Source organism: Streptomyces sp. BBFR25 (genome assembly GCF_044590125.1).
Lineage (GTDB): Bacteria > Actinomycetota > Actinomycetes > Streptomycetales > Streptomycetaceae > Streptomyces > Streptomyces canus_D.
The window spans coordinates 3,415,301-3,472,971 of sequence record NZ_CP172447.1 but is presented as its reverse complement, the minus strand read 5'-3'; the positions used below and the strand labels follow the sequence as shown (position 1 = coordinate 3,472,971).

47 protein-coding genes and 3 rRNA genes (2 of these 50 running past the window's edge) are annotated in these 57,671 nt (G+C 69.5%); 25 read left to right on the top strand and 25 right to left on the bottom strand.

Annotated elements, in window-relative coordinates; genetic code table 11:
- The 7 genes from ACGH52_RS15700 to ACGH52_RS15670 form a co-directional block, all read left to right on the top strand.
- Window positions 1–41, top strand: partial view of a phosphomannomutase/phosphoglucomutase gene (locus tag ACGH52_RS15700; RefSeq protein WP_059302035.1) — the 3' end only. 1,324 nt of this gene lie to the left of the window's left edge; 41 of the gene's 1,365 nt are visible here — the last part of the coding sequence; its start codon lies off the left edge, out of view; the stop codon is at window positions 39–41.
- 179 nt (window positions 42–220) lie between these two features.
- The gene (locus tag ACGH52_RS15695) at window positions 221–391 is read left to right on the top strand and encodes a Trm112 family protein (protein WP_014673093.1); all 171 of its coding nucleotides are present in this window, start codon (window positions 221–223) and stop codon (window positions 389–391) included.
- Between the two features lie 79 nt (window positions 392–470).
- Complete coding sequence (locus tag ACGH52_RS15690) at window positions 471–1,598, top strand: SIS domain-containing protein (protein ID WP_399939950.1); 1,128 nt, start codon at window positions 471–473, stop codon at window positions 1,596–1,598.
- A 50-nt stretch (window positions 1,599–1,648) separates the two neighbouring features.
- Window positions 1,649–2,800 (top strand): mannose-6-phosphate isomerase, class I, encoded by a 1,152-nt coding sequence (gene manA / locus ACGH52_RS15685; protein ID WP_399939947.1) that lies wholly within the window; start codon window positions 1,649–1,651, stop codon window positions 2,798–2,800.
- 171 nt (window positions 2,801–2,971) lie between these two features.
- Entirely contained in the window at window positions 2,972–3,952 is a 981-nt protein-coding gene (locus ACGH52_RS15680; protein ID WP_210977584.1) for a cation diffusion facilitator family transporter, read from the top strand.
- A 282-nt stretch (window positions 3,953–4,234) separates the two neighbouring features.
- Window positions 4,235–5,692: an adenosylhomocysteinase gene (gene ahcY, locus ACGH52_RS15675; RefSeq protein WP_076974705.1), complete on the top strand. Its 1,458-nt coding sequence runs from the start codon at window positions 4,235–4,237 to the stop codon at window positions 5,690–5,692.
- Between the two features lie 110 nt (window positions 5,693–5,802).
- Window positions 5,803–6,417: a hypothetical protein gene (locus tag ACGH52_RS15670; protein WP_059302030.1), complete on the top strand. Its 615-nt coding sequence runs from the start codon at window positions 5,803–5,805 to the stop codon at window positions 6,415–6,417.
- Between the two features lie 28 nt (window positions 6,418–6,445).
- Here the strand turns inward: ACGH52_RS15670 and ACGH52_RS15665 are convergent, their stop codons facing one another.
- Window positions 6,446–7,363, bottom strand: coding sequence for an RDD family protein (locus tag ACGH52_RS15665; RefSeq protein ID WP_399939943.1), 918 nt, complete (start codon window positions 7,361–7,363; stop codon window positions 6,446–6,448).
- Between the two features lie 126 nt (window positions 7,364–7,489).
- Here ACGH52_RS15665 and ACGH52_RS15660 point away from each other — a divergent pair, with 126 nt between their 5' ends.
- From ACGH52_RS15660 to rrf, 4 genes are all read left to right on the top strand, one after another.
- The gene (locus ACGH52_RS15660; protein ID WP_358747595.1) at window positions 7,490–8,497 is read left to right on the top strand and encodes a stage II sporulation protein M; all 1,008 of its coding nucleotides are present in this window, start codon (window positions 7,490–7,492) and stop codon (window positions 8,495–8,497) included.
- Between the two features lie 542 nt (window positions 8,498–9,039).
- Window positions 9,040–10,566: ribosomal RNA gene (locus tag ACGH52_RS15655) — 16S ribosomal RNA — on the top strand.
- Window positions 10,567–10,854: 288 nt separating this feature from the next.
- Window positions 10,855–13,976 (top strand): 23S ribosomal RNA (locus ACGH52_RS15650).
- 85 nt (window positions 13,977–14,061) lie between these two features.
- A 5S ribosomal RNA gene (gene rrf / locus ACGH52_RS15645) occupies window positions 14,062–14,178 on the top strand.
- The 16S, 23S and 5S rRNA genes sit together here, the layout of an rRNA operon.
- 100 nt (window positions 14,179–14,278) lie before the next feature.
- Here rrf and ACGH52_RS15640 read toward each other — a convergent pair.
- From ACGH52_RS15640 to ACGH52_RS15620, 5 genes are read right to left on the bottom strand one after another with little or no spacing between them, the layout of a single operon-like run.
- Window positions 14,279–15,589 (bottom strand): DUF58 domain-containing protein, encoded by a 1,311-nt coding sequence (locus ACGH52_RS15640; RefSeq protein ID WP_121700745.1) that lies wholly within the window; start codon window positions 15,587–15,589, stop codon window positions 14,279–14,281.
- Window positions 15,589–16,578 (bottom strand): MoxR family ATPase, encoded by a 990-nt coding sequence (locus ACGH52_RS15635; protein WP_104635084.1) that lies wholly within the window; start codon window positions 16,576–16,578, stop codon window positions 15,589–15,591. Before ACGH52_RS15635 ends, ACGH52_RS15640 begins: the two co-directional genes overlap by 1 nt.
- On the bottom strand, window positions 16,578–17,795 hold the full coding sequence (locus ACGH52_RS15630; RefSeq protein ID WP_193777399.1) for a DUF4350 domain-containing protein: 1,218 nt from the start codon (window positions 17,793–17,795) through the stop codon (window positions 16,578–16,580). Before ACGH52_RS15630 ends, ACGH52_RS15635 begins: the two co-directional genes overlap by 1 nt.
- On the bottom strand, window positions 17,792–18,541 hold the full coding sequence (locus tag ACGH52_RS15625; protein WP_399939938.1) for a DUF4129 domain-containing protein: 750 nt from the start codon (window positions 18,539–18,541) through the stop codon (window positions 17,792–17,794). Before ACGH52_RS15625 ends, ACGH52_RS15630 begins: the two co-directional genes overlap by 4 nt.
- A gap of 4 nt (window positions 18,542–18,545) precedes the next feature.
- On the bottom strand, window positions 18,546–19,931 hold the full coding sequence (locus tag ACGH52_RS15620; RefSeq protein WP_399939935.1) for a glycerophosphoryl diester phosphodiesterase membrane domain-containing protein: 1,386 nt from the start codon (window positions 19,929–19,931) through the stop codon (window positions 18,546–18,548).
- A gap of 140 nt (window positions 19,932–20,071) precedes the next feature.
- Here ACGH52_RS15620 and mtnA point away from each other — a divergent pair, with 140 nt between their 5' ends.
- Window positions 20,072–21,214 carry an S-methyl-5-thioribose-1-phosphate isomerase gene (gene mtnA / locus ACGH52_RS15615; RefSeq protein WP_121701245.1) on the top strand — a complete coding sequence of 381 codons (1,143 nt, stop codon included), beginning with the start codon at window positions 20,072–20,074 and terminating at the stop codon, window positions 21,212–21,214.
- Between the two features lie 87 nt (window positions 21,215–21,301).
- Here the strand turns inward: mtnA and ACGH52_RS15610 are convergent, their stop codons facing one another.
- The 11 genes from ACGH52_RS15610 to ACGH52_RS15560 all read right to left on the bottom strand — a co-directional run bounded on the left by ACGH52_RS15610 (window position 21,302) and on the right by ACGH52_RS15560 (window position 27,671).
- Entirely contained in the window at window positions 21,302–22,510 is a 1,209-nt protein-coding gene (locus tag ACGH52_RS15610; RefSeq protein WP_399939932.1) for a tyrosine-type recombinase/integrase, read from the bottom strand.
- The gene (locus ACGH52_RS15605; RefSeq protein WP_383133756.1) at window positions 22,510–22,698 is read right to left on the bottom strand and encodes a helix-turn-helix domain-containing protein; all 189 of its coding nucleotides are present in this window, start codon (window positions 22,696–22,698) and stop codon (window positions 22,510–22,512) included. The genes ACGH52_RS15610 and ACGH52_RS15605 overlap by 1 nt, the downstream gene beginning before the upstream one ends.
- Entirely contained in the window at window positions 22,695–24,086 is a 1,392-nt protein-coding gene (repSA, locus tag ACGH52_RS15600; RefSeq protein WP_399939929.1) for a replication initiator protein RepSA, read from the bottom strand. Before repSA ends, ACGH52_RS15605 begins: the two co-directional genes overlap by 4 nt.
- Window positions 24,083–24,325 (bottom strand): hypothetical protein, encoded by a 243-nt coding sequence (locus tag ACGH52_RS15595; RefSeq protein WP_399939927.1) that lies wholly within the window; start codon window positions 24,323–24,325, stop codon window positions 24,083–24,085. The genes repSA and ACGH52_RS15595 overlap by 4 nt, the downstream gene beginning before the upstream one ends.
- A 5-nt stretch (window positions 24,326–24,330) precedes the next feature.
- Complete coding sequence (locus ACGH52_RS15590; protein WP_399939924.1) at window positions 24,331–24,510, bottom strand: hypothetical protein; 180 nt, start codon at window positions 24,508–24,510, stop codon at window positions 24,331–24,333.
- A gap of 92 nt (window positions 24,511–24,602) precedes the next feature.
- Window positions 24,603–24,899, bottom strand: coding sequence for a hypothetical protein (locus ACGH52_RS15585; protein WP_399939921.1), 297 nt, complete (start codon window positions 24,897–24,899; stop codon window positions 24,603–24,605).
- 13 nt (window positions 24,900–24,912) lie between these two features.
- The gene (locus ACGH52_RS15580) at window positions 24,913–25,095 is read right to left on the bottom strand and encodes a mobile element transfer protein (RefSeq protein WP_399939918.1); all 183 of its coding nucleotides are present in this window, start codon (window positions 25,093–25,095) and stop codon (window positions 24,913–24,915) included.
- A gap of 15 nt (window positions 25,096–25,110) precedes the next feature.
- Window positions 25,111–25,782 (bottom strand): DUF2637 domain-containing protein, encoded by a 672-nt coding sequence (locus ACGH52_RS15575; protein WP_399939916.1) that lies wholly within the window; start codon window positions 25,780–25,782, stop codon window positions 25,111–25,113.
- A gap of 6 nt (window positions 25,783–25,788) precedes the next feature.
- On the bottom strand, window positions 25,789–25,977 hold the full coding sequence (locus ACGH52_RS15570; RefSeq protein WP_399939913.1) for a hypothetical protein: 189 nt from the start codon (window positions 25,975–25,977) through the stop codon (window positions 25,789–25,791).
- 24 nt (window positions 25,978–26,001) lie between these two features.
- The gene (locus ACGH52_RS15565) at window positions 26,002–27,339 is read right to left on the bottom strand and encodes an FtsK/SpoIIIE domain-containing protein (RefSeq protein ID WP_399939910.1); all 1,338 of its coding nucleotides are present in this window, start codon (window positions 27,337–27,339) and stop codon (window positions 26,002–26,004) included.
- A gap of 2 nt (window positions 27,340–27,341) precedes the next feature.
- Window positions 27,342–27,671, bottom strand: coding sequence for a hypothetical protein (locus ACGH52_RS15560; protein ID WP_052836754.1), 330 nt, complete (start codon window positions 27,669–27,671; stop codon window positions 27,342–27,344).
- A 159-nt stretch (window positions 27,672–27,830) separates the two neighbouring features.
- Between ACGH52_RS15560 and ACGH52_RS15555 the strand changes: the two genes are divergently transcribed.
- Both ACGH52_RS15555 and ACGH52_RS15550 read left to right on the top strand, forming a co-directional pair.
- Entirely contained in the window at window positions 27,831–28,625 is a 795-nt protein-coding gene (locus ACGH52_RS15555) for a GntR family transcriptional regulator (protein WP_108933648.1), read from the top strand.
- Window positions 28,622–29,296: a YdcF family protein gene (locus tag ACGH52_RS15550; RefSeq protein ID WP_399939905.1), complete on the top strand. Its 675-nt coding sequence runs from the start codon at window positions 28,622–28,624 to the stop codon at window positions 29,294–29,296. The genes ACGH52_RS15555 and ACGH52_RS15550 overlap by 4 nt, the downstream gene beginning before the upstream one ends.
- On the opposite strand, the gene ACGH52_RS15545 is transcribed toward ACGH52_RS15550, so the two are convergent.
- The 3 genes from ACGH52_RS15545 to ACGH52_RS15535 form a co-directional block, all read right to left on the bottom strand.
- Window positions 29,286–29,810, bottom strand: a complete 525-nt coding sequence (locus ACGH52_RS15545) for a nuclease-related domain-containing protein (RefSeq protein WP_399939902.1) — start codon at window positions 29,808–29,810, stop codon at window positions 29,286–29,288. The two genes, ACGH52_RS15550 and ACGH52_RS15545, sit on opposite strands and share 11 nt — an antisense overlap.
- A 931-nt stretch (window positions 29,811–30,741) precedes the next feature.
- Window positions 30,742–31,704, bottom strand: coding sequence for a hypothetical protein (locus tag ACGH52_RS15540; RefSeq protein ID WP_399939900.1), 963 nt, complete (start codon window positions 31,702–31,704; stop codon window positions 30,742–30,744).
- Window positions 31,701–32,321 (bottom strand): DUF6932 family protein, encoded by a 621-nt coding sequence (locus tag ACGH52_RS15535; protein ID WP_399939897.1) that lies wholly within the window; start codon window positions 32,319–32,321, stop codon window positions 31,701–31,703. The genes ACGH52_RS15540 and ACGH52_RS15535 overlap by 4 nt, the downstream gene beginning before the upstream one ends.
- A 275-nt stretch (window positions 32,322–32,596) precedes the next feature.
- Here ACGH52_RS15535 and ACGH52_RS15530 point away from each other — a divergent pair, with 275 nt between their 5' ends.
- The 7 genes from ACGH52_RS15530 (at window position 32,597) to ACGH52_RS15500 (ending at window position 41,657) form a co-directional block, all read left to right on the top strand.
- Window positions 32,597–33,931: a hypothetical protein gene (locus tag ACGH52_RS15530; RefSeq protein ID WP_399939894.1), complete on the top strand. Its 1,335-nt coding sequence runs from the start codon at window positions 32,597–32,599 to the stop codon at window positions 33,929–33,931.
- 118 nt (window positions 33,932–34,049) lie between these two features.
- Window positions 34,050–34,739, top strand: a complete 690-nt coding sequence (mtrA, locus tag ACGH52_RS15525; RefSeq protein ID WP_193776289.1) for a two-component system response regulator MtrA — start codon at window positions 34,050–34,052, stop codon at window positions 34,737–34,739.
- Window position 34,740: 1 nt separating this feature from the next.
- Entirely contained in the window at window positions 34,741–36,804 is a 2,064-nt protein-coding gene (gene mtrB, locus ACGH52_RS15520; RefSeq protein WP_399939890.1) for a two-component system sensor histidine kinase MtrB, read from the top strand.
- On the top strand, window positions 36,794–38,641 hold the full coding sequence (locus tag ACGH52_RS15515) for an LpqB family beta-propeller domain-containing protein (protein WP_121701243.1): 1,848 nt from the start codon (window positions 36,794–36,796) through the stop codon (window positions 38,639–38,641). Before mtrB ends, ACGH52_RS15515 begins: the two co-directional genes overlap by 11 nt.
- A 102-nt stretch (window positions 38,642–38,743) precedes the next feature.
- Entirely contained in the window at window positions 38,744–39,658 is a 915-nt protein-coding gene (locus ACGH52_RS15510; RefSeq protein WP_399939887.1) for a ComF family protein, read from the top strand.
- Between the two features lie 312 nt (window positions 39,659–39,970).
- Entirely contained in the window at window positions 39,971–40,663 is a 693-nt protein-coding gene (hpf, locus tag ACGH52_RS15505) for a ribosome hibernation-promoting factor, HPF/YfiA family (protein ID WP_059301636.1), read from the top strand.
- Between the two features lie 229 nt (window positions 40,664–40,892).
- Complete coding sequence (locus tag ACGH52_RS15500; protein WP_059301635.1) at window positions 40,893–41,657, top strand: response regulator transcription factor; 765 nt, start codon at window positions 40,893–40,895, stop codon at window positions 41,655–41,657.
- Window positions 41,658–41,687: 30 nt separating this feature from the next.
- Here the strand turns inward: ACGH52_RS15500 and ACGH52_RS15495 are convergent, their stop codons facing one another.
- Both ACGH52_RS15495 and ACGH52_RS15490 read right to left on the bottom strand, forming a co-directional pair.
- Window positions 41,688–42,863, bottom strand: a complete 1,176-nt coding sequence (locus ACGH52_RS15495; RefSeq protein WP_399939883.1) for a winged helix-turn-helix domain-containing protein — start codon at window positions 42,861–42,863, stop codon at window positions 41,688–41,690.
- A 207-nt stretch (window positions 42,864–43,070) separates the two neighbouring features.
- A complete protein-coding gene (locus tag ACGH52_RS15490; RefSeq protein ID WP_399939880.1) occupies window positions 43,071–43,640 on the bottom strand; it encodes a GNAT family N-acetyltransferase in 570 nt (189 codons plus the stop codon).
- Window positions 43,641–43,920: 280 nt separating this feature from the next.
- On the opposite strand from ACGH52_RS15490, the gene secA reads away from it, so the two are divergent.
- Window positions 43,921–46,764 carry a preprotein translocase subunit SecA gene (gene secA / locus ACGH52_RS15485; protein WP_076974633.1) on the top strand — a complete coding sequence of 948 codons (2,844 nt, stop codon included), beginning with the start codon at window positions 43,921–43,923 and terminating at the stop codon, window positions 46,762–46,764.
- A gap of 81 nt (window positions 46,765–46,845) precedes the next feature.
- Here secA and ACGH52_RS15480 read toward each other — a convergent pair whose 3' ends face one another.
- Window positions 46,846–47,310 carry an Rv3235 family protein gene (locus ACGH52_RS15480; protein ID WP_308293539.1) on the bottom strand — a complete coding sequence of 155 codons (465 nt, stop codon included), beginning with the start codon at window positions 47,308–47,310 and terminating at the stop codon, window positions 46,846–46,848.
- A gap of 935 nt (window positions 47,311–48,245) precedes the next feature.
- Between ACGH52_RS15480 and ACGH52_RS15475 the strand changes: the two genes are divergently transcribed.
- The 3 genes from ACGH52_RS15475 (at window position 48,246) to ACGH52_RS15465 (ending at window position 54,911) form a co-directional block, all read left to right on the top strand.
- Window positions 48,246–48,749, top strand: a complete 504-nt coding sequence (locus ACGH52_RS15475) for a DUF6912 family protein (RefSeq protein WP_399939875.1) — start codon at window positions 48,246–48,248, stop codon at window positions 48,747–48,749.
- Between the two features lie 58 nt (window positions 48,750–48,807).
- Complete coding sequence (locus tag ACGH52_RS15470) at window positions 48,808–49,479, top strand: HAD family hydrolase (RefSeq protein ID WP_399939872.1); 672 nt, start codon at window positions 48,808–48,810, stop codon at window positions 49,477–49,479.
- Between the two features lie 470 nt (window positions 49,480–49,949).
- Window positions 49,950–54,911, top strand: a complete 4,962-nt coding sequence (locus ACGH52_RS15465) for an NAD-glutamate dehydrogenase (protein ID WP_399939869.1) — start codon at window positions 49,950–49,952, stop codon at window positions 54,909–54,911.
- A gap of 220 nt (window positions 54,912–55,131) precedes the next feature.
- On the opposite strand, the gene ACGH52_RS15460 is transcribed toward ACGH52_RS15465, so the two are convergent.
- Both ACGH52_RS15460 and ACGH52_RS15455 read right to left on the bottom strand, forming a co-directional pair.
- Entirely contained in the window at window positions 55,132–56,847 is a 1,716-nt protein-coding gene (locus ACGH52_RS15460; RefSeq protein WP_121700794.1) for a glycosyltransferase family 2 protein, read from the bottom strand.
- On the bottom strand, window positions 56,844–57,671 hold the 3' portion of the coding sequence (locus ACGH52_RS15455) for a CDP-glycerol glycerophosphotransferase family protein (RefSeq protein ID WP_121700795.1). Its footprint extends 1,416 nt past the window's final position; 828 of the gene's 2,244 nt are visible here — the last part of the coding sequence; the start codon falls outside the window, past its right edge; it ends in the stop codon at window positions 56,844–56,846. Before ACGH52_RS15455 ends, ACGH52_RS15460 begins: the two co-directional genes overlap by 4 nt.

Genomic DNA, 57,671 nt, shown 5'->3' with positions numbered 1-57,671 from the left:
CCAAGGTGCGCGACGAGGCCCTGGCGATCATCCGCGCCTGAGCGGCCGGGTCGGCCTTTCAGCCCACCGAGAGGGGTGGTTGGGTGGACATAGGCCCGGGGGGCCAGGGGGCGGAGCCCCTTGGCGGGGTGCAGGGGCAGAGCCCCTCCACCTCACGCCCACCGGCGGTACCCTGACCAGCACATCCACACAAGCCCCACCGCCCCCGAAGGGAACCCCCATGCCGCTCGAAGCCGGCCTCCTGGAGATCCTCGCCTGCCCCGCCTGCCACGCCCCCCTCAAGGAGCAGGACACGGAGCTGATCTGCACCGGCCAGGACTGCGGCCTGGCGTACCCGGTGCGCGACGGCATCCCCGTCCTCCTCGTCGACGAGGCCCGCCGCCCCGAGTAACCGCCGCCCCGGCGACCGGCAACCCGGCGACGACCCCGCGCAATCGAACGAACGCCCCGGCGATCGGAGACCTGCCGCCATGCTCGACGAATCGCTCCTCGACGCCCCGGAGCGCCTCACCGAGGCCGACCGCCGCGGACTGCTCCGCGGCGCCGCCGAGGCCGGTGCCCGCGTCCGCACCGCCGCCCGGCACGCCGCCGAGGCCGGCGTCGGCAACCTCAAGCCGGACGGCCGCCCCCGCGCCGTACTGATCGCGGGGCCCGGCGCCGCCGCCACCCACGCCGCCGACCTCCTCGGCACCCTCGCCGGCGCGGGCAGCCCCGTCACCCGCCTCGCCCCCACCGGCGTGGCCCCCGCCGCGGGCGCCCTGCGCTGGGAGCTGCCGGGCTGGGCCGGTTCCGTGGACCTCCTGCTGATCGCCACCCCCGACGGCGCCGAGCCGGGCCTGTCCCTGCTCGCCGAACAGGCCTACCGCCGGGGCTGCACGGTCGTGGCCGTCGCCCCCGCCCGCTCCCCGCTCAACGACGCGGTGAGCGCCTCGCGCGGCCTGTTCATCCCGATGGCGACCGCGCCGTACGACCACGACGAGCCCCTCGCCGGTGCCGCCCCCGGCGTCCTGTGGGCGCTGCTCACCCCGCTCCTCGTGCTGCTGGACCGCACCGGCCTGCTGGAGGCGCCGCCCGAGGCCGTCGGCAAGGTCGCCGACCGCCTCGACGCCGTCGCCGAACGCTGCGGGCCCGCCATCGTGACCTACAGCAACCCCGCCAAGACGCTGGCGTCCGAGCTGGCCGAGTCCCTCCCCGTCGTCTGGACCGAGGGCACCTCCGCCGGACCCGCCGGCCGCCGCTTCGCCGCCGCCCTCGCCGAACTCTCCGGCACCCCCGCCGTCGTCGCCGAGCTGCCCGAGGCGCTCGCCGCGCACAGCGCCCTGCTCGCCGGCCGCCTCGCCGCCGGAGCCGACCCCGACGACTTCTTCCGCGACCGCGTCGAGGAACCGACCGCCCTACGCGCGCGCGTGGTGCTGCTGCGCGACCGCCCCAGCGGCGGACTCACCGCCGCCCCCAACGCCCGTGACCTGGCCCTCGGCCACGACACGCCGATCAGCGAGCTGGAGCCGGAGGAGGGCGGCGAGCTGGAGACCCTCGCCGAACTGATCGCCATCACGGATTTCGCCGCCGTTTACCTGGCGCTCGCCTCGGGAGCCTGACCCCGGCGCACCATCGCCCACGCACACGCACGCACCGGCAGAGAGAGCTCATGGACCGCCTCGACAACACCGTCCGCCCCTACGCCTGGGGTTCCACCACCGCGATCCCGACCCTCCTCGGGACCGAGCCGACCGGCGAACCGCAGGCGGAGATGTGGATGGGAGCCCACCCCGGCGCCCCCTCCGGCACCGGCCGGGGCACGCTTGCCGAGGTCGTCGCCGCCGACCCCGAGAAGGAACTGGGCGCCGCCTCCGTGGCCAGGTTCGGCCCCCGGCTGCCCTTCCTCCTCAAGCTCCTCGCCGCCGGGGCCCCGCTCTCCCTCCAGGTCCACCCCGACCTCGCCCAGGCCAGGGCCGGTTACGAGGACGAGGAGCGCCGGGGCGTCCCCGTGGACGCCCCGCACCGCAACTACCAGGACGCCAACCACAAGCCCGAACTGATCTGCGCCCTCACCGAGTTCGACGGCCTGTGCGGCTTCCGCGCCCCGGCCGACACGGCCGACCTGCTCGACGGCCTCGGCGTCGCCTCCCTCAAGCCGTACGTCGACCTGCTGCGCGCCCACCCCGAGGACGCCGCCCTGCGCGAGGTCCTCACCGCGATCCTCACCGCCGACCCCGAGGAGATGACCCACACGGTCACCGAGGCCGCGGCCGCCTGCGACCGCCTCGGCGGCGCCTACCGGCCGTACGCCGACATCGCCCACCACTACCCGGGCGACCCCGGCGTCCTCGCCGCGATGCTCCTCAACCACGTCCGGCTCCAGCCCGGCGAGGCCCTGTACCTCGGCGCCGGCATCCCGCACGCCTACCTCAACGGCCTGGGCGTCGAGATCATGGCCAACTCCGACAACGTCCTGCGCTGCGGTCTCACCCCCAAGCACGTCGACGTCCCCGAACTCCTGCGCATCGTCCGCTTCGAGGCGGGCGACCCCGGCATCCTGCGCCCGGAGGCCTCCCCGGACGGCGAAGAGGTCTACGACACCCCGATCGACGAGTTCCGCCTGTCCCGCTACGTCCTGCCCGAAGGCTCCGGCGCCCACGACCTCACCCTGCCCACCCCGCAGATCCTGCTCTGCACGGCGGGCACCGTACGGGCCGGCGAACACGAACTCGCCCCCGGCCGCTCCGTCTTCGTCCCGGCGCACGAAAAGGCCGAAGTGTCCGGAACCGGCACCCTCTTCCGGGCCACCGTTCGCGTCTGACCCGCGCTCGACGGGGCATCCGGCACGTCGGGGCCCGCACGGGCTGCAACAATGGCGCACCGCAAAGGAGGAGCAAAGCCGGTCACCCACCGGCCGCGCTCCTACCGGCGCACGGACGCAGACGAAGCAGCTTCAGTCGAAGCAGACGCAGGCGAAGGGACAACGCGACACATGAGCGCGTCAGGCGGTACCAAGGCGATCGTGGCGGCACTGCTCGCCAACCTCTCGATCGCGGTGGCGAAATTCGTGGCGTTCCTCTTCAGCGGATCGTCGTCGATGCTCGCCGAGTCCGTGCACTCCCTCGCCGACTCCGGCAACCAGGGCCTGCTGCTCCTGGGCGGCAAGCGCGCCCAGCGCGAGGCCACCCCGCAACACCCCTTCGGCTACGGCCGCGAGCGCTACATCTACGCCTTCCTCGTCTCCATCGTGCTCTTCTCGGTCGGCGGCATGTTCGCCCTCTACGAGGGCTACGAGAAGATCAAGCACCCCCACGAGATCGAGCACTGGTACTGGCCGGTGGGCGTCCTGGTCTTCGCGATCATCGCCGAGGCCTTCTCCTTCCGGACCGCCATCAAGGAGTCCAACCCCCTGCGCGGCAAGAGGTCCTGGAAGGAGTTCGTCCGCCACGCCAAGGCGCCCGAGCTTCCGGTCGTCCTCCTGGAGGACCTCGGCGCCCTGGTCGGCCTGATCCTCGCCCTCGGCGGCGTCGGTCTCGCCCTGCTCACCGGCGACGGCGTCTGGGACGGCATCGGCACCCTGTGCATCGGCGTCCTGCTCATCGTGATCGCGCTCGTCCTCGCCGTCGAGACCAAGTCCCTGCTGCTCGGCGAGGCCGCGGGCATCGAGGCGGTCCAGCAGATCGAGTCCGCGATCGTCGCCGGCGACACGGTCACCGGCGTCATCCACATGCGCACGCTCCACCTGGGCCCCGAGGAACTCCTCGTCGCCGCCAAGATCGCCGTCCGCCACGACGGCACCGCCACGGAGATCGCCTCCGCGATCGACGCCGCCGAGTCGCGCATCCGCGAGGCGGTCCCGATCGCCCGCGTCATCTACCTGGAACCGGACATCTACAGCGAGTCCGAGGCCGCCAAGGGCCCCGACCCCGAGGCCACCCCCGGCGGCCCGAGCACCCCACCGGCCGCCCACTGACCGACGGGCCCACCGCCGTCCTCACCCTGCGTGAACGTCCGGAAGTGTTCGGAGGCGGACTGGGGACGGCGGGCGCCCGCGGTGTAGCTTGGGACGGAGCCAGACGTCGCTGCTGATGGCGGTCGGGCGGTCCAGGACGGACCGGCCGAGGGAGAGAGGGCCTCCGACGGACTGCGCTGCGCGTACGCGGGCATGCCTGTGTCCTCTTCTGGGCACCCCTGTGTCCGCCGCCGCGCAGGTCAGCCGTAACCCACCTCGACCCAATCCGAGGAGCAGCCCGTTATGACGACTGTCGACAACCGACAGGACTTCAAGGTCGCCGACCTCTCCCTGGCCGCGTTCGGCCGCAAGGAGATCACCCTCGCCGAGCACGAGATGCCGGGCCTGATGGCGATCCGCAAGGAGTACGCCGAGTCCCAGCCGCTCGCCGGCGCCCGCGTCACCGGCTCCCTGCACATGACCGTGCAGACCGCCGTGCTCATCGAGACGCTGGTCGCCCTCGGCGCCGAGGTCCGCTGGGCCTCCTGCAACATCTTCTCCACCCAGGACCACGCGGCCGCCGCCATCGCCGTCGGCCCGAACGGCACCCCGGACAACCCGCAGGGCGTCCCGGTCTTCGCCTGGAAGGGCGAAAGCCTGGAGGAGTACTGGTGGTGCACGGAGCAGGCGCTGACCTGGCCGAACACCCCCACCGGCGGCCCGAACATGATCCTGGACGACGGCGGTGACGCCACCCTCCTCGTCCACAAGGGCGTCGAGTACGAGAAGGACGGCAAGGTCCCCTCGGTCGACACCGCCGAGTCCGACGAGCACCGCGTCATCCTCGAACTCCTCACCCGCACGGTCAGCGAGAGCCCGCAGAAGTGGACCCAGCTGGCGTCCGAGATCCGCGGCGTGACCGAGGAGACCACGACCGGCGTCCACCGCCTGTACGAGATGCACCGCGACGGCACCCTCCTGTTCCCGGCGATCAACGTCAACGACGCGGTCACCAAGTCGAAGTTCGACAACAAGTACGGCTGCCGCCACTCCCTGATCGACGGCATCAACCGCGCCACCGACGTGCTGATCGGCGGCAAGACCGCCGTCGTCTGCGGCTACGGCGACGTCGGCAAGGGCTGCGCGGAGTCCCTCCGCGGCCAGGGCGCGCGCGTGATCATCACCGAGATCGACCCGATCTGCGCCCTGCAGGCGGCGATGGACGGCTACCAGGTCACCACGCTGGACGAGGTCGTCGACAAGGCCGACATCTTCGTCACCACGACCGGCAACAAGGACATCATCATGGCCTCGGACATGGCCAAGATGAAGCACCAGGCCATCGTCGGCAACATCGGCCACTTCGACAACGAGATCGACATGGCCGGCCTCGCCAAGACCCCCGGCATCGTCAAGGACGAGGTCAAGCCGCAGGTCCACACCTGGACCTACCCCGACGGCAAGGTGCTCATCGTCCTCTCCGAGGGCCGCCTGCTGAACCTGGGCAACGCCACCGGCCACCCGTCGTTCGTGATGTCCAACTCCTTCGCGGACCAGACCCTGGCCCAGATCGAGCTGTTCACCAAGCCCGACGAGTACCCGACCGACGTCTACGTGCTGCCCAAGCACCTGGACGAGAAGGTCGCCCGGCTCCACCTGGACGCCCTCGGCGTCAAGCTGACCACGCTCCGCCCGGAGCAGGCCGAGTACATCGGCGTCAAGGTCGAGGGCCCCTACAAGGCGGACCACTACCGCTACTGAGTCACCGGTTCCTCCGAGGCAGGCCCCCGCACCCCCGTGCCGGGGGCCTGCCCCATTGGCGCCACGTCCGCATCAGCGACCGGACCAGCCCGTCACCCTCCAGGACACCCATGCCCCGCGGCCGTTATTCGCTCCACGATCCGCACGATCACACCCCCCTCGCGGAAGAACACTTCCAGTGCGCCCCCGGCCCCTCCGGCTGGCGCTACGTCTCCCGGCTGACCACGCCCGCCGGGGACCACCACGGCTCCGTCGACCTGGCCCTCGACGAACTCGGCCGCCCCATCCGCCTCGAACTCCACGCCGCCGACTGGCAGGTACGCGGCGCCGCCATCGACGGTGTCACCTGGGTCCGTACCGACCCCACCGGAATCCACGCCACCGAAGGCAATGCGCGCGCCCACGCCTTCACTGGCACGTCCCCGGCCTTCCTCGTCGCCGTCACCCGCCTCCTGCGCCTCACCCCCTCCGCATCAGCCACCCGCGTACGCCTCGTCGCCCTCACGGACCCGGTCCTCGCCCCCCGCACCGTGGACCAGTCCTGGGCCTTGCTGAACAGAGAAGCACACGCCACTGACAACGGCCCCCTCACCGTGGACGAATACCAGGTCACAGCCCTGGACACGGGCGAGCAGCACACCGTGCACCTCGCCGGCGACGTCGTCCTCGCGGCCCCCGGCGTCGAACTGGAGGACCTGGAGACACCACCGTCCGTGTTCCCGTGAGAGGCGCCGGGCGCGGGGTGCGGGGTGCTTACGCCGGAGGCACGAACCCGGTACCCGACCGGCCTTCCGACGGCACGTCCCGCGGCGCCTCGGGGCGGCCCCCCGGTGGCGCAGCGGGAGGTAGGGCAGTCGACGGCGGGGCAACCGGCGCAGGGGGCTGAGCAACCGACGCAGGGGGCTGAGCAGCGGGCACCGGAGCGCCTCCGAAGGCCCGCCGAGCCTCCCGCGCCTGCCTCTCCTGCAGCACCGCCGCAAGATACGCGGGCGGCGGAACCTCCCGAGGCACCGGAGCGCCCGTACGGGCCGCCACATCGGCGGCGAGCCGTTCGGCCATGGCCCAGCCGACGCGCGGATCCAGCTGGCCCATCCGCGCCAGGTACTGCCGGACGGCAAGCCACAGATCGTCGGGCACCGCGGACAGGTCGAGCCCCGAGAACCGCCCCGCCAGCCAGGGCGGAGGCGGCGGCATGAAGCCCGCCGAGGAGAACGGCACCCGCTCCCGCACGACGAGCGTGCCCGCGAACAGGTCGCCGAGCCGCCGTCCCCGCGCCGACACCAACGAGGCGACACAGGCGACGACCCCGAGCGTCATGAGGATCTCGATCACCCCGAGCAGGCCCCGCACCAGCGAGTGCCGGAACCGGATCGGCCCACCGTCGTCCCGCACCACCCGCAGCCCGCACGCCATCTTGCCGAGCGACCGCCCGTGGCTGAGCGTCTCCACCGCGATCGGTCCGCCCACCAGCACGAGGACGAAGGTCGCGATCGACAGCGCGGTCTGCGCCGCCACGTCCAGGGACGAGGTGGAGGCCATCAGCGCGACGGTCACCGCCACATAGACGGCCACGGCCACCGCCAGATCGAGCAGGACGGCCAGTGCCCTGCTGGGCAGCCTCGCGGGGCGCAGCTCCAGCGCCACCGCCTCGCCCGTGACCAGCTCGCTCACGCCCGCCGTCCTTCCCCTGACTGCCCCCGTCCCCGCCAGTCTGCCAAGCTGAGGACGCACCGCGCCGCAGTACGACAAGCTGATCCACGACGAGCCGCCGACGATAGCCGAGGAGCAGGCACACCGATGGACCTCGACGTCTTCGTCTCCGCCCACCGCGCGGAGTGGGACCGCCTCGACGCCCTCCTGCGTCGCAGGCGTCGGCTGACCGGTCCCGAGACCGACGAACTCGTCGCCCTCTACCAGCGCACGGCCACCCACCTGTCCCTGATCCAGTCCAGCGCACCCGATCCCCAGCTGACCGGACGGCTCAGCCAGTTGGTGGCACGCGCGCGCAGTGCCGTGACCGGCACCCGACGCGCCTCCTGGCGTGACGTGACGCGATTCCTGACCCAGCAGTTCCCGGCGGCCGTCTACCGGGCCCGCCACTGGTGGGTCCCCACCGCCCTCCTGTCGACCGCTGTCGCGGCCCTCCTGGGGTGGTGGATCGGCACGCATCCGGAGGTGCAGTCCACCATCGCCGCACCGAGCGAGCTGCGCGAGCTCACCCGCCCCGGCGGCCAGTACGAGACGTACTACTCGAGCAACCCGGCGGCCTCGTTCGCCGCACAGGTCTGGACGAACAACGCCTGGGCCGCCGCGCTCTGCCTCATCCTGGGTGTCTTCCTGGGCCTGCCCGTCATCTGGATCCTCTTCCAGAACATGCTCAACCTCGGCGTGGGCTTCGGCCTGATGTCGTCGGCCGGCCGCCTCGACACCTTTCTAGGCCTGGTCCTGCCGCACGGCCTGCTCGAACTGACAGCGGTCTTCGTCGCCGCGGGCACGGGCCTGCGCCTGGGCTGGACCCTCATCGACCCGGGGCCCCGCACACGACGCATCGCCCTCGCGGAAGAAGGCAGGGCCGCCATCGGCATGGCGGTGGGCCTGGCCCTCGTCCTGTTCGTCTCCGGCGCCATCGAAGGCTTCGTCACCCCGTCCGGCCTGCCCACCTGGGCCCGGATCGCCATCGGAGTCGTCGCCGAGCTGGCCTTCCTCGCCTATGTCTACGTCCTGGGCGGCCGGGCCGTGCGCGCCGGCGACACGGGCGACGTCGAGGCAGCCGAACGCAGCGCCACCGTGCCCACGGCTGCCTGATGTGCATCCACCCACGGTGAGCTGCTAGTGTCCTCTTCGTTCCCGCCCGAGCCGTTGACACGGAGCGAGCGGGGAGGTAGACTCGAACAGTTGCCTGGAGATGGGTTCACCCCAGAGGGCGACAGTGAACATCTACTGGCTTCCTCGAATCAGTTGAATTCGACGAAGCACTCTCCCGATGAATCGGAAACGAGCAGCCGGTAAGACCGGCTCGAAACTTCTGATAAAGTCGGAACCGCCGGAAAGGGAAACGCGAAAGCGGGAACCTGGAAAGCACCGAGGAAATCGGATCGGAAAGATCTGATAGAGTCGGAAACGCAAGATCGAAGGGAAGCGCCCGGAGGAAAGCCCGAGAGGGTGAGTACAAAGGAAGCGTCCGTTCCTTGAGAACTCAACAGCGTGCCAAAAGTCAACGCCAGATATGTTGATACCCCGTCTCTCCCATACGGGAGGACGAGGTTCCTTTGAAGTAACACAACAGCGAGGACGCTGTGAACGGTCGGATTATTCCTCCGACTGTTCCGCTCCCGTGATGTCAAGCATTCACGGAGAGTTTGATCCTGGCTCAGGACGAACGCTGGCGGCGTGCTTAACACATGCAAGTCGAACGATGAACCACTTCGGTGGGGATTAGTGGCGAACGGGTGAGTAACACGTGGGTAATCTGCCCTGCACTCTGGGACAAGCCCTGGAAACGGGGTCTAATACCGGATACTGATCCGCCTGGGCATCCAGGCGGTTCGAAAGCTCCGGCGGTGCAGGATGAGCCCGCGGCCTATCAGCTTGTTGGTGAGGTAGTGGCTCACCAAGGCGACGACGGGTAGCCGGCCTGAGAGGGCGACCGGCCACACTGGGACTGAGACACGGCCCAGACTCCTACGGGAGGCAGCAGTGGGGAATATTGCACAATGGGCGAAAGCCTGATGCAGCGACGCCGCGTGAGGGATGACGGCCTTCGGGTTGTAAACCTCTTTCAGCAGGGAAGAAGCGAAAGTGACGGTACCTGCAGAAGAAGCGCCGGCTAACTACGTGCCAGCAGCCGCGGTAATACGTAGGGCGCAAGCGTTGTCCGGAATTATTGGGCGTAAAGAGCTCGTAGGCGGCTTGTCACGTCGGTTGTGAAAGCCCGGGGCTTAACCCCGGGTCTGCAGTCGATACGGGCAGGCTAGAGTTCGGTAGGGGAGATCGGAATTCCTGGTGTAGCGGTGAAATGCGCAGATATCAGGAGGAACACCGGTGGCGAAGGCGGATCTCTGGGCCGATACTGACGCTGAGGAGCGAAAGCGTGGGGAGCGAACAGGATTAGATACCCTGGTAGTCCACGCCGTAAACGGTGGGCACTAGGTGTGGGCAACATTCCACGTTGTCCGTGCCGCAGCTAACGCATTAAGTGCCCCGCCTGGGGAGTACGGCCGCAAGGCTAAAACTCAAAGGAATTGACGGGGGCCCGCACAAGCGGCGGAGCATGTGGCTTAATTCGACGCAACGCGAAGAACCTTACCAAGGCTTGACATACACCGGAAACGTCCAGAGATGGGCGCCCCCTTGTGGTCGGTGTACAGGTGGTGCATGGCTGTCGTCAGCTCGTGTCGTGAGATGTTGGGTTAAGTCCCGCAACGAGCGCAACCCTTGTCCCGTGTTGCCAGCAAGCCCTTCGGGGTGTTGGGGACTCACGGGAGACCGCCGGGGTCAACTCGGAGGAAGGTGGGGACGACGTCAAGTCATCATGCCCCTTATGTCTTGGGCTGCACACGTGCTACAATGGCCGGTACAATGAGCTGCGATACCGCAAGGTGGAGCGAATCTCAAAAAGCCGGTCTCAGTTCGGATTGGGGTCTGCAACTCGACCCCATGAAGTCGGAGTCGCTAGTAATCGCAGATCAGCATTGCTGCGGTGAATACGTTCCCGGGCCTTGTACACACCGCCCGTCACGTCACGAAAGTCGGTAACACCCGAAGCCGGTGGCCCAACCCCTTGTGGGAGGGAGCTGTCGAAGGTGGGACTGGCGATTGGGACGAAGTCGTAACAAGGTAGCCGTACCGGAAGGTGCGGCTGGATCACCTCCTTTCTAAGGAGCACATAGCCGACTGCAGGCAAATGTCCTGCACGGTTGCTCATGGGTGGAACGTTGACTACTCGGCCTGGTTCACGGGTCGGAGGCTGCAAGTACTGCTCTTCGGAGCGTGGAAAGCACGATCTCCGGACGGAACCTGGTCGGGCACGCTGTTGGGTATCTGAGGGCACGGCCGTAAGGCTGGGTCTTCGGTTGCCGGCCCCAGTGCACTCGGGAGTTTTTCCCGGGGTGATGGGTGGTTGGTCGTTGTTTGAGAACTGCACAGTGGACGCGAGCATCTGTGGCCAAGTTTTTAAGGGCGCACGGTGGATGCCTTGGCACCAGGAACCGATGAAGGACGTGGGAGGCCACGATAGGCCCCGGGGAGTCGTCAACCAGGCTTTGATCCGGGGGTGTCCGAATGGGGAAACCCGGCAGTCGTCATGGGCTGTCACCCGCTGCTGAACACATAGGCAGTGTGGAGGGAACGCGGGGAAGTGAAACATCTCAGTACCCGCAGGAAGAGAAAACAACCGTGATTCCGGGAGTAGTGGCGAGCGAAACCGGATGAGGCTAAACCGTATACGTGTGAGACCCGGCAGGGGTTGCGTGTGCGGGGTTGTGGGATCTCTCTTCTGTTGTCTGCCGGCAACAGGACGAGTCAGAAACCGTTGATGTAGGCGAAGGACATGCGAAAGGTCCGGCGTAGAGGGTAAGACCCCCGTAGTCGAAACATCAGCGGCTCGTTGGAGAGACACCCAAGTAGCACGGGGCCCGAGAAATCCCGTGTGAATCTGGCGGGACCACCCGCTAAGCCTAAATATTCCCTGGTGACCGATAGCGGATAGTACCGTGAGGGAATGGTGAAAAGTACCGCGGGAGCGGAGTGAAATAGTACCTGAAACCGTGTGCCTACAAGCCGTGGGAGCGTCGCGCAAGGACTTGTCCTTGCGTCGTGACTGCGTGCCTTTTGAAGAATGAGCCTGCGAGTTTGCGGTGTGTTGCGAGGTTAACCCGGGTGGGGAAGCCGTAGCGAAAGCGAGTCCGAATAGGGCGTTTTAGTAGCACGCTCAAGACCCGAAGCGGAGTGATCTAGCCATGGGCAGGTTGAAGCGGCTGTAAGAGGTCGTGGAGGACCGAACCCACCAGGGTTGAAAACCTGGGGGATGACCTGTGGTTAGGGGTGAAAGGCCAATCAAACTCCGTGATAGCTGGTTCTCCCCGAAATGCATTTAGGTGCAGCGTCGTGTGTTTCTTGCCGGAGGTAGAGCACTGGATAGGCGATGGGCCCTACCGGGTTACTGACCTTAGCCAAACTCCGAATGCCGGTAAGTGAGAGCGCGGCAGTGAGACTGTGGGGGATAAGCTCCATGGTCGAGAGGGAAACAGCCCAGAGCATCGACTAAGGCCCCTAAGCGTACGCTAAGTGGGAAAGGATGTGGAGTCGCACAGACAACCAGGAGGTTGGCTTAGAAGCAGCCACCCTTGAAAGAGTGCGTAATAGCTCACTGGTCTAGTGATTCCGCGCCGACAATGTAGCGGGGCTCAAGCGTACCGCCGAAGTCGTGTCATTGCAGCAATACGGCCAACGCCGGCTGTGATGGGTAGGGGAGCGTCGTGTGCCGGGTGAAGCAGCCGCGGAAGCGAGTTGTGGACGGTTCACGAGTGAGAATGCAGGCATGAGTAGCGATACAAACGTGAGAAACGTTTGCGCCGATTGACTAAGGGTTCCTGGGTCAAGCTGATCTGCCCAGGGTAAGTCGGGACCTAAGGCGAGGCCGACAGGCGTAGTCGATGGATAACCGGTTGATATTCCGGTACCCGCTGTGAAGCGTCAAACATTGAACCAGGCGATGCTAAGTCCGTGAAGCCGCCCCTGATCTCTTCGGAGTGAGGGGGAGTGGTGGAGCCGATGATCCAGACCTGTAGTAGGTGAGTGATGGGGTGACGCAGGAAGGTAGTCCATCCCGGGCGGTGGTTGTCCCGGGGTAAGGGTGTAGGCCGCAAGGTAGGTAAATCCGCCTTGCATACGGCTGAGACCTGATGCCGAGCCGATTGTGGTGAAGTGGATGATCCTATGCTGTCGAGAAAAGCCTCTAGCGAGTTTCATGGCGGCCCGTACCCTAAACCGACTCAGGTGGTCAGGTAGAGAATACCGAGGCGTTCGGGTGAACTATGGTTAAGGAACTCGGCAAAATGCCCCCGTAACTTCGGGAGAAGGGGGGCCACACCCGGTGACGAGTCTTGCACTCCGAGCTGGGGGTGGCCGCAGAGACCAGCGAGAAGCGACTGTTTACTAAAAACACAGGTCCGTGCGAAGCCGTAAGGCGATGTATACGGACTGACGCCTGCCCGGTGCTGGAACGTTAAGGGGACCGGTTAGCTCCATTTCGGTGGGGCGAAGCTGAGAACTTAAGCGCCAGTAAACGGCGGTGGTAACTATAACCATCCTAAGGTAGCGAAATTCCTTGTCGGGTAAGTTCCGACCTGCACGAATGGCGTAACGACTTCTCGACTGTCTCAACCATAGGCCCGGTGAAATTGCACTACGAGTAAAGATGCTCGTTTCGCGCAGCAGGACGGAAAGACCCCGGGACCTTTACTACAGTTTGATATTGGTGTTCGGTTCGGCTTGTGTAGGATAGCTGGGAGACTTTGAAGCTCGCACGCCAGTGTGGGTGGAGTCGTCGTTGAAATACCAGTCTGGTCGTGCTGGATGTCTAACCTGGGTCCGTGATCCGGATCAGGGACAGTGTCTGATGGGTAGTTTAACTGGGGCGGTTGCCTCCTAAAGAGTAACGGAGGCGCCCAAAGGTTCCCTCAGCCTGGTTGGCAATCAGGTGTTGAGTGTAAGTGCACAAGGGAGCTTGACTGTGAGACCGACGGGTCGAGCAGGGACGAAAGTCGGGACTAGTGATCCGGCGGTGGCTTGTGGAAGCGCCGTCGCTCAACGGATAAAAGGTACCCCGGGGATAACAGGCTGATCTTCCCCAAGAGTCCATATCGACGGGATGGTTTGGCACCTCGATGTCGGCTCGTCGCATCCTGGGGCTGGAGTCGGTCCCAAGGGTTGGGCTGTTCGCCCATTAAAGCGGTACGCGAGCTGGGTTTAGAACGTCGTGAGACAGTTCGGTCCCTATCCGCTGTGCGCGTAGGAGTCTTGAGAAGGGCTGTCCCTAGTACGAGAGGACCGGGACGGACGAACCTCTGGTGTGCCAGTTGTCCTGCCAAGGGCATGGCTGGTTGGCTACGTTCGGGAGGGATAACCGCTGAAAGCATCTAAGCGGGAAGCCTGCTTCGAGATGAGGACTCCCACCCCCTTGAGGGGTTAAGGCTCCCAGTAGACGACTGGGTTGATAGGCCGGATCTGGAAGCACCGTGAGGTGTGGAGGTGACCGGTACTAATAGGCCGAGGGCTTGTCCTCAGTTGCTCGCGTCCACTGTGTTGGTTCTGAAACCACGAACAATCAGACCGTGTTGGTCACCGGTTGGTTGTCTGTTTCATAGTGTTTCGGTGGTCATAGCGTAGGGGAAACGCCCGGTTACATTTCGAACCCGGAAGCTAAGCCTTACAGCGCCGATGGTACTGCAGGGGGGACCCTGTGGGAGAGTAGGACGCCGCCGAACAATTATTGCGAGGAAACCCCGCACCGGGAACGGTGCGGGGTTTTCTGCGTTTAGGGGGCATTGATCGAGAAGGGGCGGGGCCTTTTGGCCCCGCCCCTTTTTATAGGCGGCCTGCCGCCTTAAGTTCCAGGTACGCGTCTGCGAGTGCCGGGGGAAGCTCGTCCGGGGTTGCGTCGACGACCGTCACGCCGTGCCGGCGTAGTTGGTCGGCGACGTGGCGGCGTTCCGACTGGGCCTGTGCGGCCGCGGCGGCCTCGTAGACGGCGTCGGTGTGGCCGCGGGCTTCGGCCATGCGCGCGACGTGCGGGTCGGCCACCGAAGCCACCAGGACCGTGTGGCGTTGGGTCAGCTGCGGCAGGACGGGGAGCAGTCCCTCTTCGATCGGGGCCGCGTCGAGCGTCGTGAACAGCACGATCAGGGACCGGCGGGGCGCCGACCGGAGCGTGGTCGCGGTGAGGCCGCGCGCGTCGGTCTCCACCAGCTCCGGCTCCAGGGCCGCCATGGCGTTGACCAGGGAGGGCAGGACGTCACCCGCCGTGCGGCCCTGGAGCAGGGCGCGTACTCGGCGGTCGTAGGCCAGGAGGTCGACGCGGTCGCCCGCGCGGGAGGCCAGGGCGGCCAGGAGAAGAGCGGCGTCCATGGCGGCGTCGAGGCGAGGGGCGTCGCCCACGCGACCGGCGGAGGTACGGCCGGTGTCGAGGACGAGCAGGATGTGCCGGTCGCGTTCGGGACGCCAGGTGCGTACGGCGACCGTGGAGTGGCGGGCTGTCGCGCGCCAGTCGATGGAACGGGTGTCGTCGCCGGGCACGTACTCGCGCAGGCTGTCGAACTCCGTGCCCTCCCCGCGGGTGAGGACGCTGGTGCGGCCGTCGAGTTCGCGGAGCCGGGACAGCTTGGAGGGGAGGTGCTTGCGGCTGGTGAAAGGGGGGAGGACGCGTACCGTCCAGGGGACCCGGTGGGTGCCCTGGCGGGTGAGGAGCCCCAGGGGACCGTAGGAGCGGATCGTGACGCGGTCCGCGTGGCGGTCGCCGCGACGGGTGGGGCGCAGGCGGGTGGTCACGCGGCGGCGTTCGCCTGCGGGCACCGTCAGGCTGTGGCGGGAGCCCGCCGCCTCGGTGCCGGGCCGCCAACTGCTGGGCGGCCAGGCGTCGCGCAGGCGGGCGCGGAGCGGGCGGCCCGACGGGTTGGTGACCGTCAGGGTGACGTCGGCGGTCTCGCCCAGGCGGGCGGAGGTGTCGCCGGAGCGGGTCAGGCCGAGCCGCCGTACGGGGGCGGCCAGGGCGAAGTCGCAGGCGCAGGCGGCGGCCAGCGGTGCGTTGACCGCGAGGATGCCCGTCCAGCTGGGGTCCCAGATGCCGATGGGGACGGAGCCCAGGGCCGCGATGAGCGCGGCGCGTCCGGTGAGTGCCATCAGCGTGGGACGGGGACGTGGGCGAGGATCGCGTTGATGACCGAGTCCGTGGTCACGCCCTCCATCTCGGCCTCGGGGCGGAGTTGTACGCGGTGCCGGAGGGTGGGCAGGGCCAGGGCCTTCACGTCGTCGGGGGTGACGTAGTCGCGGCCCGTCAGCCAGGCCCACGCGCGGGAGGTCGACAGCAGGGCCGTGGCTCCGCGCGGGGAGACGCCGAGGGTGAGGGACGGCGACTCACGGGTGGCGCGGCAGATGTCGACGACGTAGGCGGTGATCTCCGGGGAGACGGTCGTCTTGGCGGCCTCCGCGCGGGCGGCTTCCAGGTCGGCGGCGCTCGCGACGGGGCGTACGCCGGCGGCGTGCAGGTCGCGCGGGTTGAAACCGGCGGCGTGGCGGGTGAGGACGTCGATCTCGTCCTGGCGGGTGGGGAGGGGGACGGTGAGTTTGAGGAGGAAGCGGTCCAGCTGGGCTTCCGGGAGGGGGTAGGTGCCCTCGTACTCGACCGGGTTCTGGGTGGCCGCGACGAGGAAGGGCTCGGGGAGCGGGCGTGGCGTGCCGTCCACGGTGACCTGGCGTTCCTCCATGGCTTCGAGGAGGGACGACTGAGTCTTGGGCGGCGTGCGGTTGATCTCGTCGGCGAGGAGGAGGTTGGTGAAGACCGGGCCGGGCTGGAAGGAGAACTCGGTGGTGCGGGCGTCGTAGACCAGTGAGCCGGTGACGTCGCTCGGCATCAGGTCGGGGGTGAACTGGACGCGTTTGGTGTCGAGTTCGGTGGCCGCGGCGAGGGTGCGGACGAGGAGTGTCTTGGCGACTCCGGGGACGCCTTCGAGGAGGACGTGACCGCGGCAGAGCAGGGCTACGACGAGACCGGTCACGGCGGCGTCCTGGCCGACCACGGCCTTGGCGATCTCGGCGCGCAGGGCTTCGAGGGCGGCGCGGGCGTTGCCCGGGGCCGCGGTCTGCCCGGCGTTGTCAGTGGTCGGGTCCATCATGGACGGCGTACCTCTCTTTCGAGGGCGTCGAGTTGGTCGGCGAGTGCGATGAGGGCCGCGTCGTCGCCGGGCGGCGGGCCGAAGAGGAGGGTGTGCAGGGCTTGTCCGTCGCCGTGTGCGCCGTGGAGGTGGGCGGACAGGGCGGGGAGCAGGGACTCGGGCGTGTGCGCCTGGGTGACGGGGACGCCTACGAGAGGGGCGAGGCGGGTGCGGGTGGCGGAGCGAAGAGCGGTGGCGGCGCGGTCACGGGCGTTCGCCTTGCGGTAGAGGCGGGCGCGGCCTTCGACGGTTTCGGAGGCGCGGATCGCGACGGGGAGTTTCTCGGGCACCAGGGGGCCGAGTCGGCGTGCCCGCCACAGGGCGGCGAGGGCGGCGGCGATGAAGAGCTGCAGGGTGCCCCAGAGCCAGCCGGACGGGAGCAGGTCGAAGAAGCTGCGTTCGTCGTCCGGGTCCGGGAGGTCGGAGAGGGAGGGGAGGTACCAGACCAGGTGGTCGCGGGAGCCGAGGAGTTGGAGGGCGAGCGAGGCGTTGCCGTGTTCGTCGAGGCGGTCGTTGAAGAGGATGTCGCGGGCGCCGAGGACGACGGTGTCGCCCGGGGTGCCTGCCGCCGACGCCTTCGCGGAGGGGTCGGGGATGCGCAGCAGGGTGGCCAGTCGCCGACTGGGGTAGCAGGCGTCGGCTTCGAGGTGGGTGACGTAGCGGATGCCGCCCGTGTCGGCGTTGCCCGCGCGCCGTGCGGCGGGCAGGTCGCAGGCGGGGGCCAGCGTCGAGTCGAAGCTGAGTGCCGGGTCGGCGGTGACGCCGGGGGCGAGGCGTTCGACGGCACCGCCGCCGGGGGCGACCAGGACGGTGCGTCCCCCGGAGCCGGTCGTCGCCGAGTGCAGTCCCGTCTGCTGGCGTTCCGTCAGGAGGTCGGGCACGGCGACCAGCAGGGTGGTGTCCGGGCCGGCCGCGGACCGCGCCTCGTCCAGGGTGGTGACCACGCGCGTGGAGACCCCCCGGTCGGCGAGGAGTTCGGCGACGGCGCGGCTGCCGTAGGGGTCGGCGGAGCGCGGGTCGAGTTCCCCGTGCCGGGCGTCGGAGCGGACGACCGCGATGGCGACGGCCCCGGCGAGCAGCAGGACGAGGGCGAGCGCGATGCCCCGCGCGCGGGTCCACACCTGGCGGGCGGTGGGCGAGGCCGCGGTGGTGGGGAGCGTGGCCTCGGTGGTCATTCGGCGGCTCCCCGGCGGGTGTCCCGGTCCGCGTCCCCCGTGGGGCCGCCGGTCGCGCTGCCGGCCAGGTGCGGCTTGCTGCGTTCCAGGTCGTGGTCGAGTTCGGTGAGGCGCCGGTACGACGGTTCGCTGCCGGACCGGCCGCCGTATGCGACGTCGTCGAAGTCCCGGGCGGCGGCGCGCAGCCGGTCCCGGTGGGCGGGCAGGGCGTGGCCTGCCTCGGTGGCCGCCTCGTCGGCGGTGCGGCCGGGGCGGATGTCGAGCAGGGCGCGTTCCTCCAGGGCGCGGACGACGGCCCGCATGCGTTCCTGGACGGCCTGGCTCCAGTGTCCCTGGGCGGCCTGTGCCTCGGCGGCGGCGCGGTGGTCGGCGGCGCTGCGGGGGCGGTCGTCGAAGAGGGCGGGAGCGGAGACGGGTCCGCGGCGGGGGGTGCCCAGGCGCCACCAGAGGGCGCCCAGCACCGCCAGGACGGCCACGATGACGACGACCAGGCCGAGTGTCCCCCCGGGAGTCGCGGTGGACGCCGTGCTGAACAGCTCTTCGACCCAGTCCCAGAAGGCGTTCAGGGCCCGCTGGAACCAGCCGGGGTCGTTCTCGTGGTACATGCCTTTGGACAGCTCGTCCCGCGCGGCCTCCCGGGCGGGGTCGCGCGGGATCGTCACCGGCGGTTCGTCGCCGGAGCGCGACACCGTTCGTACGGCAGTGCGTGACAGCACCTCGGTGAGAACTCCCCCCGCCGGACCCACCCCGTCAGCTCCCCGGGACGGCGCCGGTGGCGCCGGAGCCCTGGGGGCCGGCGGCGCGGGCCAGTTCGAGGTCGAGGGCCTCGCGGCGGATGCGCTGGTCGATGTACAGCAGTACGGTCACGCCCGCCGTGATCGGGAAGGTGATCATGGAGCCGATCACCGAGCCGATGCCACTGACGATGAGGAACGTCCAGCCGAGGTCGCCGGTGCCCTCCAGGAAGCCGCCGACGCCGTCACCGCCGAGGGCCGCGGCGAGGAAGGCGAAGGGGATCACGATGATCGACGCGACGACGTTGGCGATGACCGTGGCGAGCAGTTGGATGCCGAAGACGCGCCACCAGGAGCCGCGCACCAGCTTCACCGAGCGGCCCATGGCCTTCTTGATGCCCTGCTTCTCCAGCATCAGGGCGGGGGACGCCAGCGAGAAGCGGACCATGAGCCAGATCGCGACGACGCCGCCCGCCAGGAAGCCCAGGGCCGTCAGCGCCACCCCGGCCTCGCCGCCCGCGGTCGCCGTGACCAGGAGGCCGGGTGTCATGCCGGCCGTAAGGAGACCGGCGACGATGAGCAGCAGCAGGACGATCAGGCCGAACAGCTTCAGCACCCGGGGGCGGGCGTCCCGCCACGCCTCGCCGGTGGTCACCGGCCTGCCGAGTACGGCGCGGCTGGTGACGGTGGTGAGCAGGGCGGTGGCCAGCACGGTGCCGATCAGGGAGATCAGGAAGATGACACCCGAGTTGATCGTGGTGTCGGCCAGCGCGTCGCCGAGTTCGCTCAGGGTGGCGTCGGGGTCGTTGAGGACCTCGCTGCTGGTGTCGTCCAGGACGAGTCCCTGGAGGAGCACGACGATGACCTCGGTGAAGATGGCGACGGTCAGGGAGATGCCGAGGACGGTGCGCCAGTAGGTGCGCATGGTGGAGACGGCGCCGTCGAGGATTTCACCGACACCGAGCGGGCGGAGCGGGATCACGCCGGGCTTGGCTGCGGGCGGGGGGCCGCCCCAGCCGCTTCCCCAGCCGCCGCCCGGACCACCGGGGGCGCCGTAGCCGCCGTGGCCCCCGCGCTGACCGCCGTAGCCACCTGGACCTCCGTAGCCGCCTCCGGGAGGTCCGGGGGGCGGGGTGCCCCAGCCCGGGCTCTGCGGTGGCGGAGGCGGGGCCTGGCCCTGGTCCGCGGGGCCGGTGGGCGCGGACCACTGGCCGGGGGGCGGCTGCTCCTTGGACCACTTCGTGCCGGGGCTCGTCGGTTCCGCACCCGGCCGGTCCGCGGGCGGCGCGGGCCGATCGGAGCCGGCGGGGCGGTCGGCGGGTTCGGCGGGGCCGGACGCGCCGGGCTCGTGCCCGTCGGACGGGGCGGATCCGGGCGATGCCCAGCCCGGAGTGTCGTTCATCGTCGCTCCTTCACGGTGCCCGTCCGCGGTCGCGGCGGCAGGTTGGCAGCCATCGTGCCATGGGGGCGTCGGGTGCGGACCGGGCGCGGTAGGGGCTCGGCACCTTCAATTGTCCGTCGTACAGGGGGCAGACTGACCGCATGGCTGATCAGGACGCGCGAAACGGCGAGGACAAGCGGCCGACCGGGATACCGGTCCTCCGGTGGGAGGAACCCCCCGAGGGTCCGGTGCTGGTGCTGCTGGACCAGACCAGGCTGCCGGCCGAGGAGGTCGAGCTGGTGTGCACGGACCCGGCCGCGCTGGTGGAGGCGATCCGCTCGCTCGCCGTGCGCGGGGCACCGCTGCTGGGCATCGCGGGCGCCTACGGGGTCGCGCTCGCCGCCGTGCGCGGCTTCGAGGTCGAGGAGGCCGCGGCGGCGCTGGCGGGGGCCCGCCCCACCGCCGTGAACCTCGCCGTCGGAGTGCGGCGGGCGCAGGGCGCCCACCAGGAGGCGCTCGCCAGGACCGGTGACACCCGGCAGGCCGCCGCGGCGGCGTTGGCCGCGGCGCGGGCGCTGCACCAGGAGGACGCGCAGGCCAGCGCACGGATGGCCGCGCACGGACTGGCGCTGCTCGACGAGCTGCTGCCCGCCGGAGGGCACCGTGTCCTCACGCACTGCAACACCGGTTCGCTGGTGTCGGGCGGTGAGGGGACCGCCTTCGCGGTGGCGCTCGCGGCGCACCGCTCGGGGCGGCTGCGACGGCTGTGGGTGGACGAAACGCGTCCCTTGCTGCAAGGTGCTCGCCTGACGGCATACGAGGCGGCCCGCAACGACATGGCGTACACCTTGCTCACCGACAACGCGGCGGGTTCGCTGTTCGCGGCGGGGGAGGTGGACGCGGTGCTGATCGGCGCGGACCGCATCGCGGCCGACGGTTCGGTGGCGAACAAGGTGGGGAGCTATCCGCTCGCGGTGCTCGCGCGGTACCACCACGTGCCGTTCATCGTGGTGGCGCCGGTCACGACGGTGGATCCGGACACGCCGGACGGGGCGTCCATCGAAGTGGAACAGCGCCCCGGACATGAGGTGACCGAGGTCACAGCACCCCAGGTGCCGGTGGCGGGAGCGGGAGGCGGGATTCCGGTGGCACCCCTGGGGACCCAGGCGTACAACCCGGCGTTCGATGTGACTCCGCCCGAACTGGTGACGGCGATCGTCACCGAGGAGGGCGTGGTTTCGCCCGTGACGGCCGAGGCCCTGGCCACGCTGTGTGCCAGGTCACGCCAGGTAACGATTAGCTAATGGGATGATGTTGGCTCGACCGACGACAACGGCCCCTCCACCTGCGGTGATTCGCAGAGGGAAGGGCCGTGACATCCAACGGCGACATCAACGACTGTCGAGGGCCGATCCGTCGACATCCAACGCTCGAATCCGGGCCGGCTGTCGCAGCAGGCGGTCAAGCTGTCCCACCGCTTCGATGATGTCAGGCGTCAGTGCCTCAGCGTAGATGTCCATCGTCGTCGCGATCCGGCTGTGCCGAAGGATTGCCTTGACGATCCGCGGGTGCACCTTGAGGTGGACCAGCAGGGTGCCGCAGGACTTCCGCAGTCCCTTGGGGTTCATCTTGTCCAACCCCTCGGCCTTGATGATCCGCTGCATGGTCAGGTACAGGTTCGACGCCAGGAGCGGGTGACCCGTCCGCGAGATGAAGACGTGCCCGTCCGGGTCTTCGAACCAGGGACGACCCAGACTGATCGCACGCTCCCGCAGCATGGCCGTACGCATCCGAGTCCAGCGCAGGGGCGCGATGCACTGTGCCGGCAGGGGGAGGGGCGCCCTGGAGGTCTCGGTCTTGGTGTCCAGGTCGATCGTCCCGGCGCTGGAACGCTGCCGTTGCTGCTCCACCCAGAGAATCCGGTTGTCCAGGTCGATGTTCTCCCAGCGCAGGCCGCACACCTCGGCGCGGCGGAGGCCGAGCAGGCAGAGCAGCAGGAAGGCCGGGTAGTACACAGTCAGGCTCCGAGCCGCAGCCAGGAAGCGGAGCACCGTCACGGCATCCCAGCTCTTCCCGCTGTCGGTCGTCGCACGGATGTGGACGAGCTTGGCCACGTTCCGAGTCAGGCCGATGTCTTCCACCATCGCGGCCGTGAGCGCCGCCGAGAGGACCCGGAGAGCCTGCTTGGCGGTCTTGGGTCCCTTCTCCTCTGCAAGGCGCTGCATGACCCCGCGCAGCTCCGCGACGCCCAGCCGAACCATGACCTTCGAGCCGAGACGCTGCCGCAGGTGGTTGCGCACGGCTTGCTCGTACGTCTCGTAGCTCTTGGGCTTTAGGTTCGGCCTGACGATGACCTCTAGCCAGTACTCGAACCACTGCCCCAGGGTCATGTCCCGTGTCGGTGTCGGGATGCCCCCCTTGGCGCGGTCGAGAAGTTCCCGGCGCTTCTGGTCGCATTCGTCGTACGTCTTGCCGTAGGCGAACTTCCGCTTCACCGTCCCGTCAGGCTGAGGGACGTATACCGCGGCCTGATACCGGCCATCAGAACGCTTCGTGACCGTGCCGGACCCATTGGGGTTGCGCTTGCGCTGACGAGCCATCAGGCAGCCTCCTCAAGACGGGCGCGGATGTAGTCCTGAACCGCGCTCTCGGGAATCCGGCGGCAGCGACCTTCGGTGATCGAGGCAAGACGCTTCTCGCGGATCAGGTCGTAGACCTTCGACCGGCTGTACTTGAGCCGCGTCATGACCTCGGGCACGGTCAGCAGCACGGGCAGGGCGGTGGTCATGTAGCGGCTCCTTCCAGGTCGAGCAGGGCGGGTAGTTCTTCGCGGGCGGTTTCGCGGTTGTGCTGGATGTCGCGGCGGATGTTGGCGGCGAGCCAGGATTCGCCGGGGGTGTGGCCGTGGCCGGCGTAGGTCCAGTGGGCGAGGGTGAGCGTGGTGGCGTCCCCGTCATCCGGGTCGGGCAGGCCGAGGGCGGCACGTTGCTGGGCGGCGCGGTAGTCGGCGCGGGTCTGGCGCAGTTCGCCGAGGGTGGTCGAGTAGCGCCGGGACTTGGTGGAGAAGTGGCCGCGGAAGCCGAGCATGTGGGCCCAGTCGCGTAGCTTGCGGTCCGGGTAGAGCGTGTGCAGGTCGAGGCAGGCGGCGATGAGCCGGGCGGGGTGGTCGGGCACGTCGAGCAGGACGAGGGCGTCTTTGCTGCCGATGCGGCGGTCTACGGTGCCGGTGGTCTCGGCGGCTTTGGTGGCGTATTTGGCGACGTAGGAGGCGACCGCCTGTTCGGTGATGTCCTCGCCGTCGCCGAAGGCCCGGATGGGGCGTACGTCGAGCTGTGTGCCCCATCGCAGGGTGCGGGCAGGCTGGTCCCCGGCGGGGTCTACGTCGACTTCCACGCGGGCGGCTGCGGCTTGGATCGCGTCGGTGAGCAGGTCGAGGGTGGCCCAGGCCGGCGGGGCGTCGTCGGGCCCGTCGGGTCCGTCGAAGCGGATCACAGCGTGGAAGTGCACGGCGCCGCGCTTCTGGTACTCGGCGACCTTGCCGAAGGACACTCGCGACTGCTCCTTCGCTGCCTTCTGAGTTAGTCCTGCGTGCTTGGCGATCTCGCGGCGCAGGTAGATCGTGAAGTAGCGCCACAGTTCGGAGGCGTGGTTGTTCCACAGCACCGCCCCGGCGTAGTCGTACGTGTCGGGGTCGAGCGGGGTGCCCAGTTCCGGGGCGTCCTCGGCGTGGCGGGTGCCGCAGCGGCAGGGGCGGTTGCCGGGCCGGTTGTGGACCGGGCCGAACGAGGGTGCGGTGAGGGTGGCGAACACCCGCGGGTGGTCCCGGATCGTCTCGGGGGTGCCTTTGGCGGGGTCGCCGACGAGTCCGGCGCGGATGAGGTGGTAGGTGTCGCCGGCGTAGGTCCAGGCGCAGGCCGGGCAGCGGGAGGCACGCCGGTTGCCGCAGGCGACGCGAAGCCGTCCGCCGGGTTCGGTGTCGGTCGAGTAGGAGTGCAGCACCTTGCCGGTGGTGGCGTCGCGGGTGACGGTCGAGCCTTGCAGGTGGATGGGGTCGGAGCAGCCGCCGGTGCGGCGGATCTGGTCTTGGATGCGGTCGAAGCCGGTGGACCCGGCCAGCCTCAGCACGTCGGCGAGGGTGGCCGGGTCCAGGCCCGCCATGGTGGCGGTGTTCGTCACCGGTTCCTCCTGCGGCTCTTGCGCGGGGGGTCGGAGTGGAACCGCTGCGTGCCGAGGTCGCGGCCGTCGTGCTCGTGTCGGGGGGCGTTCGGGTTGCGGTCGTTCCAGTCCTCCGCGCACACCTTGTGGACGGGTTCACCGGCGTGGGAACGCAGCGGGGTGGGATTGCCGCACTGGGTGCACGGGCAGTCGCCGGCGTGGTCGTAGTGCTGGCCGGAGCTCCAGTTCAGGAGGCCCACGACACTCACCGCCCCGTCCGGGCAAGGGCCGCGGGGACCGCATGGCCGGTGCCGTTGCAGCCGGTGCAGGTGATCCGGAGGGTGGCGCGGGAGCCGTCGGTGTGGCGCATTCCGGTGGTGATCGCGGCGATGGCGAAGCCGTCGCAGTCGCGGCAGACGCGCGTGTTCTGGGCGTGCTGGGGCATGATGAGGCTTCCCTTTCGGGTCCGTTGGATCTGGATGGGTGGAGCCGTCCGGGGCGGCGAATCTTTGGCGAGAGAGGCCGCCCCGGAGGGCGTTACTTGCTGCGCAGGGTCTTGTGCTTGGACGTGCGGTTGATCGTGTAGCTGAGTCCGCCGGTGGCCGACAGGACCGCTACGGCGGCGCCGGCGAGGACCTGGACGACGAAGGCGATGACCAGCAGCACCGCGACCGATCCGGTGAGGACGACGAGCGTCAGGACGATCGGGCCTTTGTACGAGCGCGGGGCCTCTTGGATGATCACGACGCGTCGCAGGTCGGTGCCGGGCGGGATCTGCCGGTAGAGGTCGGCGGGGATGTGTCCGGCGCGAATCTGGTCTTCGGGCAACTGCATGGCGTGCCTCCTTTCAGGCGCAGCGGTGGGTGCGGGCGGCGAGTTCGGCCGCCGAGCGGTCACGGTGCTCGGTGGAGAAGCCGCAGTTCGGGGCCGTGCAGGCGGCCGTGTGCCGGGTCTGGCCCCGGCCGTTGTTGAACGTGCCGACCTGCACGGGGCCGATGCGGGTCACGTCGTAGAAGCGGTTCGGGCGCACGCGGGTCACCTCCTTTCAGGCGAGTTGGGCGACGATCGCGCCGGCGAGGTCTTCCGGGACGCCGAGGCGAGCCCGCAGGGTGGCCGTGTCGATGTCCGTGCCGGTGCGGGTGCGGTGCTCGCTGGCGACCTTTCGCGCGTGGTCGACCAGCGCAGGCGGCACCGCGGGGACCGAGGCCGGGGCTTGCGGCAGTGCCGGGGCAGGCTCCGGCGTCGCGATCTCCGGGGCGGAAACCGGCTCCGAGGTCGGTTCGGGCACCGCGGGATGGTCCATGACCGGAACGGGCCGGGGCACAGGATCCGGGCCCGGGCCCGGGGCGGGGGCCGGATCGGTCGGGGTGTGGGCGAGGAGGGTGCCGCCGAGGAAGGCCAGGGCGGGCCAGCCGGCGACGAGGATGCGCAGCCAGGCCGGAACATGGTCGAGGTCGAGGAGTCCCGCGGTGGCGATGTTCGCGCCGAGGGAGGCGACCAGGGCAACCAGAAACCAGAACCAGGCCAGCTTCGAGCGCTCAGTGCGCAGCCGCCGCCACACGGCGACTAGGAGCAGATCGACGGAGACGGGATAGGCCCACGCCTTCCAACCAGTCTGGCCGGCCGCTTCGGCAAGGTCGTGCAGGTGGGCGAAGGACAGAGCCCCGGCGATCACCGCCTGGATCAGTACGGCGTCGATGCGGATCGAGCGGACCACGCCTTTTCACCTCCCCTCAGAGGGCGAGTCTTCGGCGGGGATCTCGCCGGCGCCGAAGCAGTTCAGGCACATGCCGGTTTGCTGGCCGACCGTCCTGCGCTTGCGTCCGACGCGGACGGGGCGGGAGACCTCCCCCGTGCCCTTGCAGGGCAGACACGGGATGGTCGTGGGCTTGGTGGTCTTGCGCGGAGCCATGAGCGATCTCCCCTTTCCAAGGGGTCAGGGCTGCCGGGTGACCAGCGGGGGCGTGTTGGGCATCGGCGGGACCACCTGCCGGGCCGGGGGCCGGAACGGGGCCAGGAACGGCAGCTCCGGGGTCAGGTGAGCGAACTCCCGGCACACGGCGGCCGCTTCGGCCGGCGTGGTTTCCGGGGTGCGGATGCGGGACCAGCCACCGGAGGTGTCACCGGCCACCGCGACACCGGGTCGGTCGGCGCGGATCGAGGTCGCCGCCATCACCGCGTCCGGGGCGATGTCCCCCAGGCCCATTTCGGCGGTCTGCTTGTCGTTGACGCGGTGGACCACACGGCCGGTGAGCTGGGCACGGAGAGCGGTGGCGCCCTTGCCGAGGTCGGAGCCGAAACGCTGCCCGCAGACCTCCAGGTAGATGCCGACCGCACGGGCCATCTGACCCAGGCGCACCAGTTGCATGACCGTCCGGTCCCGGGCCGCCTCGTCCTTCTTCGAGGTGACGAAGAAGAGCTCTGCCACTTCATCGATCAGGACGACCAGCGGCACCGGCCGCAGTTTCGCGGGCAGGTCCCACACGTCCGAAACACCGTGCAGGGCGAGGAGATCGAACCGCTCACCCATCTCCAGGACCAGCGCGTCTATCAGCCGTCCCGCCATCTCCGGATCCGTGGCCAGAGCCGACAGGCGAGGGGAGTAGCGGTTGTGCTCGACACCGCGTTTGCAGTCGATGCCGACCAGGCCGACTGGGAGCTGTGCCAGGCCCTTGACCAGGTTGCGCTGGTACACGGACTTGCCGGACTGGTTCGCGCCCAGGGTCAGCGCCATGGGGACCGCGCGGTAGTCCCGCTCGAAGACGGTGCCGTCCTCCCGCAGGGCCACCGGGACCACGAGGCCGCGGGGCCGTGCGGAGCGCGGGAGACGGACGCGGCGCAGCACGTCGTAGCCCGTCATCCGCAGTTCCACATAGCCGGGCCGGGTCTCAGCCACGGTGACCGACTGGACACCGAAGGCGTGGCGCAGCCGCTCCGAGGAGGTGGCCACGTCGGCGGGCTCCAGGCCGGCCGGGAGGCGCAGCGTGATGCGTAGCCCGGTTGAGGAGGGCCGGACGCGGCGGACCTTCGGCGGCACCGGCCGTACCTCACGGCGGGACAGGTTCCGTGTCATGAAGGCCCGCAGCCCCGACGGCTGCACCGTGAGCCCGCACACCTCCATCGTGGACCGGTACGACCAGGTGAACCGGCCCCACGTGAGCGGCAGGCCCACGGTCGACCAGTACAGGCGCGGCGCCCGCTGCTTCGCGTAGCCGATACCGCCGGCTCCCGCCAGGGCACCCGTGGCCTCGATCAACAACGTCAGGTCGCTCATGGTCAGGCCGCCGAGGTGATCGCGACCGCGCGGAACGAGATCCCGTGCCGCTTCTGGCCGTTGAACTCGTTCTCCCAGTCACGGGCCTTGAGGCCGACCACCCGCACCGGCATGCCCGGGGCGAGACCCTCCGGGTAGCCCGTCTCCGGGATGGTGACCTGGTAGAGGTTGCCCTCTCCCTCGTCCGAGACGAGCAGGCCAACGGTCGACAGACCCGCGCCGGTGTCCCGGTCGACGGCCCGCTCACCGGTCTTCTTGTTGGCCATCTTCGGTTCCGGCGCGGTCGCCACGAACACCACGGCGGTGGAGAGGTCGATCTTGAAGGACGGCATGAGAACTCCTTGCTCGACGACGGAGCAGCCCAATAGGAAGCCACTCGCCCTCGCTGTCCTAGGACTGCGAGCGACAAGAGAGATATTGCACCGCAGTCCTAGGACTGTCAACAGTCCTAGGACTATGTTTCACTGGACCTTGTAGAGAGGGGTTTCGTGATGGCGCCGAAGTGGCGGGAGCTGGCGGACAAGCTGGCTGAGCAGATCAAGGGGGGCGACTACGCCCCGGGCCAGCAGTTGCCGCACATCAGGGAACTGGTTGAGGCTGGCGAAGGCTCCAAGGCGACCGTTCACGCCGCCTACAAGGCGCTGGAAGCCGAGGGTCTGGTTACCTCGTCACGAGGTCACGGCACGGTTGTCCGGCAACAAGTCCCGCTCAAGCGACTCGGCATCGCCAGGTACGACAAGGCGAAATGGCGGGACGGCGACGAGGTGGCATTCATCGCGGACCGTGTGGCTTCGGGGCGGCCGTACCGCCGCAACGAACAGACCCAGACGGTCAGCCTCGTCGAGGCGCCGGCGGAGGTGGCAGCCGCACACAGCTTGCCGGTGGGTGCCCCGGTCTACGCCCGCGCACGGCTTGTAAAGGAAGGCGACCAGCCGACGCACACTCTGACCAGCTATTACCGGCCCGAGCATGTCGAGGGCACGCGCATCGTTGACCCGACGCCAGGGCCCGCCGGTCGGGGCGGTGGATTCCGCGTGCTGTACGACGCGGGTTACGAGATCGATCACATGCAGGAGAGGATCTTCGCCCGCGCCCCGAAGGCCGACGAAGTGAGCCTCCTACAGTTGCCGCCCGGGGAGCCAGTCGTCGAGCTGCACCGCACCACCTACACGGCGGACGGCACCGTGGTGGAGTTCGCCATCGGCGTGCATGCTGCGTCACGCTTCGCGTGGGAGTACGACTTCAAGGTGCCGGATTCGGCGAAGGACAGGGAAGACCAGCCGTGATCTCGACGCAGAACTGGGCCGATACGCGACGTCTGTGGGACTACCACCAGATGGGCCATACGCCCCGGCCTTGTTCTGTCGCGATCGGACTTGGCAGTCACGACCTGGGCGTCGCCGACACGGCGGCCGACCTGTACGAACGTGGCATGGCTCCGCTGATCGTGTTCACCGGCGCCACCAGTCCCACGACGCGAGAGCGCATGCCGCGGGGCGAGGCGGTCCACTACCGGGAACGGGCTCTTGAGCTTGGCGTCCCCAGCTCAGCCGTTCTGGTGGAGCCGCGGGCACGGAACACGGGGGACAACATCCGCTTCTCGCGGGAGCTGTTGAAGGAGGCCGACGTTGCCGTGTCCTCGGTCTTGCTGATCAGCAAGCCGTACGAGGAGCGTCGGGCGTACGCCACGGCGCGCAAGCTGTGGCCCGAAGTCGAGGTCCTCAGCGCGTCCAGCCCAATGACGTTGAATGAGTACATCGACTCCATCGGCGATGCTCGGCTGGTGATCGACATGCTTGTTGGCGCGCTACAGCGGCTGTTGGTCTATCCGGAACAGGGCTTTATGACCAGCCAACAGGTACCGAGCGACGTGATCGACGCGTACGAGCGGCTGTGCCGACAGGGATTCACAAGCCGTCTGTTGCGCGATGCGCAGGGGGACGGGATCAGGCTTTGAGCCAGACGCGACGGTGGCGAGCTACGGCGTACACACGCTCCACCTGGTCTTGAGTGAGCTTGCCGGCGAGCGGTCCGAGGGACGCAACCTCTCGCTCGCGGTAGATGCGCACGCTGTACTGCGTAGCGGCACGATCCAAGGACGTGACACCGACGAAGACCAGGGCTGACTCGACGGGCACGTCGAATTCGCAGTACCGGCCCAGAACTCCCCGTACGTAACTCGCCTCTGCCTTGCTCGCAGCGGCGTAAGGGTAGGGCTTACCACCGTTGATCTTGGCCATGGTGTCCCCAACCCAGACGGATGCACCCTGGTGCGTCTTGGTGTTGATGGTGAACACACCCCCCGGGCCGATCAGCAGATGATCGATGTCGCCGCCGTTGTTCTTCTCGACGCCGTGAAGCACCCGCCAGCCGAAAGCAGACAGACGTTGCAGCTCACGACCGACCCGTTGTTCGCCCTCCAGGCCGGTGTACCAGCTATCCCACTCCGAGGACTGCCGTAGGAGCTTCATTCGTAATCTCTGAGCAGTCGATGGGCCCCGTTCAGCGATCATGCCGAGGAGGCGGGCACCGGGGCGGTTGCCTGCCAGGTCCTCACCAGGAGAGAGGGGCGGGAGGACGGTCTGTCGCTGTCGCTCCACGCGCCGGATCGGTTCCGGAGGAGCCGGATGCGGAACGGGCGACTTAGGAGCCGACGTAGGGACGGGTGCTGAGTCGACGGTGAGTCCGTTGCCCAGGTGTCGTCGCAGGAGGGCTAACGCTTCGTCCCGGTACTTCTGCACCCTGATCGTCACGACCTTCGTCGCTCTATCCGCCCACGCGACAGCAGTTCCGTCCGGGAGATTGACGTATAGCCGATCCTTGCCGTGCCGCCTCCACGAGTGCACCGTCAGGTCGCTCATCGGTCGTCTCCCCCTAGCGCGTATGCCGTCCCGACTCATATGCCACCAGCCGGAGGCATGAGCGACAAGACCGCACCAAGGCGAGCTGTTACAGGTTTCTCTACCTCATCAAGGGCCCGCGCGAGGCGCGGGCTGGCCCCTTGGGCTCGACCCCTCTGCGCCTTCGGCGCCGGGGTCGGCCCATGGGGCCGCAGCGAAGCAACGGCCCGAGGGCAGAGGCCGCATAGCGTGCGACGGTCAAAGACGATGCCTCCGGCGGGGGATCGGCCGGCACCGGGATGGAGGGGGCGCCATCGCCGACCGCGGGCCCGTAGAGGGCTTGCGTGGGGTGCTTCCATCCCGTCCACCGTCGACCCAGGCAGAGCCGAGCAGACGCGGCCCATGGCGTCCAGGTCGTTCGTACAGTGGCGCGCTCCACCTGGACGCCATGAACCACGTCCGCTCCACGGTGTGTGGGTCGACGGCGGACGGGATGGAAGCAGGGGTGGGTGGTGGGTTGTGGTGGCGACGCTCTGTCCTCGCAGATATCCAGCAACCGCAATCACTCAGACAGTTCGGCTCCAACCGGAAGTTGAGTTTGCTCTGCGCCAACCCTAATAAGGCGATACTGCTTCTGGGACGCTTTACCCGACCTAGCTCGGAGGACAAAGGTTTCCATCTCTACCTCAACCACCCGATCTAGATTTTCCTTCACGGCGGGCATGAGTGATTCGTCGACGTAACCGTGAATTTCGCGACTATCCTCAAGTTCCAGATAGAAGATCTGTCTCCGCGTTCGCAGCCCATCCAGACGTCCGCGATACCTAACGATTCCTCGCTCTTCGCGAACGACTGCAAGCCTTTCTCTCAAGGACGAAGCTTGTCGCGGAGTTATTGTGGATTTTAGGACCTCGCCCGACCTTCTGCGAACGGAAAGGCTAAGGTCAGGTTGGAGTTCGGGACGATCAGAGATTAGGTCTGCCACGGCACGTCGAATTACCGGGGAGGCGGCGCCGATCGATTCAATTGACCGATCGTCGGCGTCATCTTCCGGCAGGGCTCGAATTAGCTCCACAACTCCAATTTCGGCCCAGAGTGTTGATGATTGAGGGCTGCGTGACCCCTCATCGAGTTGAGGGTACTTCAGGTCAACAACCCAGGACCCCACCGATGCGGAAGCGACATTGAGACGCGCCACATCGAAGTCGGTTTGATTCAGTCGCACGACATCAGCGAGTCTGGCACGACGAGCTTTAGCAAGTCTAGCTACAGCACGCTGAATGCGCTGCAAGAAGTCGCCGGCCTCTAGCGCCGCTACTTCCCCATTGCTTGCGTGTGGGTCAGAAAGTCGCACCTGAATTGCTGTACCTTCTGTTCCCGTGGCGCCAAGCTCTTCAAGTGCGCTCGTGATTCCGAACTTTTCGGCGGCGGCTTGCAATGAAGCTCGCCTAAGGCGTGAGAATTGATCATCCCCTTGGGCGCTTTCCATAGCCCTTAGCCACAAGGTTTCAAGGTGGGTGCTCACAGCGCCACCCCCAAGTAGCCTTTGCGCTCGCCCTCGATGATTTTGCCGTCGTCACCTTTTACCAACGACCAATTGTAATCCCACAGGGCGATGTCGGCGGGATCGTCCTCCTCGATCAGGAAAGCGTCGATAAGGCCCCCCATGGGCTGGACGCGACTCGCGCGGGTGGGTGGGGTCTGAGCAGAGAGGTTCTGGAGCGTCAGCAACTGGTTCATTCGCCTCCACTCCTCCTCATCGAAGTGCCGCGTCAACCGGCTCGACGCGACCAGCACCAGATCGATGTCCTTGGGAGGCGTCGGCTTGTGAGTGCAGAATCCTCCGTCTACCCACAGTGTGGCTTGCGGAAGCAGGTCGCGCACCAACCCCACGTAAAGTTCAAGCGCGGAGTAGAGGCGTTGCCTGTGGTCGCGATGCGGAGCGTTGACGACGAACACGTCGTGGATCTCCTCCAGAGTGGCTGGATGACGCCCCACAGGCAGCATCCCCCCCGGGGTCAACGGCGGAATCAACGAGTGCCCTCCATGGCCTGTCCCCCCAGCACCACCAGCAACGAATCGATACCTACTGTAATCGTCGATGGCCGGGATGGGCACCCTTTCGCTGATCAGCTCCCTCACGTTGGTCTCCCCCCGCCTAATGATCCACTCCGACCCCAGACCTCTCCCAGCCCTCACCGTCCAACCCGGTGGTGAACTGGTGTGCAAGGTACGCCCCGCGACTGACAAGTCCGTCAAACGCCGCTTGGGTCTCGTCGTCTTGGTGAGCTGTGGCCAGTCGCGTGCAGACGTTGCCAAGTGCCGCAGCTCGCAACCGGTGGCCAGGTGGTACCTAGAGTTCGTGTCAGTGGTCCCCCCTAGAGTGCTCTCATCTATGGAGTCGCCTTGGGGGGTTCGTGTCTACCTGGCTTCTGAGCTGCAACCCGAAGAAGTTCGACCTTGAAGGGCACCGTCGTGACGGTCACGTTCTAACTTCGTGGACCGTCGTCCGCTACGTGAGTGAAGTCGCGGCCGGCGACGAGTTCGTGTTGTGGGTGGGCGGTCCGAATGCTGGCGTGGTTGCCTACGGGCACTTCACTGGAGTTGCCGAGTACGGGCAGCCTGACCTGCGGTATTGGACCGAGGATCCGGGACCAAGGCACTTCGCCCCGCTGGTCGTTGACAAGTGGCTGGACCTGCGGGTCCCGAAGCAGCGGCTCGTTGACGACCCTCGCATGAGCGACGCGACCATCCTCCGGCAACCCTTCGCCGGCAGCCCTCACCGGTTGACCGACGAGCAGTGGCAGGCCGTGCGCGAGGCAATCCAGGTGTCAGAGACCGCGGATCCGGACTGGGACCTTGAGCCGGGGGACGAGATCCGCAGGGTCGATCTGCACGCGCAGTTCGGGGGGAGCACCCAGAACGGCATCTCTCCCTGCGCGACGACGGACAACGTTCTGATCTTCACCGCACCGAGTTCTGGCCACCAGCACGGCTACTACGACACGTGGAACGAGGATGGCACCTTCCACTACACCGGTGAAGGTCAAACCGGTGACCAGAAGATGATCCGGGGCAATAGGGCGATCTTGGACCATAGAGAGACCGGGAAGCGGCTGCGGCTGTTCGACGGCGCTCGGGGGACGGTGCGCTACCTCGGGGAGTGGACGCTCGACGCTGAGGAGCCGTACACGGAGGATGAGGCGCCGGCCACTGGCGGTGGAGACTTGCGGAAGGTGATCCGCTTCCACATGGTGCCGATCAAGGCCACCATCACCGCGCCGGAAGTTGAGATCGGGCAAGGCTATGTGGCCCCCGACGAGACTGTCGCACCGGCTCCGGTCACGCCGAGCGCGCCGGATCCTGACCTCGTGGGGCGCAACCTGTCGACGCATCGCAGGCTACAAAACCTGCTGGCCGTGGAAGCACAGAGCCGTGGGTACGTCGCTCTGTCTCCCGATGTCTCCGACCCTGACTTTGATCTCGCGTGGCGGGATGGAGAGGGGCGTCTGACCGTCTGCGAGGTCAAGTCACTGACACCCGCAAACGAGGCCCGCCAGCTTCGCGCAGGTCTCGGTCAGGTCCTCGACTACCAAGATCAGCTCCGGGAGCGCGCCCCCGAGGTATCGGCGGTCCTGTGGGTAGAGCGCGAGCCGTCCGAGCGGCGATGGGTGGAATTGTGTCAGCGGGTTGATGTGACACTTGCTTGGCCGGGCGAGGAGGAGACGGCGTTCGGGAGCGACGGGAACTGACATCCGTCGCTGACATCAACGCCGGCGGACGGGGGCAGACAGTAGCGACCCCGTACGACTATCGTCACAGGCCAGTGACCTGCCTCACCTGCGCCTTCGCATCTGTTACGAGAATGGGATGATGTCGTTTATGAAGGGACGAGTCCTTGTCGTCGACGACGACACCGCACTGGCCGAGATGCTCGGCATTGTGCTGCGTGGTGAGGGTTTTGAGCCATCTTTCGTGGCCGACGGCGACAAGGCGCTGGCCGCCTTCCGGGAGACCAAGCCCGACCTGGTACTGCTCGACCTGATGCTGCCCGGCCGGGACGGCATCGAGGTGTGCCGCCTGATCAGGGCGGAGTCGGGTGTGCCGATCGTGATGCTGACGGCGAAGAGTGACACCGTCGACGTCGTGGTGGGTCTGGAGTCGGGCGCCGACGACTACATCGTGAAGCCGTTCAAGCCGAAGGAGCTGGTGGCCCGCATCCGGGCGCGCCTGCGGCGGTCGGAGGAGCCGGCACCGGAACAGCTCGCCATAGGCGACCTGGTCATCGACGTGGCCGGTCACTCCGTGAAGCGGGAAGGGCAGTCGATCGCGCTGACGCCGCTGGAGTTCGACCTGCTGGTGGCGCTGGCCCGCAAGCCGTGGCAGGTGTTCACGCGCGAGGTGCTCCTCGAGCAGGTCTGGGGCTACCGGCACGCCGCCGACACCCGCCTGGTCAACGTGCACGTCCAGCGGCTGCGCTCCAAGGTCGAGAAGGACCCGGAGAAGCCGGAGATCGTGGTGACCGTCCGCGGCGTCGGCTACAAGGCCGGACCGAGCTGACATGGCCAGGGACAGTGCCGCTTCGGCGCCCGGGTCCGAGGCCCGCGCCGGACGGCCTGTCGGCCACCGGAGCGCCGGCTCCCGCTTCCTCGGCCGGGTGCTGGAGGGCGGGCTGCTGCACGGCGGGGTGCAGGGCAGCCCGGTGCTCCGTCTGTTCATGCGCTGGGTGCGCCGTCCGCTGCTGCCGGTCATGCGGCTGTGGCGGCGCAACATCCAGCTCAAGGTCGTCGCCACCACGCTGCTGATGTCGCTGGGCGTGGTGCTGCTGCTCGGCTTCGTGGTGATCGGGCAGGTCCGCAACGGACTGCTGGACGCCAAGGTGAAGGCCTCCCAGAGCCAGGCCACCGGTGGCTTCACGGCGGCCAAGCAGAAGGCCGAGGAGGCGGCCAGTACCAACGGCGACGACGGCACCCCCGCGGACGGCCGTCCGTCGCAGAACGTCATCCAGTGGATGAGCGAGCTGGTCAAGTCGCTCTCCAGCGGCGGTCAGAGCGCCTTCGACGTGGTCACCCTTCCCATGGGCGGGGAGAGCGGCAGCGGACGCGGTCCGCGCGCCTCCGGATCGGTCGACTGGGCGGTCAGCGTCCCCGAGGACCTGCGGGAGCGGATCGACGGCGACACCGCGGCCGCCCAGAGCTACACCCGGATCGTCTACAACTCCGACCAGGCGTCCCAGCCAGGACTGGTCATCGGCAAGCAGGTCAACGACCCGAACGGCGAGCCGTACCAGCTGTACTACCTCTTCCCGCTCACCCAGGAGGAGAAGTCGCTCAGCCTGGTCAGGGGCACTCTGGCGACGGCCGGGCTCTTCGTCGTCGTGCTGCTGGGGGCCATCGCCTGGCTCGTGGTGCGCCAGGTCGTCACGCCCGTACGGATGGCGGCGAGCATCGCCGAGCGGCTGTCGGCGGGACGGCTGCAGGAGCGGATGAAGGTCACCGGCGAGGACGACATCGCGCGGCTCGGCGAGGCCTTCAACAAGATGGCGCAGAACCTGCAGCTGAAGATCAGCCAGCTGGAGGACCTGTCGCGGATGCAGCGGCGGTTCGTCTCCGACGTGTCGCACGAGCTGCGGACGCCGCTGACGACCGTACGGATGGCGGCCGACGTCATCCACGACGCGCGCGTGGACTTCGATCCGGTGACCGCGCGGTCGGCCGAACTGCTCGCCGACCAGCTGGACCGGTTCGAGACGCTGCTCGCGGACCTGCTGGAGATCAGCCGCTTCGACGCGGGAGCCGCCGCGCTGGAGGCGGAGCCAATAGACCTCAGGGAGGTCGTACGGCGTGTCGTCAGCGGTGCGGAGCCGCTCGCCGAGCGCAAGGGCACGGGGATACGCGTCGTCGGCGACCAGCAGCCCGTCGTCGCCGAGGCGGACGCGCGGCGCGTGGAACGCGTGCTGCGCAACCTCGTCGTCAACGCCGTCGAGCACGGCGAGGGCCGGGACGTCGTCGTCAAGCTCGCCGCCGCCGGGGGCGCGGTCGCCGTCGCGGTGCGCGACTACGGCGTCGGGCTCAAGCCGGGCGAGGCCACCCGGGTCTTCAGCCGCTTCTGGCGGGCCGACCCGGCACGCGCGCGTACCACCGGTGGTACGGGGCTTGGCCTGTCGATCGCCCTGGAGGACGCGCGGCTGCACGGCGGCTGGCTGCAGGCCTGGGGCGAACCCGGCGGCGGCTCGCAGTTCCGGCTGACGCTGCCCAGGACCGCGGACGAGCCGCTCCGGGGTTCGCCGATACCGCTGGAGCCGAAGGACTCGCGCCGCAACCGCGGGCTTCACGACGCGGGCCTCGACAACGCCTCGGTGGCACACGGCGCGGACGGGCCGGTCGGCGTCCCGGCGCAGGCGTCGGCCGGGGTGCCCGCGCGGGGATCAATAACGCCGCGGCAGGCCGCGGTGGCCCCCACGGCCGATCCGACGGCGCTGCCGGGCAACGGCGCGCGCGTGGTGCCCAGGCCCGCGTCCGGTGCCCGGAGACAGGACGGCGGGCCGGCGCCCGAGGCGGCGAACCGCCCGGACGCCGGTCCCGAGGAACCGAGCAGGCAAGGGGAGGCATCTCGTGGGCGCTGACCGCGGGAGGGGCGGTCGGCGCGGGCCGACCCGCGTGGTGGCGTACGCCGTCGGCGGTGTCGTACTGCTGGCCGGATGTGCGTCCATGCCCGACAGCGGGGACCTCCGGGGCGTGGAGTCGACGCCCCGGCAGGACCCGCAGGTGCGGGTGTTCGCGATGCCGCCGCAGGAGGACGCCCCGCCCTCCGACATCGTGCAGGGCTTCCTGGAGGCGCTGACCAGCGACGATCCGCACTACGAGACGGCGCGCAAGTATCTGACCGGCGCCGCCGCGAAGAACTGGCGGCCGGACGAGTCGGCGACGGTGCTCGCGGGCGGGCCCGGCACGGAGTCCGACCACTCGGGCAACCGCGAGGACGCCAACGACTACTCGGTGACCCTGACCGGCGCCAAGGTGGCCACGGTGGACGCGCAGCAGTCGTACGCGCCGGCCGACGGCTCCTACCGCGAGTCGGTGCACCTCAGCCGGGACGGCAAGACCAAGCAGTGGCGCATCGACGTGCTGCCGCAGGGCGTCGTCATGGGCAAGTCGGACTTCCAGCGCAACTACATGTCGGTCAACCGGTACTACTTCGCCTCGAACACCGCGGTCCGCGCGGACGCCGACCCCGGACCGGTCCGGGAGCCGGCCGCCGTCGCCGATCCCGTCTATGTGCGCCGGCGCGTGGATCCGATGACCCAGGTGGTGCGTTCCCTGCTCAGCGGGCCGACGAGCCTGCTGGGGCCCGTGGTCAGGTCCAGCTTCCCGACCGGGACGGCGCTGGCGAAGAACGTCGTCTCGCTGACGCCCGACGACCGCGGCAAGCTGACCGTTCCGCTGAACGACAAGGCGGCCCGGGCCGGTGCGGACAAGTGCGACGAGATGGCCGCGCAGCTCCTCTTCACCCTGCGCAACCTCACCCCGGCGGTGGAGGAGGTCGAGCTGCGTTCGGGCGGGGAGCAGCTGTGCTCGCTCTCCGAGGACCGGGCCGAGACGGTGGCGGCGCGCGGCTCGGCGCAGCGGCCCGACTACCTGTACTTCGTCGACGAGAAGGACCGCCTGGTGCGGCTCGCCGCCGGAAGCAACGGGACCCGGGCCGAACCCGTGCCCGGCCCGCTGGGCGAGGGCCATCGCGCCCTGCGGTCGGTGGCCGTGTCGCGCGACGAGCACAGCGCGGCCGGGATCGGTCTGGACAACAAGTCGCTGTACGTCGGTTCGCTGGTGTCGGGCGGTTCGCTCGGCGACCCCGTGCTGACCAGCCGGGGCAAGGCGGAGACGGACCGGCTGACCCCGCCCAGCTGGGACACGCAGGGCGACCTGTGGATCGCCGACCGCAACCCGGCCGATCCGCGGTTGCTGCTGCTGGAGGACGGCGCGGGCGATCCGGTGGAGGTGCGGACGCCGGGGCTCGACGGGCGTGTGCAGGCCGTGCGGGTGGCCGCCGACGGGGTGCGGATCGCGCTCGTCGTGGAGAAGGACGGCAAGCGGTCGCTGCTCATCGGACGGATCGAACGGGACGGGAAGGCGGGCGATCCGCCCGCGGTCACCGTGCTCGAACTGCGCTCCGCGACCCCCGAGCTGGAGGAGGTCACGGCCATGTCCTGGGCCGGTGACGCCCGGCTCGTGGTGGTCGGCCGGGAGCGCGGTGGCGTGCAGCAGATCGGATACGTCCAGGTCGACGGGTCGACGCCGGAGGCATCGGTGCCCGCGGCGCTGACCGGCGTCAAGGAGATCGCCGCGACCGAGGACGAGCAGTTGCCGCTGGTGGCGTACTCGGAGGACCTGATCGTGCGGCTGCCGTCCGGGCTCCAGTGGCAGAAGGTGACGGAGGGGACCGCGCCGGTCTATCCGGGGTGAGGCGTCCGGCCGGTTGGTGACCGAGCGGGTTTTCCACAGGGTGCCGGGCCAGGTTTTCCACAGGCCTGGCAGGTCTCCGCACACGTGGGCACAGTGGTGGCCATGCGGGGATTGCGGACAGTGCGGGAGTGGTGGGCGGACCTCACGGACCTGGTGCTGCCGGCCGAGTGCGGCGGCTGCGGCAGGGCTCGCGCGGTGCTGTGCCCCCGGTGCGGTACGGCGCTGAGCGGAGCCCCGCCGCGCCGCGTGCGGCCTGACCCGGAGCCGCCAGGACTGCCCGCGGTGCACGCGGCCGCGCCGTACGCGGACGAGGTGCGGGCGGCGCTGCTCGCCCACAAGGAGCGGGGGGTGCTGGCCCTGACGGCACCGCTCGGCGCGGCACTGGCGGGAGCGGTGCGGGCGGCGCTCCGGGAGGCGTGGGCGGCCCCGGGCGGCGCGGGTGGCGCAGACGCGGGTGGCATACGGGCGCGGGGGCCGGTGCTGCTGGTGCCCGTGCCGTCGGCGCGCGCAACGGTGCGCACGCGCGGGCACGACCCGGCGCGGCGGATCGCCCTCGCGGCGGCGGCGGAGCTGCGGCGCACCGGGGTGCCGGTCCGGGTGCTGGCGGTGCTGCGGCAGCGGTACGCCGTGGCCGACCAGTCGGGCCTCGACGCCCGGCGGCGGCTGGACAACCTCGCGGGCGCGCTCGCGGTGGCTCACGGCGGTCGCGGGCTGCTGCGCGGCGGTGGGGAGGTCGTCCTGGTCGACGACCTGATGACGACGGGGGCGTCGCTGGCCGAGGCGGCCCGTGCGGTGCGTGCGGCGACGGCCGCCGCCGTTGAGTCGGGGGCGGGGCCGGGCACGTACGGGACGGCGAGATCGGCTGTGTATCCGGCGGCGGCGGGGGAAGGCAGAGAGGAACGGAAGACCGGGCCCCGAATGGCGGGTCAGTACGGAGGCGATGGCGTGACCCGTGAAGCGATCTGTGCGGCAGTGGTCGCGGCTTCACCAGGTGCTTTCGAAATAAACCGGAACTGACTGAGGACTTACGTCGTTGCAGATAATGAGGGAGTCAATTCACCGGAACGGAGGTACGCCGCCGTAGAGGGTGACGACATCCGTCCGGGCGAGATATGTTCGGTTGTGAGGCAAAGCCGCAGGCCACACCTCTCAAATCCGAATGCCGTGCTGCGGGTTTCACCGTCATCACCCGCACCGGTGGAGTGGAGATCCCGCCCGTGGGGGAGGAGGTGGACGTCACCGAGTCCGAGGTTTCGGGATGGACCGGAACCTGGTGCAAAAGGGAGATGCTCCGCCTCGAAGCGGAGTGATCCGGGAACGGAGTTCTGCGTGGACATCGTCGTCAAGGGCCGCAAGACCGAGGTGCCCGAGCGGTTCCGGAAGCACGTGGCCGAGAAGCTGAAGCTGGAGAAGATCCAGAAGCTCGATGGCAAGGTGATCAGCCTCGACGTCGAGGTGTCCAAGGAGCCGAACCCCCGGCAGGCCGACCGCTGTGACCGAGTGGAGATCACGCTCCGCTCCCGCGGTCCGGTGATCCGGGCGGAGGCGGCGGCGAGCGACCCCTACGCGGCGCTCGACCTGGCGGCGGAGAAGCTCGGCGCACGACTGCGCAAGCAGCACGACAAGCGCTTCTCGCGCCGCGGCGCGCGCCGGATCCCGGCGGCCGAGGTCGCCGACCACGTACCCGGCGCGGCGACGCTCAACGGGAACGGCGACGTCGTCCCGACGGAGAAGCAGGACGGCGTACCCACCAAGAAGATCGGCTCGCTGGAGGTCCAGGGCGACGGCCCGCTCGTCGTCCGGGAGAAGACCCACGTAGCCGCACCGATGTCCCTCGACCAGGCGCTCTACGAGATGGAGCTGGTCGGGCACGACTTCTACCTGTTCGTCGACTCCGAGACGAAGGAGCCCAGCGTCGTCTACCGGCGGCACGCCTACGACTACGGCGTGATCCACCTGACCACGGACACGATGGTCACCCAGGCGCACGCTCCCGACGCGGGTGACGCGCTCGGCGGCTGACACACCCCGCCGGTGACAGCGGTCCGGTGCCCCTGGAGCGCGCGTGTGCGCCCCCAGGGGCACCGGCGTGCGACGGTGCGTGAGGGTGTGCGACCCCAACGCTGCCCGTTCGGTCACCCCGCTGTCCGCCGGACATGGAATCATGGCGGCAACGGCCCAACCGGTGGGTCGTTGCTCTGGGTTGGCGATGGCTCAGGACCACGTGCCACAGCCTTCAGGGGGAGGAACGATGGCGGACAGTTTCGGACCGATGCGGGCCGCGGGCGTCGACCACGGGATCGACGACGGGGCCTCCGGCATGGGCCCGGACGCGGACGCGGGCTCCGCGCGCGAGGAGCCGATCAGGGTGCTGGTCGTGGACGACCACGCCCTCTTCCGCCGCGGTCTGGAGATCGTGCTGGCGGCCGAGGAGGACATCCAGGTCGTCGGAGAGGCCGGAGACGGTGCCGAGGCCGTGGAGAAGGCCGCCGACCTCCTTCCGGACATCGTCCTGATGGATGTGCGGATGCCCAAGCGGGGCGGTATCGAAGCCTGCACCTCCATCAAGGAGGTGGCACCCAGCGCCAAGATCATCATGCTGACGATCAGCGACGAGGAGGCCGACCTCTACGACGCGATCAAGGCGGGCGCCACCGGTTATCTCCTCAAGGAGATCTCCACCGACGAGGTGGCCACCGCCATTCGCGCGGTGGCCGACGGGCAGTCCCAGATCAGTCCCTCCATGGCGTCGAAACTGCTCACCGAGTTCAAGTCGATGATCCAGCGGACCGACGAACGGCGACTGGTGCCCGCGCCGCGGCTCACGGACCGCGAGCTGGAGGTCCTCAAACTCGTCGCCACCGGAATGAACAACCGCGACATCGCGAAGGAACTGTTTATTTCCGAGAACACCGTCAAGAACCACGTGCGCAACATCCTGGAGAAACTGCAGCTGCACTCCAGGATGGAGGCCGTGGTGTACGCAATGCGGGAGAAGATCCTCGAGATCCGCTGAGCCGGTCCCGACTTTTGCTCCCAGTCCCGGTCAGGCAAGCAGCCGGGCCAGCTCCCGGGTGAGCGGCTCGCGCAGTTCCGGTGCCTTGACCCGCTCCACCCGTACGTCCGTGCAGTCCACCCAGCTCGCCGCCTCGACCAGGGCCTGGGCCACCGCCGGGGCCGCCTTCGGGCCGTCCAGCGTGACCTGCTTGGCGACCAGGGTGCGCCCCTCGCGGGCCGGGTCCACGCGCCCGACGAGCCGACCGCCGGCCAGGACCGGCATCGCGAAGTAGCCGTGCACCCGCTTCGGCTTGGGCACGTAGGCCTCCAGCCGGTGGGTGAAGCCGAAGATCCGCTCCGTGCGCGCCCGCTCCCAGACGAGGGAGTCGAAGGGCGAGAGCAGCGTCGTGCGGTGACGGCCGCGCGGGGGAGTCTCCAGGGCCGCCGGGTCCGCCCAGGCCGGCCGGCCCCAGCCCTGCACCGTGACCGGCACCAGGCCCGAATCGGCGATCACGGCGTCGACCTGCTCGGCCTTGAGGCGGTGGTAGTCCGCGATGTCCGCGCGCGTGCCCACGCCCAGGGAGCGACCGGCCAGGCGGACCAGGCGGCGCAGGCACTCGGTGTCGTCCAGGTCGTCGTGGAGCAGCGCGGCCGGGACCGCGCGCTCGGCCAGGTCGTACACCCGCTTCCAGCCGCGGCGCTCCACGCACACCACCTCGCCGTACATGAGCGCGCGCTCGACGGCGACCTTCGTGCCCGACCAGTCCCACCACTCGCTGGTCTTCTTCGCGCCGCCCAGGTCCGTCGCGGTGAGGGGGCCCTCGGTGCGGAGCTGCTTGATGACGCGGTCGTAGTCGCCGTCGGGGAGGGGGTGGTTCCAGTGCGGGCGGTTGCGGTACGCGCGGCGGCGGAAGGCGAAGTGGGGCCACTCCTCGATGGGGAGGATGCAGGCGGCGTGGGACCAGTACTCGAAGGCGTGGGTGTCCGTCCAGTACGCGTCGTCGACGGTCCGGCGGCCGACCGCGCCCAGGCGGGCGTACGGGACGAGTTCGTGGGAGCGGGCGAGGACCGAGATGGTGTCGAGCTGCACCGCGCCCAGATGACGGAGGACGCCGCGGACGCCCCCGCGGCGGTCGGGGGCGCCGAGGAAGCCCTGTGCGCGGAGGGCGAGGCGGCGGGCCTCGTCTGCGGACAGTTCCGTGGCGGGGGGCGGGAGGGTCGTCATACGTCCGCACGATAGGGGGTGGGTCTGACAGTGGGGTGTGGGGTGCGGGGAGGTGGTGGGTGCGGTGGTCCGGGGGGCAGGTGGCGCCCGGCGTGGGTGCGGGGGGCGGGGCGAGGGTGCGGGCCGGCGCCGGCCGGGTGCCGCTGCGCCCACCCGTGCCGCCCCAGCGGCACGACTGCCCGCAGCGGTGGCGGCGTGGCTGCGCGGCTACGCCTTTGCCGGCAAGTACGGGGATGTCGAGGGGAGGGCGAGGTCTGAGGGGAGGAGGGAGCCGACCCAGCAGTCGCGGCGGACGCCCTTGTTGTTGATCGCGGAGCGCAACGTGCCCTCCACGGTGAAGCCCGCGCGCTGGGCCACCGCGCGGGAGGCCGTGTTGCCGACCTCGGCGCGCCACTCCAGGCGGTCCACGGCCCGCTCGGTGAAGGCCCAGTGGGCGACGGCGACGGCGGCCTCGGTGATGTGGCCGAGGCCGCGGTGCTCCTTGGTGCCCCAGAACCCGATCTCGCCGACGCCCAGGGAGATCATCGTGACGCCGAGCATGCCGACCAGGTCCCCGGCCGGGAGGAAGAGGCCGAAGGTGAACATCGAGTCGTTGGCCCAGCCGTCGGTGACCATCTGCTCCACGAAACTCCGCGCGTGCTCCGGAAGGTACGGAGAGGGGACCGTCGTCCAGCGTTGGATGTCGGGGTCCTGGCAGGCGGCGTACACGGCGTCGATGTCCTGCGGGCCGACCGTGCGCAGCACGAGACGGTCGGTGGTGAGCGTGACGGGTTCCATCGGCCGATTCTGCGCGGACCCCGGTGGCGGCGCCAACGCTTTGCCGTCCGTGCCCGTCCGGTCACCTCGCGTGCGATTCGGCGAAAGGGGGCGGCACCATCCGAGGGGCCCGGACGTTGAAAGGGGTGACAGCAGACAGGGATGCTGGATGTAAGGAGTGGACGGTCCCCGTTGCGGCAGGCCTCCCGGGGCAGCGGGGTCCTCGCATACGATGGCCGTTGCTCAGTCCGTCACAGGAAACCGACCGTCCCAGGCCCGACCGGCAAGGAGACCAACCCCCGTGTCCGTCCTCTCCAAGATCATGCGTGCAGGCGAAGGCAAGATCCTGCGCAAGCTGCACCGCATCGCGGACCAGGTCAACTCCATCGAAGAGGACTTCGCTGACCTCTCCGACGCCGAGCTGAGGGCCCTCACCGACGAGTACAAGCAGCGCTACGCCGACGGTGAGAGCCTGGACGACCTGTTGCCCGAAGCCTTCGCCACGGTCCGCGAGGCCGCCAAGCGTGTCCTGGGCCAGCGCCACTACGACGTGCAGATCATGGGCGGCGCCGCCCTGCACATGGGTTACGTCGCCGAGATGAAGACCGGTGAGGGCAAGACCCTCGTCGGCACGCTGCCCGCCTATCTCAACGCCCTGTCCGGCGAGGGCGTGCACATCGTCACGGTCAACGACTACCTGGCCGAGCGCGACTCCGAGATGATGGGCCGCGTCCACAAGTTCCTCGGTCTGGACGTCGGCTGCATCCTGGCCAACCAGACGCCGGCCCAGCGCCGCGAGATGTACGCCTGCGACATCACCTACGGCACGAACAACGAGTTCGGCTTCGACTACCTGCGCGACAACATGGCGTGGTCCAAGGACGAGCTCGTCCAGCGCGGCCACAACTTCGCCATCGTCGACGAGGTCGACTCCATCCTCGTCGACGAGGCCCGTACGCCGCTGATCATCTCCGGCCCGGCCGACCAGGCCACCAAGTGGTACGGCGACTTCGCCAAGCTGGTCACCCGCCTGAAGAAGGGCGAGGCCGGCAACACCCTCAAGGGCATCGAGGAGACGGGTGACTACGAGGTCGACGAGAAGAAGCGCACCGTGGCGATCCACGAGTCGGGCGTCGCCAAGGTCGAGGACTGGCTGGGCATCGACAACCTCTACGAGTCGGTGAACACCCCGCTGGTCGGCTACCTGAACAACGCCATCAAGGCCAAGGAACTGTTCAAGAAGGACAAGGACTACGTCGTTATCGACGGCGAAGTCATGATCGTCGACGAGCACACCGGCCGTATCCTCGCCGGCCGCCGCTACAACGAGGGCATGCACCAGGCGATCGAGGCGAAGGAAGGGGTGGACATCAAGGACGAGAACCAGACGCTCGCCACGATCACCCTCCAGAACTTCTTCCGCCTCTACAAGCGCCACGACCACAACGGCAAGGAACAGCCCGGTCTGTCCGGCATGACCGGTACGGCGATGACCGAGGCCGCCGAGTTCCACCAGATCTACAAGCTCGGCGTGGTGCCCATCCCGACCAACCGGCCGATGGTCCGCAAGGACCAGTCGGACCTGATCTACCGCACCGAGGTCGCCAAGTTCGAGGCCGTCGTCGACGACATCGAGGAGAAGCACCGCAAGGGCCAGCCGATCCTCGTCGGCACCACCTCGGTCGAGAAGTCCGAGTACCTCTCGCAGCAGCTCAGCAAGCGCGGTGTCCAGCACGAGGTGCTGAACGCCAAGCAGCACGACCGGGAGGCGACGATCGTCGCCCAGGCGGGCCGCAAGGGCGCGGTGACGGTGGCCACGAACATGGCCGGCCGCGGTACGGACATCAAGCTCGGCGGCAACCCCGAGGACCTCGCCGAGGCGGAGCTGCGCCAGCGCGGCCTCGACCCCGAGGAGCACATCGAGGAGTGGGCCGCGGCCCTGCCCGCCGCCCTGGAGCGGGCCGAGCAGGCGGTCAAGGCCGAGTTCGAGGAGGTCAAGGACCTGGGCGGCCTCTATGTCCTCGGCACCGAGCGGCACGAGTCGCGGCGCATCGACAACCAGCTGCGCGGTCGCAGCGGCCGTCAGGGCGACCCCGGCGAGTCCCGCTTCTACCTCTCCCTGGGCGACGACCTGATGCGGCTGTTCAAGGCCCAGATGGTCGAGCGCGTGATGTCCATGGCGAACGTGCCGGACGACGTGCCGATCGAGAACAAGATGGTCACGCGCGCGATCGCGTCCGCCCAGTCGCAGGTCGAGACCCAGAACTTCGAGACCCGTAAGAACGTCCTGAAGTACGACGAGGTCCTCAACCGCCAGCGTGAGGTCATCTACGGCGAGCGTCGCCGCGTCCTGGAGGGCGAGGACCTGCAGGAGCAGATCCAGCACTTCATGAACGACACGATCGACGCCTACGTACAGGCCGAGACCGCCGAGGGCTTCCCGGAGGACTGGGACCTCGACCGGCTGTGGGGCGCCTTCAAGCAGCTCTACCCGGTGAAGGTCACCGTCGAGGAACTGGAGGAGGCGGCCGGCGACCGGGCCGGTCTGACCGCCGACTACATCGCGGAGTCCATCAAGGACGACGTCATGGAGCAGTACGAGGCGCGGGAGAAGCAGCTCGGCTCCGAGATCATGCGCGAGCTGGAGCGCCGGGTCGTCCTGTCGGTCCTGGACCGCAAGTGGCGCGAGCACCTCTACGAGATGGACTACCTCCAGGAGGGCATCGGCCTGCGCGCGATGGCGCAGAAGGACCCGCTGGTCGAGTACCAGCGCGAGGGCTTCGACATGTTCCAGGCCATGATGGAGGGCATCAAGGAGGAGTCCGTCGGCTACCTGTTCAACCTGGAGGTCCAGGTCGAGCAGCAGGTCGAGGAGGTTCCCGTGGAGGACGCGGCGCCGTCGCTCGACAAGGGCGCGCAGGACGCGGTCCCGGCCCAGGCGGGCGCCCGTCCGGAGATCCGGGCCAAGGGCCTCGACGCGCCGCAGCGCCGGGATCTGCACTTCTCCGCGCCGACCGTGGACGGCGAGGGCGGTGTCGTCGAGGGTGAGTTCACCGACGGCGAGCCCGCGCAGGCCCAGTCCGACGGACTCACGCGCGCGGAGCGCCGCAAGCAGGCCAAGGGCGGACGGCGCCGCAAGAAGTGACGGTGCGGTGCCTGCGGGCGCCGCGGCGGTGGGAAGGGCCGGTCACCTCGGGTGACCGGCCCTTCGGCCTGTCCGGGGCGGTCAGTCGTCGTCCGTGCGGGGCCTTCGCGGGCCGCCCAGCTCCACCGCCGTGCAGCGCCAGCGCAGGTCCCGGCCCTGCTCCAGGCGGAACGCCATGGCACGCAGCCGGTCACCCGCGCCGATGCGCGCGAAGACCTCCAGGGCGCCCGGCCGGGGCTCGAAGTAGCCGATGTCGCGGACGACGGGGGCGGCGCCGCGGGTGCGCAGCGGGCCGCGCTCGGCGAGGTCGGCAAGATCGTCGTAGGCGCGGCCCAGGGTGTGGCGGAGCATCGAGTGGACGGGGCGCCGGCCGCTGAGAACGCCGAGGAGAAGCTCGGCGAAGTGGTCGGTGGGGCGCAGTTGCGGGACGGGGCGGCGAGGCGTCTGAGCGGGGACGACAGGCGCCGCGGAGGGCCGGGCGACCCGGCGGTGGCCCCCGGGCGCGATCCGCCCCGGGAAGAGGGCTGGGGCGGAGGCCGCGGACACGGTGCCCGTGGGGCCGGGAGTGGGGGCCGTGCCCCGGCGGTCGGGGGCCGCGGCCGGTGCCGGGCGGCCGCGGACAGGGGTCGGGGTACGGCCCGACGCCGAGCCGTCGGCGGGGTCGCCCGGCGGTTCTGCGACCGGTACCGGCCTTGTGCTCCGGCCCGGTCCCGCCGTGGGAGGGCGGGTGTCCGCGGGCCGCGTACGCGACCGTTGGGAGCGGCCCGGAGCCCCCGGCGGCCGCCCACCGGACGCAGCGGCCCGCACCCCGCGCTCTCCCGGCCTGCGGGGCGGCACACCCCCGGGCGCCCGGGGCGGGACGCCGCGGGGTGCGCCGGACGGCGTGGACCCCGGGGCATAGGACGGCGAGGCCTCCTGGCCCGAGGCGTAGGACGGCGAGTCCTCCCGACCCGGGGCGTAGGACGGCGTGGTCCGCGGGCCGGAGGAGCCTGAGGCCCCCGCGTCGTCAGGCGGCGTGACCCCTGCCCCCGGGGCGTCGGAGGACGGGGTGCCGGTGCGGCCGTGGGGCGGCGTGGCTCCCGGGCCGTAGGACGGCGGCCTCGAGGCGGGAGGGGAAGTCGGGAGGGTGGGGCGGGGCTGTGTTCGGGTCATGACCTTGTACATGGAGTCCCCGTTCGGCGGCCCGGGTGATACCGGGCGGTAACTTCGTGGTCGGTGATCTTGTACGGGCTGGAGGGGCGGCACGGCAAGGAGGCCGGCGGCCGCGTCGAGGGGCTGAGAAGTTCACCTATCCGAGTGACCGGGGCGGCCGGAGGGCCTGGGACACCAGGTGTGGACCGGGTGAATGCGGGGCCCGGGGTGGACGCGTCGGACGCCCTGGGTGGGGACTCGAAAGGGGACACCCGCACGTATCCTGAAGGCTCTCCCGCCGGGCCGCCGAGCGCTCCGGCGGCGTCCCCGACCACGAAAGCGGCAGACTCATGCGCGTCTACGTCCCCCTGACCCTGTCCGGCCTCGCCGAGGCGTACCGGGCGGGGGAGCTGGGGACCGGGCCGCTCGTCGCCTACGCCGTCACACCGGCGTTGCGCGAGTGGTACCTGTCGGACGACGTCGAGGAGCTGGAGTACGCCGCCCTCAACCGGGCCGCCCTGGCCTCGCTGCGGCTGCTGGCGGCCGACCCGGGCGCGGCCCGGCGCCGGGTCGTGGTCGCCGCCGACGTGCCCGACGGAGCCGCCGCGGCCGGTCCGGACCGGGGACTCGATCCCGCGGCGCTGGGCGAGGTCCGGGTCGCCGGGCCGCTGCCGCTGGCCAAGGCGGCCGCGGTGCACGTCGACTCCGCCGACGCGGAGGCGGACGTGAGCGCCGCGGCCGAGGCCCTCGCGGCGGCGGACGGCGGGGACGACGACGCCCAGTTCGTCGTGGACGGCGCGGAGGACCACGAGCTGCTCTGGTACGCGACGCAGGAGATCCCGAACCTGGTGTGACCAGGCACCTCGCCTCGCGGTGTCCCGATTGTCAGTGGCGGCGGGTACGTTTTCGGGCATGGGGATGCAGACGGGCGCACACATCGTGTGGGACTGGAACGGCACGTTGTTGAACGACAACGACGCGATCATCGGGGCGACGAACGCGGCGTTCGCCGAGCTGGGGCTGGCACCGATCACGCTGGAGCGGTACCGGTCGTTGTACTGCGTGCCGGTGCCGAAGTTCTACGAGCGGCTGATGGGCCGGCTGCCCACCGACGCCGAGTGGGAGGTCATGGACGCGACCTTCCAGCGCTACTACAGCGTGCACCGCAGCCGGTGCGCGCTCGCCGAGGGCGTCACGGAGCTGCTCGCCGGGTGGCGGTCGGCCGGGCGCAGCCAGTCCATCCTCAGCATGTACGGCCATGACGAGCTGGTGCCGCTGGTCCAGGGGTTCGGGATCGAGACGCACTTCATACGCGTCGACGGGCGGACCGGGCCGTCCGGGGGCAGCAAGGCCGAGCACATGGTGCGGCACCTCGCGCAGCTGGCGCTGGCTGGGGTGGAGCCCGCGCGCACGGTGGTGATCGGGGACGCCGCCGACGACGCGGTGGCGGCGCGCCACGTGGGGGCGGAGGCAGTGCTCTACACCGGGGGGTCGCACAGCCGGGCCAGCCTCGAAAAGGTCGGGGTGCCGGTGGTGGACACGCTCGGGGAGGCCGTGGTGGTGGCGGAGCGGCTGGCGGGATGACGGCGGCGTCCGGTACCCCGGACCACGCCGCTACCCGGGCGTAGCTGTGCGGAACGTCCAAGTCGGGGGCCCGGTTTTGTACACATGCGGCTCATGACGGGGAGCCCTCGGGGGGCGATAGCCTTGTGGCGTGATCAGCGCGATAGCTCGCGGGGGCACTGGTGCCCCTGCCCTGCGCCCGGCGCCCGCGGACGACATCCGTGGCCGGGCGGCGGTCGCTGATCCTCGCGGGCGGGACGGGGCATCGAAGACCCCCGGTACGGCGCCGCGCACTCCCCGGACGGTGACGGCGAGAGCGAAGTCACACCCGGTGGGAGCGGCGACATTGGCTGATATGCCCCCGCTCTTCTCATCTTGCGGCATAGCGTCGGAGAAGACCGGACACCCCGTGTCCCGACGTCATGCCGGAAGGCAGGAGACCGTACTTCCTTCTACGTCACGCAACGGCGCGCGACAGGAGTCAGAGGACAATGCAGACCAAGCTGGACGAAGCCAAGGCCGAGCTGCTCGAAAGGGCTGCCCGGGTAGCTGAGAACAGCCCGGTCGGGGGGCACCTACCGACCGGGACGACGGGCGAGGGAACTCCGGGCACCCCGGACGGCCCGGACGGCGCCCCGGACTACGCATCCGTGTTCGCGTTCCTCCAGCGCTACTACCGGCACACGGCCCCGGAGGACCTCGCCGACCGCGACCCGGTCGATGTCTTCGGAGCCGCCGTCTCGCACTACCGGCTGGCCGAGAACCGCCCGCAGGGCACGGCGAACGTCCGCGTGCACACTCCGACGGTCGAGGAGAACGGCTGGACGTGCAGCCACTCCGTCGTCGAGGTGGTCACCGACGACATGCCCTTCCTCGTCGACTCCGTGACCAACGAGCTGACCCGCCAGGGCCGCGGCATCCACGTCGTCGTCCACCCGCAGATCGTGGTGCGGCGCGACATCGCCGGCAAGCTCGTCGAGGTGCTGGCCGGTCGGCCCACCGCCGACCTGCCGCACGACGCGCACGTCGAGTCCTGGATCCACGTCGAGATCGACCGCGAGACCGACCGCGGCGACCTGAAGCAGATCACCGCCGACCTGCTGCGCGTCCTGAACGACGTCCGCGAGACCGTCGAGGACTGGGGCAAGATGCGGGACGCAGCCGTCCGCATCGCCGACCAGCTGTCGACCGAGGCCACCCCGGAGGACCTCCCCGCGCGCGAGCTGGAGGAGGCCCGCGAGCTGCTGCGCTGGCTGGCCGACGACCACTTCACCTTCCTCGGCTACCGCGAGTACGAACTGCGCGAGGACGACTCCCTCGCCGCCGTCGCCGGGACCGGTCTCGGCATCCTGCGCTCCGACCCGCACCACGCGACCGACGAGAGCCACCCCGTCAGCCCCTCCTTCGAGCGGCTGCCCGCCGACGCCCGGGCCAAGGCCCGCGAGCACCGGCTGCTGGTGCTGACCAAGGCGAACAGCCGGGCCACCGTGCACCGCCCCTCGTACCTCGACTACGTCGGCGTCAAGAAGTTCGACGAGAACGGCAACGTCGTCGGCGAGCGGCGCTTCCTCGGCCTGTTCTCCTCCGCCGCCTACACCGAGTCCGTGCGCCGGGTGCCGGTCGTGCGGCGCAAGGTGGAGGAGGTGCTGGAGCGGGCCGGTTTCTCGCCCAACAGCCACGACGGGCGGGACCTGCTGCAGATCCTGGAGACGTACCCGCGCGACGAGATGTTCCAGACCTCCGTGGAGGAGCTGGAGCCGATCGTCACCTCCGTGCTCTACCTCCAGGAGCGGCGCCGCCTGCGGCTCTACCTGCGCCAGGACGAGTACGGGCGCTACTACTCGGCGCTCGTCTACCTCCCCCGCGACCGCTACACCACCGGTGTCCGGCTGCGGATCATCGACATCCTCAAGGAGGAGCTCGGCGGCACCAGCGTCGACTTCACCGCCTGGAACACCGAGTCGATCCTGTCCCGGCTGCACTTCGTGGTCCGGGTCCCGCAGGGCACCGAGCTGCCGCACCTGTCCGACGCCGACAAGGAGCGCGTCGAGGCGCGCCTGGTCGAGGCCGCCCGCTCCTGGGCCGACGGCTTCGGCGAGGCGCTGACCGCCGAGTTCGGCGAGGAACGCGCCGCGGAGCTGCTGCGCCACTACGGGTCCGCCTTCCCCGAGGGCTACAAGGCCGACCACGGTCCGCGCTCCGCGGTCGCCGACCTCGGCCACCTGGAGCAGCTCGACGAGGAGAAGACCTTCGCGCTGAGCCTGTACGAGCCGGTCGGCGCCGCGCCCGAGGAACGACGCTTCAAGATCTACCAGAAGGGCGGCTCGGTCTCCCTGTCCGCGGTGCTGCCGGTGCTCAGCCGGCTCGGCGTCGAGGTCACCGACGAGCGCCCCTACGAACTGCGCTGCGCGGACCGCACCACGGCCTGGATCTACGACTTCGGCCTGCGCATGCCCAAGGCCCCGGCCGGTGGCGCCGACTACCTCGGCGACGACGCCCGCGAGCGCGTCCAGGACGCCTTCGCCGCCACCTGGACCGGCAAGGCGGAGAACGACGGCTTCAACGCCCTCGTGCTCGGCGCCGGACTGACCTGGCGCGAGGCGATGGTGCTGCGCGCGTACGCCAAGTACCTGCGGCAGGCCGGTTCGACCTTCAGCCAGGACTACATGGAGGACACCCTCCGCAACAACGTCCACACCACGCGCCTGCTCATCAACCTGTTCGAGGCGCGGATGGCGCCGGAGCGGCAGCGGGCCGGGCGGGAGATCGTCGACGCCCTGCTCGAAGAGGTCGACGCCGCCCTGGACCAGGTGGCGAGCCTTGACGAGGACCGGATCCTGCGGTCCTTCCTCACCGTCATCAAGGCGACGCTGCGCACCAACTTCTTCCAGGAGGCGGCGGGCGGCAAGCCGCACGACTACGTCTCCATGAAGTTCGACCCGCAGGCCATCCCCGACCTGCCCGCGCCACGCCCGGCGTTCGAGATCTGGGTGTACTCGCCGCGCGTCGAGGGTGTGCACCTGCGCTTCGGCAAGGTCGCGCGCGGTGGTCTGCGCTGGTCGGACCGGAGGGAGGACTTCCGTACCGAGATCCTCGGCCTGGTCAAGGCGCAGATGGTGAAGAACACCGTCATCGTGCCGGTCGGCGCCAAGGGTGGCTTCGTCGCCAAGCAGCTGCCCGACCCGAGCGTCGACCGCGACGCGTGGCTGGCGGAGGGCATCGCCAGCTACAAGACGTTCATCTCGGCGCTGCTCGACATCACCGACAACATGGTGGCCGGGGAGGTCGTGCACCCCGCCGACGTCGTCCGGCACGACGAGGACGACACCTACCTCGTCGTCGCCGCCGACAAGGGCACCGCGAAGTTCTCCGACATCGCCAACGAGGTCGCCGAGTCCTACAACTTCTGGCTCGGAGACGCCTTCGCCTCCGGCGGCAGCGCGGGCTACGACCACAAGGGCATGGGCATCACCGCCCGCGGCGCCTGGGAGTCCGTCAAGCGGCACTTCCGGGAGCTGGGCGTGGACACCCAGACCCAGGACTTCACGGTCGTCGGCATCGGCGACATGTCCGGCGACGTCTTCGGCAACGGCATGCTGCTCAGCGAGCACATCCGCCTGGTCGCCGCCTTCGACCACCGGCACATCTTCATCGACCCGACGCCGGACGCGGCCACCTCGTACGCCGAGCGCCGCCGGTTGTTCGAGCTGCCCCGCTCCTCCTGGGAGGACTACGACACCGGGCTGCTCTCGGCGGGCGGTGGCATCTTCCCGCGCACGGCCAAGTCGATCCCGGTCAACGCGCACATCCGCGAGGCCCTCGGCATCGAGGCGGGGATCACCAAGATGACCCCGGCCGAGCTGATGAAGGCGATCCTCAGCTCCCCGGTGGACCTGCTGTGGAACGGCGGCATCGGTACGTACGTCAAGGCGTCCACCGAGTCCGACGCGGACGTCGGCGACAAGGGCAACGACGCCATCCGCGTCGACGGCAAGGACCTGCGGGTCCAGGTCGTCGGCGAGGGCGGCAACCTGGGCCTGACCCAGCTGGGCCGGATCGAGTTCGCGCTGCGGGGCGGCCGGATCAACACCGACGCCATCGACAACAGCGCGGGCGTGGACACCTCCGACCACGAGGTGAACATCAAGATCCTGCTCAACGGTCTCGTCAAGGACGGCGACATGACCGTCAAGCAGCGCAACAAGCTGCTCGCCCAGATGACCGACGAGGTCGGCGCGCTGGTCCTGCGCAACAACTACGCGCAGAACACGGCGATCGCCAACGCGCTGGCGCAGTCCAGGGACATGCTCCACGCCCAGCAGCGCTTCATGCGGCACCTGGTCAGGGAGGGCCACCTCAACCGGGCCCTGGAGTTCCTGCCCACCGACCGCCAGATCCGTGAGCGGCTGAGCAGCGGACACGGCCTGACCGGCCCGGAGACGGCCGTGCTGCTGGCGTACACGAAGATCACGGTCGCCGAGGAGCTGCTGCACACCTCGCTGCCGGACGACCCGTACCTCAAGGGCCTGCTGCACGCCTACTTCCCGTCGGCGCTGCGCGATCAGTTCGCCGAGCAGGTCGACAGCCACCCGCTGCGCCGCGAGATCACGACGACCGTCCTGGTCAACGACACGGTCAACACGGGCGGTACGACGTATCTGCACCGGATGCGCGAGGAGACCGGCGCGTCGCTCGAGGAGATCGTGCGGGCGCAGACCGTGGCCCGGGCGATCTTCAGTTCCTCCTCGGTGTGGGACGCGGTGGAGGCTCTGGACACCAAGGTCGACGCCGCCGTCCAGACCCGGATCCGGCTGCACTCGCGCCGCCTGGTCGAGCGCGGCACGCGCTGGCTGCTCAACAACCGGCCGCAGCCGCTGGAGCTGGCCGAGACGGTGGAGTTCTTCGCCGAGCGGGTCGAGCAGGTGTGGTCGGAGCTGCCGAAGCTGCTGCGGGGCGCGGACGCGGAGTGGTACCAGCACATCCACGACGAGCTGACCGCCGCCGGGGTCCCGGACGAGCCGGCCACGCGGGTGGCCGGGTTCTCCTCGGCCTTCGCGACGCTGGACATCGTGTCGGTGGCCGACCGCATGGGCAAGGAGCCGCTGGACGTCGCCGAGGTGTACTACGACCTCGCCGACCGGCTCGGCGTCACCCAGCTGATGGACCGGATCAGTGACCTGCCCCGGAACGACCGCTGGCAGTCCATGGCCCGCGCGGCGATCCGCGAGGACCTGTACGCGGCGCACGCGTCGCTGACCGCGGATGTCCTGGCGGTGGGCAACGGCACGTCTACGCCGGAGCAGCGGTTCAAGGCGTGGGAGGAGAAGAACGCGGCGATTCTTGGGCGGGCGCGGACGACGCTGGAGGAGATCCGGTCGTCGGACGAGTTCGATCTGTCGAATCTGTCGGTGGCCATGCGGACGATGCGGACGTTGTTGCGTACGCATTCGTAGGCGGTGCGGTGTTACGGCGTTCACGCCGTTGCCGTGTGAGGCGCCCCGGGCCGCGACGGTCCGGGGCGCCTGTGCGTCTGCGGCAGGGTGGGGCCTGGGCGGGAGTGGGGTCGCAGCCGGCGTTGCGGGGTGCCGCCTGCGCCCACCCGTGCCGCCCCAGCGGCACGACTGCCCGCAGCTGGGGCGGGTGCGGCACGACTGCCCGCAGCTGGAGTGGGCGTCAACGGAGGACGTTGGCCACCAAGCGGGCTGCTCTTCGGGTTCTCGGGGTGGAGAGGCGGCGGGCTGCCGGGCGGAGGATGGCTGAGGTGGCCCCCGCCGGGCGCCAGGTGATCTGGAGGCGGCCCGGGTTGTGGCCCTCCGGGCGGAGGGTGATCCGGTGGGGCGTGAGGCCGGTGCGGTAGGGGACGCGGGCCGTGAGGGGCGGGAAGGTCAGCGGCGCCAGGAGGATCCCCGTGTGGGTGCGGCCCTGGTGGCGCAGCCGGAGTACGGGATGGCGGGTGCCCTCGAAGCCGTGGACCGGGAGACGAGCCGCCGCCAGGTCCAGGCGGACGCGGCCCTCGAAAAGCCCGGGGCGGACCGGCGAGAGGCGGAAGGGCACCGTGAGGCGCCGGCGGCCGGGGGAGAGGTGGAGCACGGCGCGCTGGGGGCCGACGGGGAGGCGCAGGGCCGGGTCGTAGGTGCGGACGGTGAGGTCGACCGAGGCACCGGGACCGCGCCTGACCTCCGTGATCTCGTGCCGGAGCAGGGCGGTGAAGAACGGGCGGGTGTCCAGTTCGAGGTCCGTCAGGTCCAGCTCGCGCCGGGCCTCGGGGGAGTCCGGGACGCCCTCGCCCCAGTACACGCGGCCGCTCTCCTCGTCCGGCGTCACCCGGCGCGGCGCCACGTCGTGGCCGAGGCCGCGGGCCGCCGTGCGGACGTCGGACAGACGCCGGTCGCGCAGCAGGCGCAGGACGACCCGTTCGGCGCGGGGCAGCCGGGCGTAGGCGCCGTCGGCGAGTGTGTCGAGGTAGGGGTTCATCAGGTCGGCGAAGGACGCCAGCCACGCGTCGTCCCGGTAGGGGAGGTCACCGGCGTACATCCGGAAGTCGTGCTTGAGGAACTTGAAGTCCTTGTCCTCGCGCAGCCCCTCGTGCCCGCTCTCGGCCAGGAACGCGTCGATGAGCCGCTGCACGTGGACGCGGTCGCGGACGTTGGTGAGCTTGTGCCGCTGGTTGGAGATGGAGGCGGAGTCGGAGGCGGCGTACGGGGCTATGTACCAGCGGTAGACCGGCTCGGGGACGACGGTGAACGTCTTGGCCAGGCAGTACGCCTGCGCCGAGAAGAGCTGGTCCTCGTAGTGGATGCCCTCCGGGAAGCGCAGGCCGTGCCGGTCGAGGAAGGCGCGGGCGTACATCTTGCTGGTGGAGAGGTGCTCGAAGAACAGCCGCGGGTCGGCCTCGATGCCGTCGAGGGTGCGGCGCTCGGCGACCAGGTGCGGCATCCAGGTCGTCCGGCGTCCGCCGTCCACGCGGACGCGGTGCACGGCGCCCATCGCGAAGTCCAGGTCGCGTTCGCGGTGGGCGGCGAGCAGGACCTCGACGGCACGCTCGGGGAGTTCGTCGTCGCTGTCCAGGAACATCAGGTACGGCGCCCGGGCGATCTCCAGGGCGCGGTTGCGCGGGGCGCTGCACCCGCCGCTGTTCTCGGGCAGCCGGAGGTACACGATCCGCGGGTCGTGGGCGGCCAGTTCGCGGGCCACCTCCTCGGTCGCGTCCGTCGAGTGGTCGTCGCTGATGACGACCTCGATGTTCGCGTGGGTCTGGCGCAGCACGGACGCGACGGCGCGGGGGAGGCGTTCGGCGTCGTTGTAGACGATGACCGTGACGGTGACGTCCGGGATGCTCATGGGCGGCAGGAGCGTGCCTGTGGCGGGGCTCGTGGTGGCTGTCCTCATGACGCGCAGGCCTCCTCGGGGTTCGGGGCCGGGGTGCGGTCCTCGACCGGCAGGACCGGGGGCAGGGTCCGCTCGTCCTCGCCGAGGAAGACCCGGCGCACGACGCGTTCGGCGGCGCGGCCGTCGTCGTACTCGCAGAAGCGGCGCCGGAAGGCGGTCCGTGCCTTGGTCGCGCGTTCGTCGTGCCAGGCGTCGGTGGTGAGGATCTCCGTCAGTTCCGCCTGGGTGCGGGCGACCGGCCCGGGGGCCTCGGCCATCAGGTCGAAGTAGACGCCGCGGGTGGTGCGGTACGTCTCCCAGTCGTCGGCGTGGATGACGATCGGGCGGTCGAGGTTGGCGTAGTCGAACATGATCGACGAGTAGTCGGTGACCAGCGCGTCGGCGGCCAGGCACAGTTCCTCGACGGGTTCGTAGGAGGAGACGTCGACGAGGCGGCCGGTGCGGCGCAGGCCCGCCAGCGGGGCCGAGGGGGATGCGGCGCTGTCGTAGAAGTAGTGGGCGCGCACCAGCAGAACCGTTTCCTCGCCGAGTCGGTCGGCGAGGGCGGCGAGGTCGAGGCGCGGGGTCCAGCCGGCCTCGTAGTCGCGGTGGGTGGGCGCGTAGAGGACCGCGCGGCGGCCGGGCGCGATGCCGAGGCGTGCGCGGGCCGCGCGGACCTCGGCGGGACCGGCGGTGTAGTACACGTCGTTGCGCGGGTAGCCGTGGTCGAGGGAGATGTGGCGGGACGGGTAGGCCCGCTGCCACATGCGGGTGGAGTGGCTGTTGGCGGAGACGCTGAAGTCCCACTTGTCGACGCGTTCCAGCAGGGCCTGGAAGTCCAGGCC

Coding starts and splice junctions, on each gene's coding strand:
- ACGH52_RS15695 (WP_014673093.1), top strand. CDS start 221: ATGCCGCTCGAAGCCGGCCTCCTGGAGATCCTCGCCTGCCCCGCCTGC.
- ACGH52_RS15690 (WP_399939950.1), top strand. CDS start 471: ATGCTCGACGAATCGCTCCTCGACGCCCCGGAGCGCCTCACCGAGGCC.
- manA (WP_399939947.1), top strand. CDS start 1,649: ATGGACCGCCTCGACAACACCGTCCGCCCCTACGCCTGGGGTTCCACC.
- ACGH52_RS15680 (WP_210977584.1), top strand. CDS start 2,972: ATGAGCGCGTCAGGCGGTACCAAGGCGATCGTGGCGGCACTGCTCGCC.
- ahcY (WP_076974705.1), top strand. CDS start 4,235: ATGACGACTGTCGACAACCGACAGGACTTCAAGGTCGCCGACCTCTCC.
- ACGH52_RS15670 (WP_059302030.1), top strand. CDS start 5,803: ATGCCCCGCGGCCGTTATTCGCTCCACGATCCGCACGATCACACCCCC.
- ACGH52_RS15660 (WP_358747595.1), top strand. CDS start 7,490: ATGGACCTCGACGTCTTCGTCTCCGCCCACCGCGCGGAGTGGGACCGC.
- ACGH52_RS15640 (WP_121700745.1), bottom strand. CDS start 15,589: ATGGCACTCACCGGACGCGCCGCGCTCATCGCGGCCCTGGGCTCCGTC.
- ACGH52_RS15635 (WP_104635084.1), bottom strand. CDS start 16,578: ATGGACCCGACCACTGACAACGCCGGGCAGACCGCGGCCCCGGGCAAC.
- ACGH52_RS15630 (WP_193777399.1), bottom strand. CDS start 17,795: ATGACCACCGAGGCCACGCTCCCCACCACCGCGGCCTCGCCCACCGCC.
- ACGH52_RS15620 (WP_399939935.1), bottom strand. CDS start 19,931: ATGAACGACACTCCGGGCTGGGCATCGCCCGGATCCGCCCCGTCCGAC.
- mtnA (WP_121701245.1), top strand. CDS start 20,072: ATGGCTGATCAGGACGCGCGAAACGGCGAGGACAAGCGGCCGACCGGG.
- ACGH52_RS15610 (WP_399939932.1), bottom strand. CDS start 22,510: ATGGCTCGTCAGCGCAAGCGCAACCCCAATGGGTCCGGCACGGTCACG.
- ACGH52_RS15605 (WP_383133756.1), bottom strand. CDS start 22,698: ATGACCACCGCCCTGCCCGTGCTGCTGACCGTGCCCGAGGTCATGACG.
- ACGH52_RS15590 (WP_399939924.1), bottom strand. CDS start 24,510: ATGCCCCAGCACGCCCAGAACACGCGCGTCTGCCGCGACTGCGACGGC.
- ACGH52_RS15585 (WP_399939921.1), bottom strand. CDS start 24,899: ATGCAGTTGCCCGAAGACCAGATTCGCGCCGGACACATCCCCGCCGAC.
- ACGH52_RS15570 (WP_399939913.1), bottom strand. CDS start 25,977: ATGGCTCCGCGCAAGACCACCAAGCCCACGACCATCCCGTGTCTGCCC.
- ACGH52_RS15565 (WP_399939910.1), bottom strand. CDS start 27,339: ATGAGCGACCTGACGTTGTTGATCGAGGCCACGGGTGCCCTGGCGGGA.
- ACGH52_RS15560 (WP_052836754.1), bottom strand. CDS start 27,671: ATGCCGTCCTTCAAGATCGACCTCTCCACCGCCGTGGTGTTCGTGGCG.
- ACGH52_RS15555 (WP_108933648.1), top strand. CDS start 27,831: ATGGCGCCGAAGTGGCGGGAGCTGGCGGACAAGCTGGCTGAGCAGATC.
- ACGH52_RS15545 (WP_399939902.1), bottom strand. CDS start 29,810: ATGAAGCTCCTACGGCAGTCCTCGGAGTGGGATAGCTGGTACACCGGC.
- mtrA (WP_193776289.1), top strand. CDS start 34,050: ATGATGTCGTTTATGAAGGGACGAGTCCTTGTCGTCGACGACGACACC.
- mtrB (WP_399939890.1), top strand. CDS start 34,741: ATGGCCAGGGACAGTGCCGCTTCGGCGCCCGGGTCCGAGGCCCGCGCC.
- ACGH52_RS15510 (WP_399939887.1), top strand. CDS start 38,744: ATGCGGGGATTGCGGACAGTGCGGGAGTGGTGGGCGGACCTCACGGAC.
- ACGH52_RS15500 (WP_059301635.1), top strand. CDS start 40,893: ATGGCGGACAGTTTCGGACCGATGCGGGCCGCGGGCGTCGACCACGGG.
- ACGH52_RS15495 (WP_399939883.1), bottom strand. CDS start 42,863: ATGACGACCCTCCCGCCCCCCGCCACGGAACTGTCCGCAGACGAGGCC.
- ACGH52_RS15490 (WP_399939880.1), bottom strand. CDS start 43,640: ATGGAACCCGTCACGCTCACCACCGACCGTCTCGTGCTGCGCACGGTC.
- ACGH52_RS15475 (WP_399939875.1), top strand. CDS start 48,246: ATGCGCGTCTACGTCCCCCTGACCCTGTCCGGCCTCGCCGAGGCGTAC.
- ACGH52_RS15470 (WP_399939872.1), top strand. CDS start 48,808: ATGGGGATGCAGACGGGCGCACACATCGTGTGGGACTGGAACGGCACG.
- ACGH52_RS15465 (WP_399939869.1), top strand. CDS start 49,950: ATGCAGACCAAGCTGGACGAAGCCAAGGCCGAGCTGCTCGAAAGGGCT.
- ACGH52_RS15460 (WP_121700794.1), bottom strand. CDS start 56,847: ATGAGGACAGCCACCACGAGCCCCGCCACAGGCACGCTCCTGCCGCCC.